The organism is Caulobacter sp. BE254 (genome assembly GCF_031457295.1).
Taxonomy (GTDB): Bacteria; Pseudomonadota; Alphaproteobacteria; order Caulobacterales; family Caulobacteraceae; genus Caulobacter.
Window position 1 is genome coordinate 1 of the sequence record NZ_JAVDWJ010000013.1, and the last position, 56,115, is coordinate 56,115.

The 56,115-nt window shown below is 68.3% G+C and carries 53 protein-coding genes, 2 tRNA genes and 1 pseudogene (1 of these 56 only partly in view); 20 read left to right on the forward strand and 36 right to left on the reverse strand.

The features are described 5' to 3' along the window. Positions 1-253: 253 nt before the first annotated feature. From rpsD to J2X41_RS19795, 6 genes are all read right to left on the reverse strand, one after another. Positions 254-871 carry a 30S ribosomal protein S4 gene (gene rpsD / locus J2X41_RS19770; protein WP_310084743.1) on the reverse strand — a complete coding sequence of 206 codons (618 nt, stop codon included), beginning with the start codon at positions 869-871 and terminating at the stop codon, positions 254-256. A gap of 162 nt (positions 872-1,033) precedes the next feature. Beyond that, complete coding sequence (locus tag J2X41_RS19775; RefSeq protein WP_310084746.1) at positions 1,034-1,306, reverse strand: type II toxin-antitoxin system RelE/ParE family toxin; 273 nt, start codon at positions 1,304-1,306, stop codon at positions 1,034-1,036. Next, positions 1,294-1,473: an antitoxin gene (locus tag J2X41_RS19780; protein WP_310084747.1), complete on the reverse strand. Its 180-nt coding sequence runs from the start codon at positions 1,471-1,473 to the stop codon at positions 1,294-1,296. Before J2X41_RS19780 ends, J2X41_RS19775 begins: the two co-directional genes overlap by 13 nt. A gap of 31 nt (positions 1,474-1,504) precedes the next feature. Beyond that, positions 1,505-2,347: an S-formylglutathione hydrolase gene (gene fghA, locus J2X41_RS19785; RefSeq protein WP_310084750.1), complete on the reverse strand. Its 843-nt coding sequence runs from the start codon at positions 2,345-2,347 to the stop codon at positions 1,505-1,507. Positions 2,348-2,468: 121 nt separating this feature from the next. Then, complete coding sequence (locus J2X41_RS19790) at positions 2,469-3,578, reverse strand: S-(hydroxymethyl)glutathione dehydrogenase/class III alcohol dehydrogenase (protein ID WP_310084752.1); 1,110 nt, start codon at positions 3,576-3,578, stop codon at positions 2,469-2,471. Positions 3,579-3,642: 64 nt separating this feature from the next. Further along, positions 3,643-4,446 (reverse strand): RNA methyltransferase, encoded by an 804-nt coding sequence (locus J2X41_RS19795; protein ID WP_310084756.1) that lies wholly within the window; start codon positions 4,444-4,446, stop codon positions 3,643-3,645. A 103-nt stretch (positions 4,447-4,549) separates the two neighbouring features. Between J2X41_RS19795 and J2X41_RS19800 the strand changes: the two genes are divergently transcribed. Next, entirely contained in the window at positions 4,550-5,563 is a 1,014-nt protein-coding gene (locus J2X41_RS19800) for a serine hydrolase (RefSeq protein ID WP_310084758.1), read from the forward strand. A 2-nt stretch (positions 5,564-5,565) separates the two neighbouring features. Here J2X41_RS19800 and J2X41_RS19805 read toward each other — a convergent pair whose 3' ends face one another. Continuing rightward, positions 5,566-8,073, reverse strand: a complete 2,508-nt coding sequence (locus tag J2X41_RS19805) for an ATP-binding protein (protein WP_310084760.1) — start codon at positions 8,071-8,073, stop codon at positions 5,566-5,568. Between the two features lie 206 nt (positions 8,074-8,279). Here J2X41_RS19805 and J2X41_RS19810 point away from each other — a divergent pair, with 206 nt between their 5' ends. Both J2X41_RS19810 and J2X41_RS19815 read left to right on the forward strand, forming a co-directional pair. Further along, positions 8,280-9,497, forward strand: a complete 1,218-nt coding sequence (locus J2X41_RS19810; RefSeq protein WP_310084762.1) for an NADP-dependent isocitrate dehydrogenase — start codon at positions 8,280-8,282, stop codon at positions 9,495-9,497. Between the two features lie 174 nt (positions 9,498-9,671). Next, the gene (locus tag J2X41_RS19815; protein WP_310084766.1) at positions 9,672-10,880 is read left to right on the forward strand and encodes a hypothetical protein; all 1,209 of its coding nucleotides are present in this window, start codon (positions 9,672-9,674) and stop codon (positions 10,878-10,880) included. Positions 10,881-10,978: 98 nt separating this feature from the next. Here the strand turns inward: J2X41_RS19815 and J2X41_RS19820 are convergent, their stop codons facing one another. Continuing rightward, complete coding sequence (locus J2X41_RS19820) at positions 10,979-11,938, reverse strand: glucokinase (RefSeq protein WP_310084770.1); 960 nt, start codon at positions 11,936-11,938, stop codon at positions 10,979-10,981. 192 nt (positions 11,939-12,130) lie between these two features. On the opposite strand from J2X41_RS19820, the gene J2X41_RS19825 reads away from it, so the two are divergent. Further along, positions 12,131-12,703 (forward strand): DUF2939 domain-containing protein, encoded by a 573-nt coding sequence (locus J2X41_RS19825; protein ID WP_310084772.1) that lies wholly within the window; start codon positions 12,131-12,133, stop codon positions 12,701-12,703. 123 nt (positions 12,704-12,826) lie between these two features. Continuing rightward, on the forward strand, positions 12,827-13,810 hold the full coding sequence (locus J2X41_RS19830) for an AEC family transporter (protein WP_310084776.1): 984 nt from the start codon (positions 12,827-12,829) through the stop codon (positions 13,808-13,810). On the opposite strand, the gene eutC is transcribed toward J2X41_RS19830, so the two are convergent. Together eutC and J2X41_RS19840 are read right to left on the reverse strand one after the other, a co-directional pair. Continuing rightward, positions 13,761-14,582, reverse strand: a complete 822-nt coding sequence (eutC, locus tag J2X41_RS19835) for an ethanolamine ammonia-lyase subunit EutC (RefSeq protein ID WP_310084779.1) — start codon at positions 14,580-14,582, stop codon at positions 13,761-13,763. The two genes, J2X41_RS19830 and eutC, sit on opposite strands and share 50 nt — an antisense overlap. Further along, a complete protein-coding gene (locus J2X41_RS19840; RefSeq protein WP_310084781.1) occupies positions 14,579-15,961 on the reverse strand; it encodes an ethanolamine ammonia-lyase subunit EutB in 1,383 nt (460 codons plus the stop codon). The genes eutC and J2X41_RS19840 overlap by 4 nt, the downstream gene beginning before the upstream one ends. Positions 15,962-16,151: 190 nt before the next feature. Here J2X41_RS19840 and J2X41_RS19845 point away from each other — a divergent pair, with 190 nt between their 5' ends. The 5 genes from J2X41_RS19845 (at position 16,152) to J2X41_RS19865 (ending at position 19,268) form a co-directional block, all read left to right on the forward strand. Next, positions 16,152-17,039 carry a DUF1080 domain-containing protein gene (locus J2X41_RS19845; protein ID WP_310084785.1) on the forward strand — a complete coding sequence of 296 codons (888 nt, stop codon included), beginning with the start codon at positions 16,152-16,154 and terminating at the stop codon, positions 17,037-17,039. Between the two features lie 81 nt (positions 17,040-17,120). Continuing rightward, the gene (locus tag J2X41_RS19850; protein WP_310084788.1) at positions 17,121-17,372 is read left to right on the forward strand and encodes a type II toxin-antitoxin system ParD family antitoxin; all 252 of its coding nucleotides are present in this window, start codon (positions 17,121-17,123) and stop codon (positions 17,370-17,372) included. Next, on the forward strand, positions 17,362-17,652 hold the full coding sequence (locus tag J2X41_RS19855; RefSeq protein WP_310084792.1) for a type II toxin-antitoxin system RelE/ParE family toxin: 291 nt from the start codon (positions 17,362-17,364) through the stop codon (positions 17,650-17,652). Before J2X41_RS19850 ends, J2X41_RS19855 begins: the two co-directional genes overlap by 11 nt. Positions 17,653-18,015: 363 nt before the next feature. Then, positions 18,016-18,891: a DUF4238 domain-containing protein gene (locus J2X41_RS19860; RefSeq protein ID WP_310084794.1), complete on the forward strand. Its 876-nt coding sequence runs from the start codon at positions 18,016-18,018 to the stop codon at positions 18,889-18,891. Positions 18,892-19,088: 197 nt separating this feature from the next. Continuing rightward, positions 19,089-19,268, forward strand: coding sequence for a hypothetical protein (locus tag J2X41_RS19865; protein ID WP_310084797.1), 180 nt, complete (start codon positions 19,089-19,091; stop codon positions 19,266-19,268). A 256-nt stretch (positions 19,269-19,524) separates the two neighbouring features. On the opposite strand, the gene J2X41_RS19870 is transcribed toward J2X41_RS19865, so the two are convergent. Further along, positions 19,525-19,600, reverse strand: a tRNA-Ile gene (locus J2X41_RS19870). A gap of 202 nt (positions 19,601-19,802) precedes the next feature. On the opposite strand from J2X41_RS19870, the gene J2X41_RS19875 reads away from it, so the two are divergent. After that, positions 19,803-20,558, forward strand: a complete 756-nt coding sequence (locus J2X41_RS19875; protein ID WP_310084799.1) for an SIMPL domain-containing protein — start codon at positions 19,803-19,805, stop codon at positions 20,556-20,558. Between the two features lie 39 nt (positions 20,559-20,597). Here the strand turns inward: J2X41_RS19875 and J2X41_RS19880 are convergent, their stop codons facing one another. The 10 genes from J2X41_RS19880 to glmU all read right to left on the reverse strand — a co-directional run bounded on the left by J2X41_RS19880 (position 20,598) and on the right by glmU (position 32,066). After that, on the reverse strand, positions 20,598-21,059 hold the full coding sequence (locus J2X41_RS19880; RefSeq protein WP_310084801.1) for a hypothetical protein: 462 nt from the start codon (positions 21,057-21,059) through the stop codon (positions 20,598-20,600). Between the two features lie 2 nt (positions 21,060-21,061). Beyond that, positions 21,062-21,418 (reverse strand): aspartate 1-decarboxylase, encoded by a 357-nt coding sequence (panD, locus tag J2X41_RS19885; RefSeq protein WP_028040040.1) that lies wholly within the window; start codon positions 21,416-21,418, stop codon positions 21,062-21,064. A gap of 203 nt (positions 21,419-21,621) precedes the next feature. Continuing rightward, on the reverse strand, positions 21,622-22,722 hold the full coding sequence (locus tag J2X41_RS19890; RefSeq protein ID WP_310084805.1) for a methyltransferase domain-containing protein: 1,101 nt from the start codon (positions 22,720-22,722) through the stop codon (positions 21,622-21,624). A 225-nt stretch (positions 22,723-22,947) separates the two neighbouring features. Continuing rightward, positions 22,948-24,738, reverse strand: a complete 1,791-nt coding sequence (locus J2X41_RS19895) for a long-chain-acyl-CoA synthetase (RefSeq protein WP_310084808.1) — start codon at positions 24,736-24,738, stop codon at positions 22,948-22,950. Between the two features lie 46 nt (positions 24,739-24,784). Further along, complete coding sequence (locus J2X41_RS19900) at positions 24,785-25,741, reverse strand: retroviral-like aspartic protease family protein (protein WP_310084812.1); 957 nt, start codon at positions 25,739-25,741, stop codon at positions 24,785-24,787. A gap of 72 nt (positions 25,742-25,813) precedes the next feature. Continuing rightward, complete coding sequence (locus J2X41_RS19905; RefSeq protein ID WP_310084814.1) at positions 25,814-27,193, reverse strand: class II 3-deoxy-7-phosphoheptulonate synthase; 1,380 nt, start codon at positions 27,191-27,193, stop codon at positions 25,814-25,816. Between the two features lie 84 nt (positions 27,194-27,277). Further along, the gene (locus tag J2X41_RS19910) at positions 27,278-28,540 is read right to left on the reverse strand and encodes an O-antigen ligase family protein (protein WP_310084817.1); all 1,263 of its coding nucleotides are present in this window, start codon (positions 28,538-28,540) and stop codon (positions 27,278-27,280) included. Next, positions 28,537-29,931 (reverse strand): glutathione-disulfide reductase, encoded by a 1,395-nt coding sequence (gene gor, locus J2X41_RS19915; protein ID WP_310084819.1) that lies wholly within the window; start codon positions 29,929-29,931, stop codon positions 28,537-28,539. The genes J2X41_RS19910 and gor overlap by 4 nt, the downstream gene beginning before the upstream one ends. A gap of 75 nt (positions 29,932-30,006) precedes the next feature. Then, a complete protein-coding gene (gene rpiA, locus J2X41_RS19920) occupies positions 30,007-30,687 on the reverse strand; it encodes a ribose-5-phosphate isomerase RpiA (protein ID WP_310084822.1) in 681 nt (226 codons plus the stop codon). Next, positions 30,684-32,066, reverse strand: coding sequence for a bifunctional UDP-N-acetylglucosamine diphosphorylase/glucosamine-1-phosphate N-acetyltransferase GlmU (gene glmU, locus J2X41_RS19925; RefSeq protein ID WP_310084826.1), 1,383 nt, complete (start codon positions 32,064-32,066; stop codon positions 30,684-30,686). The genes rpiA and glmU overlap by 4 nt, the downstream gene beginning before the upstream one ends. Positions 32,067-32,135: 69 nt before the next feature. Between glmU and gph the strand changes: the two genes are divergently transcribed. Next, a complete protein-coding gene (gene gph / locus J2X41_RS19930; RefSeq protein ID WP_310084828.1) occupies positions 32,136-32,867 on the forward strand; it encodes a phosphoglycolate phosphatase in 732 nt (243 codons plus the stop codon). 133 nt (positions 32,868-33,000) lie between these two features. Here the strand turns inward: gph and J2X41_RS19935 are convergent, their stop codons facing one another. Continuing rightward, the gene (locus J2X41_RS19935; protein ID WP_310084830.1) at positions 33,001-33,900 is read right to left on the reverse strand and encodes a LysR family transcriptional regulator; all 900 of its coding nucleotides are present in this window, start codon (positions 33,898-33,900) and stop codon (positions 33,001-33,003) included. Between the two features lie 118 nt (positions 33,901-34,018). Between J2X41_RS19935 and J2X41_RS19940 the strand changes: the two genes are divergently transcribed. Next, on the forward strand, positions 34,019-34,411 hold the full coding sequence (locus J2X41_RS19940; protein WP_310084834.1) for a RidA family protein: 393 nt from the start codon (positions 34,019-34,021) through the stop codon (positions 34,409-34,411). Between the two features lie 174 nt (positions 34,412-34,585). Here J2X41_RS19940 and J2X41_RS19945 read toward each other — a convergent pair whose 3' ends face one another. After that, positions 34,586-35,788, reverse strand: a complete 1,203-nt coding sequence (locus J2X41_RS19945) for a serine hydrolase domain-containing protein (RefSeq protein ID WP_310084836.1) — start codon at positions 35,786-35,788, stop codon at positions 34,586-34,588. 389 nt (positions 35,789-36,177) lie between these two features. Here J2X41_RS19945 and J2X41_RS19950 point away from each other — a divergent pair. Beyond that, positions 36,178-36,978: pseudogene (locus J2X41_RS19950) on the forward strand (class I SAM-dependent methyltransferase); the annotation flags it as partial. Between the two features lie 57 nt (positions 36,979-37,035). Beyond that, positions 37,036-37,920, forward strand: coding sequence for a glycosyltransferase family 2 protein (locus J2X41_RS19955; protein ID WP_310084839.1), 885 nt, complete (start codon positions 37,036-37,038; stop codon positions 37,918-37,920). A gap of 116 nt (positions 37,921-38,036) precedes the next feature. On the opposite strand, the gene J2X41_RS19960 is transcribed toward J2X41_RS19955, so the two are convergent. Continuing rightward, positions 38,037-39,719, reverse strand: coding sequence for a glycosyltransferase (locus J2X41_RS19960; protein ID WP_310084843.1), 1,683 nt, complete (start codon positions 39,717-39,719; stop codon positions 38,037-38,039). Between J2X41_RS19960 and J2X41_RS19965 the strand changes: the two genes are divergently transcribed. Beyond that, on the forward strand, positions 39,679-40,053 hold the full coding sequence (locus J2X41_RS19965) for an STAS/SEC14 domain-containing protein (RefSeq protein WP_310084846.1): 375 nt from the start codon (positions 39,679-39,681) through the stop codon (positions 40,051-40,053). The genes J2X41_RS19960 and J2X41_RS19965 overlap by 41 nt on opposite strands. Before the next feature lie 38 nt (positions 40,054-40,091). Here J2X41_RS19965 and J2X41_RS19970 read toward each other — a convergent pair whose 3' ends face one another. Next, complete coding sequence (locus J2X41_RS19970; protein ID WP_310084850.1) at positions 40,092-40,379, reverse strand: c-type cytochrome; 288 nt, start codon at positions 40,377-40,379, stop codon at positions 40,092-40,094. Positions 40,380-40,927: 548 nt separating this feature from the next. On the opposite strand from J2X41_RS19970, the gene J2X41_RS19975 reads away from it, so the two are divergent. From J2X41_RS19975 to J2X41_RS19990, 4 genes are all read left to right on the forward strand, one after another. Next, positions 40,928-41,149 carry a hypothetical protein gene (locus J2X41_RS19975; RefSeq protein ID WP_310084854.1) on the forward strand — a complete coding sequence of 74 codons (222 nt, stop codon included), beginning with the start codon at positions 40,928-40,930 and terminating at the stop codon, positions 41,147-41,149. Between the two features lie 388 nt (positions 41,150-41,537). Then, complete coding sequence (locus tag J2X41_RS19980; protein ID WP_310084859.1) at positions 41,538-43,553, forward strand: protein-L-isoaspartate(D-aspartate) O-methyltransferase; 2,016 nt, start codon at positions 41,538-41,540, stop codon at positions 43,551-43,553. A 290-nt stretch (positions 43,554-43,843) separates the two neighbouring features. Further along, positions 43,844-43,918: transfer RNA gene (locus tag J2X41_RS19985), tRNA-Val, on the forward strand. Between the two features lie 364 nt (positions 43,919-44,282). Continuing rightward, a complete protein-coding gene (locus J2X41_RS19990; RefSeq protein ID WP_310084862.1) occupies positions 44,283-46,070 on the forward strand; it encodes a hypothetical protein in 1,788 nt (595 codons plus the stop codon). Between the two features lie 23 nt (positions 46,071-46,093). Here the strand turns inward: J2X41_RS19990 and J2X41_RS19995 are convergent, their stop codons facing one another. The 11 genes from J2X41_RS19995 to J2X41_RS20045 form a co-directional block, all read right to left on the reverse strand. Next, positions 46,094-47,194, reverse strand: coding sequence for a chemotaxis response regulator protein-glutamate methylesterase (locus J2X41_RS19995; RefSeq protein WP_310084865.1), 1,101 nt, complete (start codon positions 47,192-47,194; stop codon positions 46,094-46,096). Positions 47,195-47,197: 3 nt separating this feature from the next. Continuing rightward, positions 47,198-48,070 carry a CheR family methyltransferase gene (locus J2X41_RS20000; protein WP_310084867.1) on the reverse strand — a complete coding sequence of 291 codons (873 nt, stop codon included), beginning with the start codon at positions 48,068-48,070 and terminating at the stop codon, positions 47,198-47,200. Between the two features lie 70 nt (positions 48,071-48,140). Further along, positions 48,141-48,629, reverse strand: coding sequence for a chemotaxis protein CheW (locus tag J2X41_RS20005; RefSeq protein WP_310084870.1), 489 nt, complete (start codon positions 48,627-48,629; stop codon positions 48,141-48,143). Then, on the reverse strand, positions 48,629-50,317 hold the full coding sequence (locus J2X41_RS20010) for a methyl-accepting chemotaxis protein (protein ID WP_310084872.1): 1,689 nt from the start codon (positions 50,315-50,317) through the stop codon (positions 48,629-48,631). The genes J2X41_RS20005 and J2X41_RS20010 overlap by 1 nt, the downstream gene beginning before the upstream one ends. 41 nt (positions 50,318-50,358) lie before the next feature. Then, positions 50,359-52,152, reverse strand: coding sequence for a methyl-accepting chemotaxis protein (locus J2X41_RS20015; protein ID WP_310084873.1), 1,794 nt, complete (start codon positions 52,150-52,152; stop codon positions 50,359-50,361). 14 nt (positions 52,153-52,166) lie between these two features. Continuing rightward, positions 52,167-52,667: a chemotaxis protein CheW gene (locus J2X41_RS20020; protein WP_310084875.1), complete on the reverse strand. Its 501-nt coding sequence runs from the start codon at positions 52,665-52,667 to the stop codon at positions 52,167-52,169. A gap of 14 nt (positions 52,668-52,681) precedes the next feature. Next, complete coding sequence (locus J2X41_RS20025; protein ID WP_310084878.1) at positions 52,682-54,631, reverse strand: chemotaxis protein CheA; 1,950 nt, start codon at positions 54,629-54,631, stop codon at positions 52,682-52,684. Then, positions 54,628-54,993, reverse strand: coding sequence for a response regulator (locus tag J2X41_RS20030; protein WP_310084881.1), 366 nt, complete (start codon positions 54,991-54,993; stop codon positions 54,628-54,630). The genes J2X41_RS20025 and J2X41_RS20030 overlap by 4 nt, the downstream gene beginning before the upstream one ends. After that, on the reverse strand, positions 54,990-55,310 hold the full coding sequence (locus J2X41_RS20035) for an STAS domain-containing protein (protein WP_310084883.1): 321 nt from the start codon (positions 55,308-55,310) through the stop codon (positions 54,990-54,992). Before J2X41_RS20035 ends, J2X41_RS20030 begins: the two co-directional genes overlap by 4 nt. A 262-nt stretch (positions 55,311-55,572) precedes the next feature. Next, complete coding sequence (locus tag J2X41_RS20040; RefSeq protein WP_310084886.1) at positions 55,573-55,974, reverse strand: helix-turn-helix domain-containing protein; 402 nt, start codon at positions 55,972-55,974, stop codon at positions 55,573-55,575. 120 nt (positions 55,975-56,094) lie between these two features. Beyond that, positions 56,095-56,115: the final stretch of a saccharopine dehydrogenase NADP-binding domain-containing protein gene (locus tag J2X41_RS20045; RefSeq protein ID WP_310084889.1), read on the reverse strand. The gene runs 999 nt beyond the window's last position; 21 of the gene's 1,020 nt are visible here — the last part of the coding sequence; its start codon lies off the right edge, out of view; the stop codon is at positions 56,095-56,097.

The following is a 56,115-nucleotide window of genomic DNA, read 5'->3' on the forward strand; positions in this document are numbered from 1 at the left end:
AGCCGCGAACATCTCCATCCGACCGTCTCCCTCTCACAAGGAGACACCCTCAGAATCCCGTTCGGACCAAAAATCCATATGCGATTCCCCTGCCCTGTGGGGGGAGGCGATCGCATAGCGATCGGTGGGGGGAGTTGTCGGATGGTGGAATTCCCCCTTCGGCCCTTCGGGCCACCTCCCCCACAGGGGGAGGAATAACGAAAAAGGCCCCGGGTTTCCCCGGGGCCTTTCCGATCGTCTTCGAGGTCGACGCTTACGAAGCGTAGAATTCGACGACGAGGTTCGGTTCCATCTTCACCGGGTACGGCACTTCGGCCAGTTCCGGGGCGCGGACGAAGGTGGCGGTCATCGCCTTGGCTTCGACCGTGATGTAGTCGCAGAAATCGCGTTCCGACGAGGCCAGGGCCTCGATCACCAGCGCCATGTTGCGCGACTTTTCACGGACGCTGACCACGTCGCCGGCCTTCACGCGGTAGGAGGCGATGTTGACGCGCTTGCCGTTCACCAGCACGTGGCCGTGGTTGACGAACTGACGGGCCGCGAACGGGGTCGGCACGAACTTGGCGCGGTAGACGACGGCGTCCAGGCGCGATTCCAGCAGGCCGACCAGGTTTTCAGCCGTGTTGCCCTTGCGGCGCGCGGCTTCTTCATAGGTGCGGCTGAACTGCTTTTCGGTCAGGTTGCCGTAGTAGCCCTTCAGCTTCTGCTTGGCGCGCAGCTGCAGGCCGAAGTCAGAAACCTTCTGCTTGCGACGCTGGCCGTGCTGGCCGGGGCCGTAGGACCGCTGGTTCACCGGCGACTTCGGCCGGCCCCAGAGGTTTTCGCCCATGCGGCGATCGATCTTGTACTTGGCGCTATGGCGCTTGGACATAAGTCACTCTTTTGTCGATCCGGGCCGGCCCCCTCGGGAGGGTGCGATCTCAACGGCGGCTTCGGGTCATTCCGTCATGCGGTTTTCGCGCCGTCCGGCAAGCCGGCGGCGAGAAGGGGCGGTTTATGACGGAGGGGCGGCGGGGAGTCAACGGCGGGAGACTCAGTCCGTTTGCTGAGCGCCATGGCGTATACGCACGATGACCACCGCGTCGGGCGTTATGCGGTAGCGCAGAATGTAGGGCGGGATCGCCGTCAGCTCCCGCAAACCCGGTCCTGCGGACCGTGACCGTTCCGGGTGCTCGCCGAGGCTGTCACCGGCTCGCTTGAGCCGCATGGCCATGCGCTGCGCGGCGAGCGGACTGAATTGACCGATATAGGCTCGAATGGCCGCCAGATCCGACAGCGCGCGGCGAGTCCAGACTACTTGAACCACGAGGCGGGCGCGGGCTTTTCGTCAGGTGTTCCCCAGGTCTCGAGCCAGGCGGCGACCTCGGCGTGAGGAACGACCCGCCCAGCTTCAAGATCCGCCAGGCCTTCGGCGTCGGCGGCGGCTTCCGCCTCGTCATCGACCTGATCAAAGATGGAAGGTTCGGGGGTCATGGCGTTGAACCTACCACAGGCGCCAAGCGCCTCAAAGCCGGCCGCCGAGCCTCTCCGCGTGCCAGGCCACATGGTCGCCGATGAAGGTGGCGATGAAGAAGTAGCTGTGGTCGTAGCCCGCCTGCCGCCGCACCGTGACCTTCAGGCGGGCCTCGGCGCCGGCCTCTTCGAGCAGTTCGGGCTTCAGCTGACTGTCCAGGAAGCTGTCGGCCAGGCCCTGGTCGACCAGGATCTCGTCGAAGCTGGCGCCCGCCCCGTCCTCGACCAGGGCAACGGCGTCATGGCCTCGCCAGGCGGCGCGGTCGTCGCCCAGATAGGCGCCCAACGCCTTCTCGCCCCACGGGCAGTTCAGCGGCGAGACGATCGGTGAAAAGGCGCTGACCGACCTGAACAGGTCCGGGTTCCTAAGGGCGATGGTCAACGCCCCGTGGCCGCCCATCGAGTGGCCGAAGATGCCGCGCCGCGCGGGGTCGAGCGGAAAGGCGGCGTCGACGGCTTCCAGCAGGTCCCGCGTCACGTAGGAATACATCCGGAAATGCGGCGCCCACGGCGCTTGCGTGGCGTCGACATAGAACCCCGCCCCCTGCCCCAGGTCGTAGGCCGGATCGTCGGCGACGCCTTCGCCGCGCGGGCTGGTGTCGGGCGCGACGATGGCCACGCCATGCCGGGCCGCGTGGGCATAAACGCCCGACTTGGTGGTGAAGTTGTCCTCGGTGCAGGTCAGGCCCGACAGCCAGACGAGGTACGGGAACGGCCCCTCCCCGTCCGGGGTCCACACAGTGAACCTCATCGGCGTGCCGGTGCTGGCGCTGTGGTGCCGACAGTAGCGCAACGTCCCGCCCTGGGTGCGGTGGGTGGCGAGGGTTTCGACCATTTCAAGCTCCTCCCCTCCCCCTTGCGGGGAGGGGCTGGGGGTGGGGGAGCCAGCGTCGAGCCGACACCCCCTATCCGACCGCTTCGCGGCCACCTTTCCCCGCAAGGGGGAAAGGATCAAATCAGAACGTCACCACCGTCCGGATACTCTCGCCCTTGTGCATCAAATCGAACGCCTCGTTGATGCGCTCCAGGGGCAGGACGTGGGTGATCATCGGGTCGATCTGGATCTTGCCGTCCATGTACCAGTCGACGATCTTGGGCGTGTCGGTGCGGCCGCGGGCGCCGCCGAAGGCCGTGCCCTTCCAGACTCGACCGGTGACCAGCTGGAACGGCCGCGTGGCGATCTCCTTGCCGGCCTCGGCCACGCCGATGATGATGCTTTCGCCCCAGCCGCGATGGCAGGCCTCCAGCGCCTGGCGCATGACCGTGGTGTTGCCGGTGGCGTCGAAGGTGTAGTCCGCCCCGCCGTCGGTCAGGGCCACCAAGTGGGCGACGAGGTCGCCCTGCACGTCCTTGGGATTGACGAAGTGGGTCATGCCAAACTGGCGGCCCCAGGCCTCGCGGTCGGGATTGAGGTCGACCCCGACGATCATGTTGGCGCCGACCAGCTTCAGCCCCTGGATGACGTTCAGGCCGATACCGCCCAGGCCGAACACCACGGCGTTGGCGCCCGGCTCGACCTTGGCGGTGTTGACCACGGCGCCCACGCCCGTCGTCACGCCGCAGCCGCAGTAGCAGGCGGTCTTGAACGGCGCGTCCTTGCGGATCCGGGCCACGGCGATCTCGGGCAGCACGGTGAAGTTCGAGAAGGTCGAACAGCCCATGTAGTGGTGGATCGTCTGGCCCTTGTAGGAGAAGCGGCTGGTGCCGTCGGGCATCAGGCCCTTGCCCTGGGTGGCGCGGATCGCCGTGCAGAGATTGGTCTTGCCGCTGAGGCAGCTTTTGCACTGGCGGCATTCGGGCGTGTAGAGCGGGATCACGTGGTCGCCAACCGCCAGGCTGGTGACGCCGGGCCCGACCTCGACCACCACGCCCGCGCCCTCGTGGCCCAGGATCGAGGGGAACAGGCCCTCGCTGTCCAGTCCGTCCAGCGTATAGGCGTCGGTGTGGCACACGCCGGTGGCCTTGATCTCGATCAACACCTCGCCGGCCTTGGGGCCCTCCAGGTCGACTTCGACGATCTCCAGCGGCTTCTTGGCCTCGAAGGCGACGGCGGCGCGGGTCTTCATCGTTCAGGTCTCCGGAAGTCGAGTCGGCGGCACCTTGCCTTTGAGGCGCGACGGGGTCGAGCCCTTACCCCTCAGTCTCGCCCTTGGCCGCCTTCTGGGCGGCCTTCTGGGCCGCCAGCTTGGCCAGCACCCGGCCCCGGCCGCGCGACAGGGCGGTGACCACGCCGCGGAAGGTGCGCACCTCCTGCTCGGTCAGCCGGGCCCGGGCCAGCGGGGCGCGCAGGTTGCGGACCATCGACGGTTTCTTCTCGGGCGGATGATAGAAGCCGGCCTTGTCCAGCTCGTCCTCCAGCTGGCCGTACAGGCCCAGCAGGCTGGACTGGTCGGCCGGTTCGGCGACGTTGTACTCGAACCTCGACCACGGCCGGTCGTCGACCGTCATCTTCCATTCGTAGGCGTTGATCGACACGGCCTGGGCCAGGTTCAATGACCGGAAGCGCTCGTCGATCGGGATCGAGACGATGGCTTGGCACAGGGCGATGTCGTCGGTCTCCAGCCCGGCCCGCTCGCCGCCGAACAGCAGGCCCACCGCGCGGCCCTGGGCGACATCGGCCGACAGGTGGGCGGCGGCCTCGCGCGGGGTGTAGACCGGCAGGCGGGTCTCGCGCGGTCGGGCCGTGGTGGCGAACACCAGCTTCAGGTCGGCGATGGCGTCTTCCAGACGGTCGAACACCTTGGCGTTGTCCAGCGGCCAGTCGGCGCCCGAGGCGCTGGCCCAGGCGCGCTCCTGCGGCCAGCCGTCGCGCGGCTTGACCAGGCGCAGGTCCGACAGGCCGAAATTGGCCATCACCCGGGCGACCGCGCCGATGTTCTCGGCCAGTTGCGGCTGGTTCAGGATCACGCAGGGCGGAGGGTTCGTGGCGCTCATCGCCTCCCTTTGCCGCCGGACCGCCGCCCGGTGCAAGCCCCACGACGGCGGTTCGTGCGTTTAGCTACGGTCCAGCTCGCGCTGAAGCTAACCGAGACCTTCGATGTTCCGCTCCGCCGCCGTCGTTCTTTTGGTCCTCGCCCTCGCCGGCTGCGGCGAGCCGCCGATGCTGGGCCAGGAGGACCCGCTGTTCGACCGCCAGAAGATGACGGCCGACTTCCAGCCGATCGCCGACCGGGTCGCGCCGGGCCAGCTGGGCGTGGCCGTCGAGGATCTGGGCACCGGCCAGATCATCTCGTTCAACGGCGAGAGGCGCTTTCCGCTGCTGGGCGCGGCCGTGATCCCGCTGGGCGCGGCGGTGATGGCCGAGGTCGAGGCCGGCCGGCTTCGGCTGGACGACGTCGTGCTGATCGAGGACGTCGACCTCTCCCCGCCGCCCAGCGCCATCGCTGACGCCTGGCCCGGCCGCAACACCTACACCGTCGGGGAACTGCTGGAGCGCGCGGTCGGCCAGGGCGACACCACCGCCGCCGACGTGCTGCTGAAGCGGGTCGGCGGTCCCGGCGCGATCACCGCCTGGCTGCAGGGCCGCAAGGTCAACAATCTCGACCTCGACCGCTACCAGCGCCAGTTGCTGCCCGAAACCCTCGGCCTGGCCTCGTTCCGCGCCGACTGGAAGAGCGAGGCCGCCTATCGCGCCGCCCTGGCCCGGGTCCCGCCCGCCGAGCGCCGGCGCGCGACCCTGGCCGCCCTGGCCGACCCGCGCGACACCGCCACGCCCCTGGGCGTCGTGCGGCTGCTGGAGGCCCTGAACCAGGCCGAGCTGCTGGGACCGGAGTCGCGGCGACGGCTGGGCCGGCTCATCGGCCAGACGCGGGAGGGGCCCGGCCGCCTGGGCGCCGCCCTGCCCGACGGCGCCCACCTGGTCCACGCGCCCGCCACGGCGCGCACAGACCAGGCCTTCACCCCGCTGGTCGGCGATGTCGGCGTCTACACCCTGAAGGACGGCCGCAAGTTCGCCGTCGTGGCTTTCGTCTCCGGCTCGCCCCTGCCGGTCGCCGCGCAGGAGAAGGCCATCGCCGACGTCGGACGGGTGGTGATCAAGGCGGCGAAGTAGTCCTATCCGGCGACGCTGACGGCCGCCGCACCGCGCGTCGTCCGCGCCCGCGCCAGGGCCTCCAGCAGCTGGGCCGGGCGCACCGGCTTGGCCAGGTGGAGGTCGGCGCCGGCCGCCTTGGCGGCCGAGACGTGCTCCTCCATGGCGTTGGCGGTCAGCATGACCAGCAGCACCGGCGCGGCGCCGGCGGCGGCTTCGCGCTCACGGATCAGGCGGGTGGCGGTCAGGCCGTCCATGACCGGCATCTGCATATCCATCAGGATGGCGTCGAAGGCCTCGGGCTGGAAGGCGTCCACCGCCGCCTGGCCGTCCTCGACCATGGTCAGGGCCACGTCGAACGGCTGGAGGATGATCTCCACCACCTTCTGGTTGGTGGGATGGTCCTCCGCGACCAGCACCCGCAGGCCTTCCAGCGAGATCTCGTCCTCGTCGTCCGGCGCGGCGTCCTCGACGGCTCGGATGCGGGTCAGGGGCAGGTCGACGCGGAAGGTCGCGCCACGGCCCAGTACGGCGCGGGCGTCGATGCGGCCGCCCATCATCTCGGCCAGGGCGGCGCAGATCGACAGGCCCAAGCCCGAGCCGCCGAACTGGCGGGTGATCGACTGGTCGGCCTGGACGAAACGCTTGAACAGCCGCCGGCGCACGGTGTCGTCGAAGCCGACGCCGGTGTCGCTGACGATGAAGCTCAGGCCCTCGTCGGCCTGTTCGACGCTCAGCGCCACCTCGCCAAGGGCCGTGAACTTGACGGCGTTGGCCAGCAGGTTGTTGAGGATCTGGCTGATGCGTCCGGCGTCGCCCAGATAGCCGCCCGCCAGGCCCGACTGGATCGACCACCGGAAGTCCAGCCCCTTGGCCTGCGCCGACGCCCGGTGCAGCTCGGCGACGCCGCCGACCAGGGCGGCCAGGTCGAAGGGCGCGGGGGTCAGCTGGAACTGGCCGGCCTCGATCTTGGAGACGTCGAGGATGTCGCTGAGCACCTGCTCCAGCAGCCGGCCCGACGAGGTGACCAGGGCGGCCAGCTCGCGGCGGCGTTCCGGATCGGCCTCCTCGCCCAGGCGGTCGCCGATGGCGATCACCCCGTTCAGCGGCGTGCGTAGCTCGTGGGACATGTTGGCCAGAAACACCGACTTGGCCTGGTTGGCGCGCTCCAGCTCGGCGGTCCGCTCGGCGACGCGTTCCTCCAACGAGCGCAGCAGCTCGATATTGCGATCGCGTTGGTCGCGCAGGGTGCGGGCCAGAGCGCCGATCTCGTCGGCGCGGGCCTCGATCGGCTCGGCCTCGACGACCTGGCCCGTGCGGTGGGCCTCGGCCAGGATCCGCAGCGGCCGCTCGACCATCAGGCGCATCACCCGATAGAGCAGCGCCACCTGGATGATCACCCCCAGCACGCCGAACAGCAGCACCCACGAGGCCGTCTTGACCGCCGACCACACCAGGTCGCCCGACGGGAAGCTCATCAGGAAGTACCAGTCGGGCTCTTTGAGCCGTCCGTAGGCGATCACCCGGTCGCCGTGGCGAATGGCGCCCACGTCGGCGCCGAGGGCGCGGATCTGACGGACGACGTCGGCCACGCCCTCCTGGGCCTGAGCCCGGACCAGGGCCCGGGCGTCGACGACGCCGTTCTTGGCCAGGCCGGGCGCGGCGATCAGCTCGCCGTCGGACGAGACGATCATGTTGCGCCCGCCGGGCAGGGCGTCCTCGACCGCCCGCAGCAGGTAGGAGTCCAGCGACAGGCTGGTGCCCCAGGCCCCCAGCTGCTTGCCGTGATAGTCGAACGGCGTCATGCAGGCCGAGTTCAGGCCCCGGCCGCTGGGGTCCGACAGCAGCTTGCGCAGCTTGGTGCACTTCATCACCCGCTCGCTGTTCTGCTGCGGCAGGGTCAGCAGGGTCATTTCCTCGCCGCTGACGTCGAAGGTCGGCGGGGCCTTGTGACGGTAATACATCAGCCGATCGGGGCGCCGCGGCCCGAACATCACCAGCCGGGTGTCCGGCGTGAAGAAATAGAAGTTGTCGTAGCGGTTCAGCTCGGCCTCGCCGGTGTGCGAGACCACCTGGGTCGCCGCCAGGAACAGCGCCTTCTGCTGCGGGGTCAGCTTGTCGGCGTCGCGCAGGTAGCCGCCGATGCCATAGGTGTAGTCGCCGTCGATCGCCTCGCCGTCATAGAGGGCGTCGGCCGTGCGGCGGGTGCCGTCGCCGCGCCGCGGGAACTGGGCGTCGAACTCGCGCTCGACTGTGCGGGGGTCCAGGGCTTGCAGCCGCCGCGCCAGGGAGTCGGACGCCGCCTCGTGCACCTTGACCAGGTCGGAGAACAACCGGTCCTCGGTCTTGACCCGCTCGGCGGCATATTCGGTCAGGTGACGCACCTGGGCGTCGGCGGCCGATCGCTGCACGAAGACGAAGGTCACGGCCGTGGCCACCCCGGTCACCGCGATGGACAGGATGGCGACGATCGCCAGCAGCCGCCGCGCGAGCGGCGAAGTGACGTCGGCTATGGCGGTCCGCTTCTCCACGCCTGGTTCGTACCCCAAGAAGCCTCAACAAGGATTTACACGCGGATCAAACACTTAGCGCGCGAAAATGGCTTCGTCGCGGGATCCCGGCGGCCTCGGCTTTCCCCCCGGCCCGCAACAGTCTATAGGCACGCCGTCCGCGCCGCTCCTTGGCCCTGTGCGCCAAAGAGTCACAGGCGCGCCACCGCGAGAGGAAAGACCCCGCAATGGCCAAGATCAAAGTCGCCAACCCCGTCGTCGACATGGACGGCGATGAAATGACCCGGATCATCTGGAAGCTCATCAAGGATAAGCTGATCTTCCCGTACCTGGACCTGGAGCTCGACTACTTCGACCTCAGCGTCGAGAACCGCGACGCCACCAACGACCAGGTCACGATCGACGCGGCCGAGGCGACCAAGAAGCACGGCGTGGCCGTCAAGTGCGCCACCATCACCCCCGACGAACAGCGCGTCACCGAATTCAATCTGAAGAAGATGTGGAAGTCGCCGAACGGCACCATCCGCAACATCCTGGGCGGCGTGATCTTCCGCGAGCCGATCATCTGCCAGAACGTGCCGCGCCTGGTGCCCGGCTGGACCCAGCCGATCATCGTCGGCCGCCACGCGTTCGGCGACCAGTACAAGGCCACCGACTTCCTGTTCCCGGGCAAGGGCACGCTGTCGATCAAGTTCGTCGGCGAAGACGGCGCCACCATCGAGCACGAAGTGTTCAAGAGCCCGTCGGCCGGCGTGGCCATGGGCATGTACAACCTCGACGACTCGATCCGCGACTTCGCCCACGCCAGCTTCGCCTACGGCCTGGGCCGCGGCTATCCGGTCTATCTCTCCACCAAGAACACGATCCTCAAGGCCTATGACGGCCGCTTCAAGGACATCTTCCAGGAGATCTTCGACGCCGAGTACGCCGACAAGTTCAAGGCCGCCGGCATCCATTACGAGCACCGCCTGATCGACGACATGGTCGCCTCGGCGCTGAAGTGGTCGGGCGGCTATGTCTGGGCCTGCAAGAACTACGACGGCGACGTGCAGTCCGACATCGTCGCCCAGGGCTTCGGCTCGCTGGGCCTGATGACCTCGGTGCTGATGACCCCGGACGGCAAGACCGTCGAGGCCGAAGCCGCCCACGGCACAGTCACCCGCCACTACCGCCAGCACCAGAAGGGCGAGTCGACCTCGACCAACTCGATCGCCTCGATCTTCGCCTGGACCCGCGGCCTGGCGCACCGCGCCAAGCTGGACGACAACGCCGACCTGGCCGCCTTCGCCCACACCCTGGAAAAGGTCTGCGTCGACACCGTCGAAAGCGGCTTCATGACCAAGGACCTGGCCCTGCTGGTCGGCGACAAGCAGTCTTGGCTGACCACCGAGGGCTTCCTCGACAAGATCGACGAGAACCTGAAGAAGGCGATGGCCACGGCCTAGGCTCCAGGGTCTTCGACCTTCGCGACGCCTCTCCCCCTAGGGAGAGGCGTTTTGCGTTTCAGGGTCCTCGCCCCTACAACTAGGGTCGGGTCTTTTGGCGCCGCGACCTCGCGCCGCGCGTTCCATGACCTCGAGGCGGCCGCCTGATCGAGAGGTTTGTCCCATGGTCCGCGTATGACCGCGATCGCTTGTCTGAAGATCTTCGTGGGCGAGGAACTGGTCTTCGCCGACGCCGAAACCATGGCCGGCGTCGTCGCCAAGGTGGCCTCCGCCTACCTGGAGACCCACTGGACCTGGCCGCGCCGGTACGGCCTGGTGGCCCCGTTCTCCTTCGTCCTCGCCGACCCCAGGGCGACCAGCCTGGACGCCGAGGAACTGTGCCGGATGTCCCGGGAGCTGCAGCACAAGCTGTTCGGCGACCAGGGTGCGGGCGAGGTCACGCTGCTGATGCTGGAGGGCGACCAGGCCGAGGTCATGCGGTTCGCGGGCACCCCGGCCATGGCGCTGAAGACCCTGCTGGACGGCCTCGACAAGAGCGGCTTCGCCGGCCGGGTCTGCAAGATCACGCCGGACGGCGCCGTCAGCCTCACGCCGCCGGACGGTCCGACGGCCGGGGCCCCGCCGGCCGAGGAACTGGCCGCCCTCTCGCCGGCGGCGGGCGATATCGACGACCTCCTGCAGGTGGAATCGCCGCGGACGGGCTGGTGGGGCATCTACTACCTGCCCAAGGAGCTGTTCGTCGGCGGCGGCGTGGGCTGGGGCGCGGAGATCGACGGCGCGCCGGCCATCGATCTGGTCGAGGCCGTCGAGCGCGACCAGGCCTGCCTGGACGCCGCGCTGGTGGCGGCGGACTCCGGGCCGTCAGGCTACCTGTTCGTGCCGTTCTGCTTTTCCGCCCTGATCAAGCCCAGCCTGCAGCGCGCCTACGAGCCCGCCCTCCAGAAGCTGCCGCGCGCTCTGCGGCCCAGGCTGGCGGCCAACATCTACGACGTGCCCCGCGAACCCAGCTATGGCGCGATCAGCAAGGTCCGCTCGTTGTTGACCGACCGGTTCTCACTGCTCGACCTGCACGTCTCCGACCCGGGCTTCCGGATCGAGAGCCTGCAGGCCGGCGCGGTGAACAGCGTGACCCTGGTGCTGAGCGGCGAGGACGAGCGACAGCGCGCCGCGGCGATCACCCGCTTCCTGCGCGACTCCGCCATCTACCGCACCAAGCGGGTTTGGCAGGGCATCGCCGGGGTCAAGAGCCTGCGCGAACTCGACCTCTGCCGTCGACTGAAGGCCCCCTTCCTCAGCGGACCGATCGTCGCGCCGATTTCGTCCAGGTTCACCGGTGAGGCGGCCTGCCCCTCGCTGAACCTCCCCTACCGCCACACCGCCTAGAGCGAACCGCACGATGCAGGAATCGCACGGTTCGCTCTAGATTTTTGTTTTCGCATCGCTTTTGCGGAAAACCGGCGTCCACTTTTCCGCGCGACGCTCTAGAAGGGTCCCCGTTCGGCATAGAGCGCCGAAAGGCCCAGCAAGCCGCAGTCGGCTTCCAGGACCAGATAGAGCGGAATGTCCTTCATATAGACGTCCATCCGCCCCTTGGCCTCGAAGCGGGCGCGGCACAGGTCGCGGTCGAACAGGTCGGTCCAGTCCAGCATCATCGGGCTGAAGATGTAGACGCCGCTGCGGGCCCCGGCCACCAGCGCCAGGTCGCCCGAGACCGCCCCCAGCCAGCTGGAGAACAGCGCGAAGGCCTCGCGCGCGATCGGGTCCCGGGCGCGCGCCGCCGCGACCAGCTGCGCGAAATCCCCCGTCCGCGGCCCATGGTCGTCCAGCTCGGAGATGGCGGCGGCGACCTCGAGCAGGCCGCCGTCGGACAGCACCCGATCGGCCGAGACGTAAGGATTGGCCAGCCTCAGGTGTTCGATGATCGCGCATTCGCGGGCGGTGCCAGCCGCCAGGGCGGCGTGCCCGCCTTCGCTGGCCGTGGCCACCCAGCCCACGAAGCCGTCCGGGTTCAGGATCGACACGCCCAGGCCGGTGCTCGGTCCCAGGGCGGCGGCTGGCGCCTGGCCCTTGGGCGGCGCCCCGCCGATCTGTTCCAGGGCTTCCGGCCCCAGCAGCGGCATGGCCATGGCGCGGGCGGTGAAGTCGTTGACCAGGCGGACGTCGGCGACGCCCAGCCTCTCGGAAAGCACCTCCCCGTCCAGCTTCAGGTTGGCGTGGGTCACCTGCAGGGTCTTGCCGAAGATCGGCCCCGGCGCCGAGAACGCCGCGCCGCGCAGGCGCGGGCCGCCCCGCTTCGACAGTTCTTCGCCCAGTTTCTCGATCAGTTCGTCCAGCGAGGCGGCCGGTATCACCTCGGTCGTCGCGGGCGGCTCGCCGGCCTCGACCACCGCGAAACGCGCATACGCCCCGTCCGCATCGACCAACAGGAACTTATCGGACACGGGCACCTCACTGGTCGCCGGGGGGTCTTGCGTCCTAAGAAACGCCCGTTTCCCCTGACTAGGCAAGGAAGTTCGCTCTCGGACCCGGTCCGGGCAAGGCGCGTAACGTCGCACCGCGCCGTCCTGAGAGACGCCTTGCCCGGACGGGGGGAATAGGCTGTCCTGCGGCCTCAACGTTCGCGCGGAGCGCCGATGACCCTTCAGAAGCGGCTTTGGGACCTGGTGGTCCTGGCGATCGCGATCTTCGCCGCCGTCTTCGCCACGGCGCCGTGGTTCGCCTTTCGCGCCCTCAAGGCCGCCGCCCAGTACGAGGACGTGCAGGCGATCGCCGAACTGGTCGACTTCCCGGCGGTGCGCGGCGGCCTGACCGCCGAGCTGAAGGAGACCCCGGCCGCGGCGCCGGCCGAGCCGCCATCAATCTGGCGCGACCCCTTGGGCGTCTTCAAGCGGGCCATGGGGCCGATCGCCCCGCCCGAGCCCAGGGTCGACCGCTACCTGACCGTCCCGGGCCTGGCGGCCCTGACCCGGGGCTATGCGCCCGGCGCCGCGCCGGCCGTCGCGTCCCAGCCCGCCTCCGCCTTCGACAAGGTCAAGGCCGCCGTCGCCAGTCCGCACCCGACCATCGTCTACTGGGATCCCAACCGCGTGCGCATCTCGGTCAAGCGGCCGGGCCAGCCGTCCAAGGCGACGGTCTTCACCTTCCGCCGCGACAAGCTGTTCACCTGGCGGCTGGCGCACATTCGCCTGCCGACGGACGAGCGGTAGCAGCCGCCGCGCTGCGGGATCCGGAAAACGGCCGAACTTTGACCGCCGACCGCGACCGATGCTATCGACGGACGGCCCCTTCGGGCGGAGACCGCCACGCTTGCGCCCTTTGCCGGTGACCCTGTGATCGACCTGTTGCTCGACGTGCCGCAGCGGGTCGTGCCGTTTTTCCTGCTGGTGGCCTGCGGGGTGACCCTGGCCCGGCTGCGTTTGTTCGACGCCCGAATGTCGGCGGGGTTGTCGACCTATGTCTACTGGATCGGCTTTCCAGCCCTGCTGGTGCATTCGCTGTCGCGCGTGGGTGTTCCCGACCGCGCCCTGACCCTGGGCCTGCTGGCCTATGGGGCCTGCGCCCTTCTGGTGGTGCTCTTGATGGTCGCGATCGGCATCGCCCTGCGTTGGACGCGAGAAGAGCGGGCCGGCGGAGCCCTGTCGGCCAGCCTGGGCAACAGCGCCTTCCTGGGCCTGCCCATCGCCCTGGCGGTGCTCGGCCCGGAGGCCGCGCGAGTCTCGGCCGGCGTGGTGGCGGTGGACTTCGTGGTCGTGGCGGCCATCGGCGTGGGCCTGCTGGGCTGGGCCGGCGGCCGCTCGACCTGGCGTTCGCTGATGCAGGCCCTGCGCAATCCGATCGTGCTGGCGGCGATCACCGGTTCGGTCATGGCCCTGGCCGGCTTGTCCCTGCCCGGCGTGCTGGACCGTGCGGTGGCCGCGGCGGCCGCCTCGGGCAGCCCCGTCGCCCTGGTCGCCCTCGGTGTCGCCCTGGGCTTGACCGGCCTGCCGGCCGCCGGCGTGCCGTGCGAGCCCACCGACGAGGAGCCCGCGCCCATTCCGCGCTGGGGCCCGATCGTCGTCGCCGCCGTCGGCAAGCTGATGGTCATGCCGACCCTGGCCTGGTTCGCCACCGGCCTGGTCGACGCGCCCCTGCCCTTCCGCCTGGGCGCGACCCTGCTGGCGGCCACCCCGACCGCGGTCAACGTCTTCATCCAGACCAAGGCCTACAGCGTGTTCGAGCGCGGCGGCGCGCGGATCGTGGCCCTGACCACCGCCGTCTCCTGCGTCAGTCTGTCGGCGCTGGCGATCCTTCTGGAGCGATACGCGGGGGCGTGACCGCCGTCAGGGCGGCCGTGTCGCTCTCGTCCTTCAGCCCCACGCCGGTCAGGCCCAGCCGCAGGGCCTCGCGGGCGTGCCAGGCCAGCTTGAACGCCGCCGCCTCGTAGCCCAGCCCCTCGGACCTGATGTTGGACACGCAGTTGCGCTCGGCGTCGGTGCGCCCGACCTTGGGCGCGAAGGTGATATAGGCCCCCAGGCTGTCGGGCGACGACAGGCCCGGCCGCTCGCCGACCAGCAGGATGACCAGCCGCGCGCCCAGCAGTTCGCCCACGGCGTCGCCCAGGGCCACGCGGGCCTGGCGGGCGACGGCCACCGGCCCGATCCGCCAGCCGGCCTCGCGGACCGCCGGCAGCAGGGCCTCGACCAGCGGCGCGGCATGGGCATGGACGGCGGTGCTGGACAGGCCGTCGGCGACGACGATCGCCAGGTCGCAGGCCCCGCGCGTGCGCGCCGCCAGGGTGGCGCGGCCGGCCTCCGACAGGGTGCGGCCCAGATCCGGCCGACGCAGGTAAGACGCCCGGTCCGGAGCGGCGCTGTCGACGATCAGGGTTTCCAGGCCGAGCGCCTGGATCGCCGCCGCCGTCGCCTCGGCCTCGAACGGCGCATGGACCGCGTCGCGAGCCTGGGCGTGGGCCAGGGCGAAGCCCAGCACCTCGGCGGTCGGCAGGCTGGAGCCCGTCCGCCCCAGGGCGATGCGGGCGGGGGTGTGGCGGCGCAGGGCGGTCCAGGGATCGGGCGTGACTCCCTCAGGCAAGGTTGGCGCGCTCATCCCGCGACTCCAGCGGCCAGCAACGGATGGCCGGCGGCGCGCGGCGCCAGGCGGCCGTCCGCCCCGACGATCCGCGCCCGCTGCAGCCAGGCCTCGAACTCCGGCGCCCGCTTCAGGCCCAGCAGCTCGCGCACATAGAGGGCGTCGTGGAACGAGGTGGACTGATAGTTCAGCATCACGTCGTCGGCCCCCGGCACGCCCATCACGAAGGTGACGCCCGCCGTGGCCAGCAGGGTCAGCAGGCTGTCCATGTCGTCCTGGTCGGCTTCGGCGTGGTTGGTGTAGCAGACGTCCACCCCCAGCGGCGCGCCCAGCAGCTTGCCGCAGAAGTGGTCCTCCAGCCCGGCCCGGATGATCTGCTTGCCGTCATAGAGGTATTCGGGGCCGATGAAGCCGACCACGCTGTTGACCAGCAGCGGCTCGAAGACGCGGGCCACGCCGTAGGCGCGGGCCTCCAGGGTCTGCTGGTCGACGCCGTGGTGGGCGCCCGCCGACAAGGCCGAGCCCTGGCCGGTCTCGAAATACATGACGTTGTCGCCCACAGTCCCGCGCCCCAGCGAGCGGCCGGCGTCCAGCCCCTCGCGCAGCAGGTCCAGGGTGACGCCGAAGCTGGCGTTGGCGGCCTGCGTACCGGCGATCGACTGGAACACCAGGTCGACCGGCGCGCCACGCTCGATCAGCTGGATCGCCGTGGTCACGTGGGTCAGCACGCAGGACTGGGTCGGAATGTCGAAGCGCCGGATCAGGTCGTCCATCAGCCGCGTCAGGTCGCCCAGGACGTTCAGGCTGTCGCTGGCCGGGTTTATGCCGATCACCGCGTCGCCGCAGCCGTACAGCAGGCCATCCAGGATCGAGGCGGTGACCCCGGCCGGATCGTCGGTCGGGTGGTTGGGCTGCAGGCGCACGGCCATGGTCCCGGCTAGGCCGATGGTGTTGCGAAAGCGGGTCGTGACCTTGCACTTTGAGGCCGCCAGGATCAGGTCCTGGTTGCGCATCAGCTTGCTGACCGCCGCGGCCATCTCCGGCGTCAGGCCGGGCGCCAGGCGGGCCAGGGCGGCGGGCGTGGCCAGCTCCGACAGCAGCCAGTCGCGGAACTCGCCCACCGTCAGCGACGCCACGGGCGCGAAGGCCGCCGCGTCGTGGCCGTCCAGGATCAGGCGGGTGACCTCGTCGGTCTCGTAGGGGACCAGGGCCTGGGACAGGAAGCTCTTCAGCGGCAGGTCGGCCAGGGCCATCTTGGCCGCGACGTTCTGCTGGGCGCTGGCGGCGGCGATCCCCGCCAGGGCGTCGCCCGAGCGCGGCGGCGAGGCCTTGGCCATCAACTCGGCCAGGGTCTCGAAGGTCCAGGTGGCGCCGCCCAGGGTCGTACGATAGGCCATGACGGCCAAGGTGGCGCCGATGGCGGCGGCTGGGAAGCGAACGACTCGGGATCAGGACGTCACAAGGCCGACCTGCCGGTTTGGCGGGCGCCCCCGTGACTTGGCCGCGCCCGTCTACGACCATGCCAGGCTTGCACCGACAACGCTGTCAGCTACCTTGCCGCCCACCCAGACGCGCGCGGGAGGACGCATGCTCAAGATCCTGGCCTTCACCCTGGCGCTGGCCGCCGCGGCGCCCGCCCTCGCCGCGCCCGTCCTGGCCGCCCCGGCGCCGCCCTTGGCCCTGGCCGAGGTCCCGAAAGCCGCCGGGCCGTCGGTTTCGCTGTTCAACGGCAAGGACCTCGGCAACTGGGACGCCTGGCTCGGCTATGCCGACCCGGCCCTGACCTACAGGCGCCCGCCCATCGCCCCGATCGGCGCCGGCCCCAAGAGCGCCGAGATCTTCAAGGCGGTGGTCGAGGACGGCCGCCCGGCCATCTATGTCAACGGCAAGATCTGGGGCAGCCTGGTCCACAAGGGCGACTTCCGCGACTACCACCTGAAGCTCCAGTACAAGTGGGGCAAAGGCCGCTGGCCGCCCCGTGCGGACCAGGCGCCCAACAACGGCCTGCTCTACCACTCGCACGGCGCGCCCGGCGCGGTCTGGGGCACCTGGAGCCAGGCGGTGGAGTTCGAGATCATGACCGGCTCGATCGGCATGGTCGTGCCGGTGGGCGAGGCGATCAGCGCCACCGCGACCGCCGTCGACGATCCGACCCTGATCGCGCCCAAGCTGCGGTTCTCGCCCGCCGGCCGCGCCACCACCGCCAAGGGCGGCACGGCGCTATGGAACATCGAGGCCTACAGCGACGCCGAAAAGCCGGCCGGCGAATGGAACACCCTGGACCTCTACGTGCTGGGCGACCGCGCGGTCCACGTGGTCAACGGCGTGCCCGTGATGGAGGTCCACGACCTCAAGGCCGACGGCGCCCCCCTGACCCACGGCGCGATCCAGCTGCAGTCGGAAGGCGCGGAGACGTTTTTCCGCGACATCACGCTGGAGCCGATCACCAGCTTGCCGAAGGTGGTGGCGAAGTAGGCGGCGCCTTCATCATGCTGGAAGCCGGTTCCATCTTGACAATCCTTGCCAAAATATCACCCTCCGCGGGAGAGGTGTGAAATGGCCACCATGAATGTTTCCCTGCCCGACGCCATGAAGGACTGGGTCGAGAGCCGCGCCCAAACCGGGCGCTACAGCAACGCCAGCGACTATGTGCGCGACCTGATCCGCCGGGACCAGGAACGCGCCGCCAAGCTCGTCGCCCTGCAGCGCTTGGTCGACGAAGCCGAGGCAAGCGGCGTCAGCCCCAATTCCATGAGCGACATCCTCCAGGCCGCGCGACGCCGGACCGGCGCGGACCATGGGCTATAGGCTCAGCCGCAAGGCCGAGGAAGACATCCTGCAAATCTATCTCGCGGGGGTCGGCGAATTCGGCGTGAACCAGGCCGAGCGCTATCACGCGGGGCTGGAGCAGGCCTTCATGTTCCTGTCCGACTTCCCACGCGCCGCGCCGGAACGACCCGAACTGATCCCGCCGTCACGCGTCCATCCGTACAAGAGCCACATCATCCTCTACCGGCTCGACGGGCCGGACATTCTCATTCAGCGCGTGCGTCACGGACGTGAGGACTGGATAGACCCGCCGCGATGAGCGCCCGCCGGGCCTGGCGGAGGCGTACTCATGGGCCATGGCAGGGGGAGTTAAAGAGTGTGCGTCCCTCTTTCCCCTTCACCGTCACCGTTGGCGACACCGCTGCGCACGTGTCGTCAGCGGCTCACGTATCCTGACCCAAACCATCCAAGTCCACGGCGTCGGCAATAAGTCCGACAGCGGGCGGTACGGTCAGAACCACCATCCGCTTTCGACCATGGACACGACGGCCATACTCATCGCCCACGAAATCATTGGTCAGGGCTAGGCGCGCCAAACCTAAAATGTTGGCCGGGGCTAGTTCCATTTTTGAAAGATCCGCGCGCTCTGGCGTTGGAAGGTGAAGCCTGAGACCATTCCGGCATGACTGCGAACGTCTCGAAAGATCACCACTACGTTCCGAGGGGCTACCTGAAGCGATGGGCCACGGGCTCAGACGGAAAGTTGGTCGCCTTCTTCCATCACGCGAGGGGGCTGGATTGGGACCGGAAAACACCGGCGCAAACAGGGTATCGACCGCACCTCTATACCGCCACCCTGAACCCAGAATTTGGCGACGCGCTCGAACGCGAGTTCTTGTCGAAGGTCGATGACGCCGCGTCGAAGCTTATGGACCTGTTCACTTCCGGAGATGTCGTACCGCCTCTCGACGCCACCCAAATGAACGACTGGAGCCGGTACTTGATGACGCTGATGCACCGGTCACCTGCGCGGATGGCGGGCCTGCATGAACAGTTGGCCGAAACACTCAAGACCGTGAATCCTGAAATCACCCCGGAGTTGGAAGCCGATTACGCCACGTGGAAGCAACCCGGCGACCCGGCCAACCTCGCCGACTACTTCGCATCCGCCCGGCCGCGTGACGTTGATCTTGGCACGAAGAAGCTGCTCGCGATTCTGTCGAATTCGCTCCCGATTGGGACGCACATCAACCGGATGACCAAAAAGGTCTTCAACCTCAAAGGCCTGAAGCACGAACTTCTGACGTCCGATCAGCCGCTAATCGTGTCTGGTGGCCTTGGGCATACGAACGCCTTCCTGATGATGGCCCTGAGCCCGCATCGCCTGTTCGTCGCCACCAACACGATAGAGCGGATGTCCACGCTGGCGGACGCCATTCCTTCCGGTCTATTGACCAAAGAGAACAACGCCAGCGTCTGCCAAAACGCAGAACGGTTCGTCTACGGGAGCAACGCCAGTCAGGCGAGCTTCGTACGGAAGTACTTCAGGCCGCGTTAGATCGCTCTGGACGCGCTGATAGGGCCCATTGCGACCGTCTTCATAGCCCCGTAATCACGACCGTTACTGTCGCAGCACAGCGGCGGATTATACACAGAACATCCCCGTTCATCTTAGGCGTTAGGCGACGTGACCCGCGCGCAGCGGTGTGATTCTCGGTTAACGAATTAGTTCTCGTCAATGATGGACACGGTGAGTTGGCCTCCAAGAAATCCAAAGCCAAGAAACAGCGGAAGCTTCAAAAGCAGTTGAAGCGCGAACGGCGCGTGAGCGTGACGGTGAACCTCAATCAGCCGAAGCGAGCCAATATCCTCGTCCAGATGTTGTCCCGGCTGTTCCGGATCGCCGCCTCGGTAATCGTCCTGTTTCACATCTGATTACTGAATCTGAAACCGGCTCGCCATAATAAGGGCTCTTATCTGATCGCAGTCGATCAACGCGGACCGTGGTCCGTGGAGATCCAAACAAGACCGTTCACGACGAACCGTCTCTCAAATGCCCGGCCATTCAGTAACTCAGGGCTTCTGGACTGTACGTCACCAGTGAGGCGGAAGAGCAAAAACTGTCTACCCAAAAAGCCGGTAGACAATTCGGCCGAATTCTCCAACGAAATCAATATCCGAAAGCGAAAGTTGGTAGGCCTGGAGGGACTCGAACCCCCAACCAGACCGTTATGAGCGGTCGGCTCTAACCATTGAGCTACAGGCCCCCAAGACCCAGGGCGTGCGCGAGGCGCGCGCCGTTCGGGAGGACGGGTCGATTAGCATGGGCTGCACGCGGCTTAAAGGTCCGGTTCAGGTTGAACCTGTCAGGAATGCCACCGTCCGTCGTCGGCCGCGCTTGTCGGGGCCGACGGACGGGACGATCAAGGTCGCGGCGCCTGTCCCCCAGCCGCATGGAGAACGACCATCATGACCGCCCTGACCGCCGCCCGCCCCTCGATTCCCCTGGCGGCTTCCTTCGCCCTGGCGGCCGCCCTGCTGGCGACCGCGGCCGCCCTGCCCGCCAAGGCCCAGACGGCCGACGCGGCCTTCCGCGCCACGACGCTGAACCTCTCGGCGTTCGGCGAGAGCAAGGTGACCCCCGACCTGGCGACCATCACCCTGGGCGTCCAGACCGACGGCCCGACCGCCGCCCAGGCCCTGTCGGCCAACGCCGCCCAGATGACCAAGGTGGTCGCGGCGCTGAAGAAGGCTGGCATCGCCGAGCGAGACATCCAGACCTCGACCCTCAACGTCAATCCGCAGTACGTCTATGTCGAGAACAAGCCGCCGCGGCTGAACGGCTACCAGGCCAGCAACCAGGTGACGATCCAGGTGCGCGACCTGGCCAAGCTGGGCCAGACGGTGGACGCCACCGTCAACGCCGGCGCGACCAATGTCGGCGGCATCAGCTTCGGCCTGCAGGACCCGCAGGCGGCCGAGGACGCGGCGCGGCTGGACGCGGTCAAGGCCCTGCAGGCCAAGGCCGACCTGTATGCCCGGGCCACCGGCTACAGGATCGTCCGCCTGGTCAGCCTGGGCGAAGGCAGCGGCTACACGCCCGCCCCGCCGATGCCGATGTACGCCATGGCCAAGATGGAACGCGCCGCCGACAGCAGCCCGGTCTCGGCCGGCGAGCTGAAGGTGCGGGTCGACGTGTCAGCGACCTACGAACTGGTGAAGTAGTCGGGCTGGGGACAGGCCCATGGGCCTGTCCCCGATCGTTCAGAGCCCGGCCTTGGCGAACGCCTCTTCGACCCGCTCCTGGACCTCGCGGCCCGGCAGGGCGCGTTCGCCCTCCATCACCGCGACATAGGACAGGCCCAGGTCCGGCTTGCCCGCGCCCACCGGCACGGGGCCCATGGCCCAGCCGACGGTGTTGGCGCCGGGACCCGACGGGCAGCTGGTGAAGCGGGCCGGCTTGCCGACCGCGCCCTCCAGCACCGTCTGGGCCGTGGTGGTCGCCCCGCCGCAGGTCGGCAGGTTGCGGGCGCAGGTGATGTAGCCGCCGCCGGTCCAGACCACCTTGCCGGCCTTGTTGGCCAGCAGCACGCAGGTGTTGGGCCCGCCGATGGCGCGGCCGACGGCTTCCGACAGTTGCTGCTCGTCGACGCCCTTGGGCAGCTTGGGCGAGCAGGCGGTCAAGGCCAGCATCGCCGCGATCAATGGAACGGCGGAAGCTCGCACGTTCAGGCGGCCTTCTTGATGCGGTTGCCGTCTTCCAGCAGCACCACGGTCGGGGCGTAGTTGCGGGCCTCCTCGGCCGGCAACTGGCAGTAGGCGACGACGATCACTGTGTCGTTCTTCTGCACCAGGCGGGCGGCCGCGCCATTGACGCCGATCACCTTGGAGCCGCGCGGCGCGGCGATGGCGTAGGTGGTGAAGCGCGCGCCCGTGGTGATGTTCAGCACGTCGACCTGCTCGTTGGGCAGGATGTTGGCGGCCTCGAGCAGGTCGGTGTCGATGGCGATCGAGCCTTCGTAGTCGAGGTCGGCCTGGGTGACTGTGGCCCGGTGAAGCTTGGCCTTCATCATGGTCAGCAGCATGGCGATATCCCCTTATCTTTTTGAAACGTTTCGGGATTTCCCGGGTCGCCACACACATGACCCGCGATCAGTCCCGGCCATATAGCCAGGAAGCGGACAGCGTTCAATCGCGGTGCGACAAAGCGGCCGCTGCCAGCAAGACCTATCGCGGACGCGAACCCAGGGGACGTGGAGGGGTGAACGCCCCTCCACGTCCCCCACGGTCAAGGCCGGACCTCGAACACCAGGTTGAACGGGGTCTGGGCCACGCGGCGGAAGCGGGTGAAGCCGGCCTCCTGGCAGACCCCGCGCAGGCGCGCCTCGCCCGCCTGGGCGCCCAGGCCCAGGCCCACCTCCTGGCTCAGCGAGGCCGGCGTGCAGAGCATGGTCGAGGCGGCGTAGAACATCCGGCCGACCGGGTTGAGGTTATCGGTCAGGTCGTCGTTGGCGAACGGCTCCACCAGCATCCACGTGCCGTCGGGGCTCAGAGAGGCGCGGATGTGGGCGGCCGCTCCGACCGGATCGCCCATGTCGTGCAGCGCGTCGAAGATGCAGATCAGGTCGTAGTGATCGCCGGGGAAGGTCTTGGCCATGGCGGTCTGGAATACCGCTCGATCTCCCAGGCCGGCGGCGGCGGCGGTCTCACGCGCCCGGTCGACGGACGCGGCGTGGTAGTCGAAGCCGAAGAACCGAGAGTTCGGGAAGGCCTGGGCCATCAGGAGGGTCGACGCCCCGTGACCGCAGCCCACGTCGGCGACCACCGCGCCCTGCTTCAGCTTGGCTTCCACCCCCTCCAGGGCCGGTATCCAGCTCGACAGCAGGTTGGCGTTGTAGCCGGGCCGGAAGAACCGTTCGGTCCCGCGGAAGAGGCAAGCGTTGTGCTCGTGCCACCCGACGCCGTCGCCGGACTTGAAGGCGTCGGCGATCTTGGGCTCGTCGCGGAACATGGCGGCGATCACGTCGAAGCCGCCGGCCAGGAACACCGGCCCGCCCTCGTCGGCGAACACCATGGTCTGCACCGGATCCAGGAAGAACAGGCGCTCCTCGTCGTCATAGGTGACGTAGCCGGCGGCGGCCTGCCCCGCCAACCATTCGCGCACGTACCGCTCGGTCGTGCCGGTGCGGGCCGCCAGTTGCGTCGACGTCGCCGGCCCTCCATCCGCAAGGGCGCGATAGAGCCCCAGATGATCGCCCAGCAGCACCAGGGCGGCCGACATCGCCGCCCCCATGTCGCCGACCATCTTGCCCATGAAATCGTCGAGCGCGCCCGGGCTGGGCTGCGGAAGCGGCCCCGCGGGGTCGGTGGGTGGGGATTGTCCAAGCATGATGACCTCCGATCATCGGCGCATAGCGCGGCCGGGCCGTGGTCACACCTGTTCGGCCCTAAGACGCGAAAGGACCTGGATCCTACGCCTGGCGGCCGGAACGCCCAAGGTTATTCACACCGTGGGCGAGGTCCTAAGGCGCCTTTCGTGTCGTTGTCCCGCAGCCCTGGATAGGCGCCGGCCGAGGATCGCCGGAAAGTGGCGACCAAGCCCTCCCGAGAAGGTCTACAGCCGGTAACCGTCGCCCAGGATCTTGGCGTGAACCGCCTTGGTCAGCTTCACATAGCCCTTGGCTGGATCGCGGAAATACAGCGGATCCTTGATCCGGGCGGGGTCGAAGCCCTCCTGGACCAGGTCGATCTTGCGGTACTTGAAGGTGCCGGTGGTCTCGATCTCGGGCTGCAGGCGCACGAAGATCGGCCGGGCGTAGGCCGGCAGCTCGCGATCGACATAGTCGGCCAGGGCGGCGATCTCGAACTCGGGACCGACCACCAGCGAGGCCATGCCCGCCTTGCCGTCCAATTCGCCCACCGGCACGCCGTAGACATTCACCTCCTTGACGCCGGCCACCGCCGACAGGCGCTCGGACACCTCGCTGGTGGCGACGTTCTCGCCCTTCCAGCGGAAGGTGTCGCCGATGCGGTCGACGAAATACAGATAGCCGTCGCCGTCGCTCCGCATCAGGTCGCCGGTGCGGAACCAGGCGTCGCCCTTGGCGAACACGTCGTGCAGGATCTTCTTCTCGGTGGCGGCCTTGTCGGCGTAGCCGGTGAAGTTGGAGCGGGCGTCGCTGGCGATGTGGCCGATGCACTCGCCGACCTCGCCAGGCGCGGCCTCGATGCAGCAGCCGTTGGGGCCGCGCACCGGGGTTTCGGTCTCGACGTCGAACTTGACGATGCGGATGTTGAACTTCTTGCGCAGATAGCGGGGGACGCGGCCGATGGCCCCGCGCCGGCCGTCGAAGTTGAACAGCGAGACATTGCCCTCGGTCGCGCCGTAGAATTCCAACACGCCGCCGACCCTGAAACGGTCCAGCATCACGTCCCAGACGTCCGGACGCAGGCCGTTGCCGAAGATCAGCCGGATCTTGTGGGCGTGCTCGTTCGGCGTTTCGGGATGGTTGGCCAGGTAGCGGCACAGCTCGCCGATATAGACGAACATCGTGCAGTTCTCGGCGACCACGTCGTCCCAGAAGGCGCTGACCGAGAACTTCTTGCGCAGCACCACCGCCCCGCCGTTCAGCAGGGCCGCGCCCATGGCGCACAGGCCGCCGGTGGCGTGGTAGAGCGGCAGGGTCACATAGATGCGGTCCGTGGCCTTCGCGTCGGTCGAGCCGGCGAAGCCGCGCATGTAGAGCTGGGCCCGCATGTGGGTGATGCGCGCGGCCTTGGGCAGGCCCGTGGTGCCGCTGGTGAAGATGTAGAGGGCGGTGTCCTTGGCCACCAGGCCGTTGCGCGCCGTCAGGCGGTCTGGACGCAGCTGGCTGCAGCTCTTGAGCGCATTGGCCAGGTCGCGCTGGTCGCCGTGCGCCGGGCCCAGCACCCACTGCTGGACGTGGCGCTCCAGCCCGCCTTTCACCTGCTCGAAACAGGGCGAGGTCTCGGGGTCGACGATGCAGTGCAGGGCCTGGGAGATGTTCAGGCAGTGGGCCAGGGCCGGCCCGGTCAGTTGGTTGTTGATCAGGGCGGTGGCCACGCCCACCTTCGACAGGCCGTACCAGATCGCCAGATATTCCAGGCGGTTGGGCATGAACAGCGCCACGGTCTGGCCGCGGGTGAGCCCCTGCCCCTTGGCCCAGTGGGCGTAGCGGTTGGCGATGGCGTCCAGCTCGCCATAGGTGACCGACTTGCCTTCGAAGACGATGGCCTGGCTGTTGCGCCATCGATCGACGGCGGCCTCCAGATCGTCGCAGATCAGGTTGGGGCTGTCCGGCGCGATGGACTTCACGCGCTTGAGCGTGCGCGAGAGCCCCTTCAGGAACTTCAACTCGCGTTTCAACCTGGCCGGCAAACTCATCGACGCACTCCGTTCAAACAACCATTGGAGAGCGACGAGCGACCGGTCAAGACATGGCCGCGGCTCGATTTGCCGAAGTCGACGACAATCGGAAATGCACCTGGCCGCGGGTGAAATCCAGAGCCACCGATTCGAAGGCGTTGAGCACGTCGATTCCGATCAGGATCGCCGGCCGGTCCGACAGCCCCCAATAGTCGAACGTATGCACTGGACCGAACACGACTGGCAGGTTGCGAAGATTGACCTTGCCCAGGCTGACGGTCTTCAGGGCCGCCAGGCGGCCGGTCATCGACTGGCCCGTCAGGCTCTGCAGCTCGATGTCGGCCCAGTCGCTGCTGACCGCCTTCTGGCGGATCGCCTCCCGCATCAGCGCCATGTTGCCCACGGTGGTGGTCGAGCCCGTATCCAGGAACGCCAGCGTCCTGGCGCCCGAGACCGAGGCGTCGATCAGGTGCAGGCCGTTGCGCCTGGCCTTGATCGGCACCGACACCGTCAGTTCGTCCGTCCGGGGCGCGATCGAGCCCAGCCGCATCTCGTCGCGGGAGAAGTCTAACACCAGGCCCTGGGCGCCCAGCCAATCCAGCCCCAGGATGCCCGGGGCCTGGACATAGCGCCCGGGCAGGACGGAGAGGGTCAGGTCCTTGCGGATTCGCCGTCCCACCGCGATCGAGGTCGCGCTCACCGTACTGACCATTTCGGAGCCGGCTATGCCGTGCAGATTGACCGGCAGACCGGCCGGCAGGCGCAGCAGGGTCGCCAGCTCGCTGGAGATCACCGACGCGTTGGCGCCCGTGTCGACCAGGAAGGGATAGGGCCCCTGATCGTTGATCCGGACCTGCACCGTCAGGCGGCGCACATAGCCTAGCGGCGTGGTCTTCGCCGTCAGGGAGGGGTCAGGTAGCGGAGGATCGGGTAGCGAACGCGCCAAGGCCGGCGCGATCGGAGCGGCCACCAGGGCCAGCATGCCGGCCAAGGCGCGCCGGCGAACGATGGGACTGTCCACGGGATCAGCCTCCTTCCTGGGAAGGAGGCTATACCCCGGACGGGAACCCCGCCAGCAAATCAGAGACCTGCGTTATCCGGTCGCAAGGCGACGCTGGTCGTCGCGCGCCGACTTCAGCTTTTCCGCCACCAGGAACGCCAGCTCCAGCGCCTGCTCGCCATTGAGGCGTGGGTCGCAATGGGTGTGATAGCGGTCGGCCAGATCGCCTTCTGACACCGCCCGCGCCCCGCCCAGGCACTCGGTGACGTTCTGGCCGGTCATCTCCAGGTGTACGCCGCCGGGATGGACGCCCTCGGCATGCGCCACCTCGACGAAGGTCTTCACCTCCGACAGGATTCGGTCGAACGGCCGGGTCTTGTAGCCCGTCGAGGCCTTCAGCGTGTTGCCGTGCATCGGGTCGGTGGCCCAGACCACCGAGCGGCCAGCCGCCTTGGTGGCCTTCATCAGCCGCGGCAGGCGGTCGGCGATCTTGTCAGAGCCGAAGCGGCCATACAGGGTCAGGCGACCCGGCTCGTTGTTCGGGTTCAGGACGTCGATCAGGCGCAGGAGGTCGTCGCCTTCCATGGTCGGGCCGCACTTCAGGCCGATCGGGTTCTTCACGCCGCGCATGAACTCGATGTGAGCGCCGTCCAGCTGGCGGGTGCGTTCGCCGATCCACAGCAGGTGGGCGCTGGTGTCGTACCAGTCGCCCGAGGTGCTATCGACCCGGGTCATGGCTTCCTCGAAGCCCAGCAGCAGGGCCTCGTGGCTGGTGAAGAACTCCACCCGGCGCAGGTCGGGCTGGGTTTCCGGCGTGACGCCGACCGCCGCCATGAAGGTCAGGGCTTCGCTGATCTTCTCCGACAGCTCGCGATACCGCGCGCCTTGCGGGCTGTCGCCCACGAAGCCCAGGGTCCAGCGGTGGATGTTGTAGAGGTCGGCATAACCGCCGCTGGCGAAGGCGCGCAGCAGGTTCAGGGTCGCGGCCGACTGGCCGTAGGCCTTCAGCAGGCGGTCCGGATCGGGCACGCGCTCTTCAGCTGTGAAGTCCATGCCGTTGATGTTGTCGCCGCGATAGGACGGCAGGGTGACGCCGTCGATCGTCTCGATAGGCTCCGAGCGCGGCTTGGCGAACTGGCCGGCGATGCGGCCCACCTTCACCACCGGCTTGCCGCCGGCGAAGGTCAGCACCACCGCCATCTGCAGGATCAGGCGGAAGGTGTCGCGGATGTTGTCGGCGTGGAACTCCTTGAAGCTCTCGGCGCAGTCGCCGCCCTGCAGCAGGAAGGCCCGGCCTTCCGCCACCTCGCCCAGCGCCGACTTCAGGCGACGCGCCTCGCCCGCGAAGACCAGCGGCGGCATCTGCCGCAGGGTCTGCTCGACGCGCTCGACCGCCGCCATGTCCGGATAGTCGGTCGGGACGTGTTTCGCGGGCAGGGCTCTCCACGACGACGGGGTCCAGCGGCTGGTCATGACGGTCTCGAACTTCTCAAAAGGGAGCGGCTTTTATCCCAACCGCGACTCAAAAGCAAAAACGTTGCGGCGAAAACGGACAAATCAGCCCAACGGGGCAAGTTCATCCAGGCTGGTCCATTGCGGTTCGTCGAACGCGCGGGCCAGGCCGCAGGCGATCAGCGTCAGCGCGCCCAGGCCCAGCCACCATTCCTGCCAGACCCCGAAGCTCAACCCGCCGATCACCAGATACCCCACGAGGGCCGCGGCGGCCATCGCCGCTTCCGTCCGAGAACGCTGGCTCAACCGCACGACGCCATAGGCCAGCCAGCAGAAGAACACCCCCGCCAGGGCGGCGCCGATCGCGCCCAGCTCCAGCCACAGTTGCAGCTGCGCGTTATGGGTATGCAGCGGGATGGCCGGGCCGAAGGTGCGGCTGGCGTCCAGCCCCCAACCTCGGAACGGGTGGGCCTGGATGTGGTCGGCGGCGAAGGTCCAGATGTTCAGTCGGGCGTCCCAGGACGCCGGAACCAGCCGGTGCAGCCAGGCGACGACGCCGGTCTGGACGCCCATCAGCACCGCCAGGGGCGCCAGCACGAAGGGCGCGGCCACCAGCCCGACCAGGACCTTGGCCGCCGTCTGCCCGGCAAAGTATACGAGCAGCCAGACCAGCCCGCCCGCCGCCAGGGCGACGATGCAGGCGTCCGAGCTGCAGATCACCGAGGTGACGAGCGTCCCAACGGCCATCAGCCAGATCAGGCCCGGACGCCACAGCCGCGACAGGACCAGGGCCGCCGGCCAGAACAGCAGGGCCAGGATGTAGGTCGACAGCGAGACCTTGACCATCGCCACGTCCGGCCGGATCGCCTGGCCGGTGGCTTGGTGCAGTTTCTGGTAGATCGCCGCGCCGGTCAGCGAGTCCAGCGCCGCGACCGCGGCCAGCACCGTCATGCCGTAGGCCAGCACCGTCCCCGCGCGCTGGGCGCCGGCGTCGGACAGGCCGCGCAAGGCCACCACAGCCGCGCCGTAGGTCGCCAGTTGCAGGAACAGCTTCAGCGCCGTCACGCTCTCGATGTCGCCGTAGCCCTTGAGCTTGGACAACTCGACCGCGAAGGGACTCCAGCTCATGCTGACCGCCGCCCACAGGGCCAGGGCCACCAGGATCAGCAAGGGCGGCGCGGCGGCGCGCGTCAGCCTCAGGCCCGGCAGGGCCAGCAGGCCCGCCAAGGCCAGCAGTGGCGCGAAGCCCAGCGGCGCCAGATAGGCCAGCAGCGGCGTCATCACCGCCACGAAGATCGCCACGCCGCTCAGCCACGGCGTGCGGCGGGCCGGCGCTTCGTTCGGCTCGAGCGAGACGGTCGCGGTCATACGGTCCCCATTTCCGACGGCATGTACTTCTCGCGCATCGTCACCAGTTCCTCGGCCAGCGTCGGGTGGACGGCGCAGGTGGAATCCCACTGCGGCTTGGTCACGCCCATCTTCACCGCGATGGCCGCCATCTGGATGATTTCCGGCGAGTCGGGCCCCACCACGTGAACCCCGACCACCCGCTGGTCGTCCTGCTTGACCACCAGCTTCATCAGGCAGCGGTCCTGGCCGCCATAGAAGGTGCTCTTCATCGGCCGAAAGACCGCGCGATAGATGTCGACCTTGCCGAACGCCTGGCGGGCCTGCGCCTCGCTCATGCCCACCGCGCCGACCGGCGGCTGGGAGAACACCGCCGAGGCGACCATGTCGTGGTCGAAGGTGGTGGGATTGTCGTGGAACTCGGTCTGGGCGAAGGCCGCGCCCTCGCGGATCGCCACGGGGGTCAGGTTGATGCGGTCGGTTACGTCGCCCACCGCCCAGATGTTGTCGGCGGTCGTCTTGGAATAGTCGTCGACCACGATCGCGCCGCGGTCGTTGAGCTCCACGCCCACCTTTTCCAGCCCCAGGCCGGCGACATAGGGGTCGCGGCCGGTGGCGAACATCACCGCGTCGGTCTCGAAGGTCAGGTCGTTGTTGAACGTGCTGAGCAGGCCGGTCTCGGTCTTCTCCAGTTTCTCGTGCGAGCAGCCTAGCACCACCTTGATCCCGCGCTTCTCAAGCTCGTCCGCCAGATGCGCGCGCACGTCGTCGTCGAAGCCGCGCAGGATGTTGGCCCCGCGGTAGCAAAGCGTGGTCTGCACCCCCAGGCCGTTGAAGATGCTGGCGAACTCCACGGCGATATAGCCGCCGCCGACCACCATCACCCGCTTGGGCAGCTCCGGCAGGTGGAAGGCCTCGTCCGAGGTGATGCCCAGTTCCGCGCCGGGGAAGTCCGGACGCCAGGGCCGGCCGCCGGTGGCGATCAGGATCTTGCGGGCGGTGTAGCGGCCCGCGTCCTTGGATCCCGACTTCGGCAGCACTTCGACGGTGTGGGCGTCGACGATCTCGGCCCGGCCATGCAGCAGGTGGGCGCCGGCCTTCTGCAGGTTGGTGACATAGATCCCCGACAGGCGGGCGATCTCGACGTCCTTGTCGTGCAGGAAGCCCTTCCAGTCGAAGCTGGCCTCGCCGATCGTCCAGCCATAGCCCTTGGCGGTCTTCAGCTGGGCCTTCACCTCGCTGGCGTAGACCATGAACTTCTTGGGCACGCAGCCGCGGATCACGCAGGTGCCGCCCACCCGGTACTCCTCGGCCACGGCGACCTTGGCGCCGCTCATGGCGGCGACCCGTGCGGCCCGCACGCCGCCCGAACCGGCGCCGATGACGAAGAGGTCGAAGTCGTACTCAGCCATCGCGGGCGCTCCGGGCTCACTTGGACGGGATCGGATCCGGCTTGGCCATGAACCCGAAAGAGGGCGGATATGGGCCTAGGGGACCAGCTTGACCACCCCCTGGTCGGTTCCCAGCAGGGCCTCGTCCGCCAGGTCGAGGAACAGGCCGTGGTCGACGACGCCGGTCACGGTCTTGAGCGCGGCGCCTAGGGCGGCCGGCTCGGCGATCACGCCGGACGGCAGATCGTAGATCACGTTGCCGCCGTCGGTGACCACGACGCCCCGCTCAGCCATGCGCAAGCGCGGCGGCAGCAGCTCGAACTCGGCGGCGATGTCGGCCAGGCGATGGCCGGTGTGGACGTGACCGAAGCGCACCACCTCGATCGGCAGCGGGAACTTGCCCAGGTGATCGACCTTCTTGGCCGCGTCGGCGATCACGACGCAACGCTTGGAGGCCTCCCAGACCAGTTTCTCGCGCAGCAGGGCCGCGCCGCCGCCCTTGATCAGGGACAGGCCCGGCCCGACCTCGTCGGCGCCGTCGACGGTCAGGTCGATCGACTTGACGTCGTCCAGGGTCGCCAGGGCGATGCCCAGCTCGCGAGCCAGGTTGGCGGTGGCTTCCGATGTCGGCACGCCCCGGATGTCCAGCTTGCGCGCCGCCAGCGCCTTGACGAACCAGGCCGCGGTCGAGCCGGTGCCCAGGCCCACGACCATGCCGGCCTCCACGAGCTGGGCGGCCGCCTCGCCCGAAATCCGCTTCTGATCGTCCGCGCTCATTGGCTGTCCTTCCTGGCCTTCTGGGCCGTCTTCATGGCCCGGAACCTGGTCGCCCAGCCTGGCTTGTCGCTCTGCACGCCGCGTCCCAGCGCCAGCGCGCCGTCCGCGACGTCGCGGGTGATCACCGAGCCCGAGCCGGTCATCGCCCCCTCCCCGACCCGCACCGGAGCCACCAGGGCGGTGTTGGAGCCGATGAAGGCGTTCGCGCCGACATGGGTCTCGAACTTGTCGAAGCCGTCATAGTTACAGAAGATCGTGCCCGCCCCGATGTTGGCCTTCGGGCCGACCGAGCCGTCGCCCAGGTAGGACAGGTGGTTGGCCTTGGCGCCGGCCCCGACCTTGACCTTCTTGACCTCGACGAAGTTGCCGATGTGGGCGTCCGGGCCGATCTCGGCCCCGGGGCGCAGGCGGGCGTAGGGACCGATCAGGGCCCCCTCGCCAACCGCCGCGCCCTCCAGGTGGCTGAAGGCCTTGATCACCGCCCCGGTCGCGACGCTGACGCCGGGTCCGAACACCACGAACGGCTCGACCGTGACGCCAGCGGCGAGCTGGGTGTCCCAGCTCAGGTGCACGGTGTCCGGCGCCGGCATGGTCACGCCCTCGACCAGGAAGGCGGACCGGCGGGCGGCCTGCCAGACCGCCTCGGCGGCGGCCAGCTCGGCTTGAGAATTGACGCCCTGCACCGAGGCTTCCGGGGCGAAGGCTGCGCGGGTCGACAGCGACCGGTCGTGCGCCAGGCCGACCACGTCGGTCAGATAGTATTCGCGGTTGGCGTTGTCGTTGCCGACATTGGCCAGCAGGTCGAACAGCAGGGCGCGGTCGGCGGCCAGGACGCCGGAATTGCAGTGCCTGACCTGCTTGACCGTGTCGTCGGCGTCCTTGGCCTCGACGATCCGCAGCAGCACGTGGCCGGGGGCCAAGATCAGCCGGCCGTAGGCGCCTGGGTTGGCCGCTTCGAAGCCCAGCACCGCCACGTCGGCGCCCTTGGCCCGCAGATCGAACAGCGGCTCGATCACCGGGGCGCTCAGCAGGGGGCAATCGGCGAAGGTCACCACCACGTCGCCGTCGAAGTCGGCCAGGGCCTCGCGGGCGGCCAGCACGGCATGGCCGGTGCCCTGGGGCGGATCCTGCAGCACGGTCGCGCCCTCGCCCAGGCGCTTGCGGGCATGCTCCCCGACCTGCGGGCTGTGGGCCCCGACCACCACCACGATGCGCTCGCAATCCAGGGCCTGGGCGGTGTCGATGGCGTGGTCCAGCAGGCTCCGGCCGCCGATCCGGTGAAGCACCTTGGGCGTCGGCGACTTCATCCGCGTGCCTTGGCCGGCGGCCAGGATAACGGCCGCGCGAGGGCGGGCCGGCGACGGAACGGCGTTGGTCATGGGCGAAGCGACTCCCGAAGCGCGGACCAAAGTTGCATTAGCCGCGCGTTTAGCCGAAAGGCCAGAGCCATGCATGCCCAGAACGACATTCCCAAGGCCGAGATTTTGAAGGGCGCGACGATCGTCTTCGATCTGGACGGCACCCTGGTCGACACCGCCCCGGACCTGGTGGCCTCGCTGAACCTGATCCTCGCCGAGGAGGGCCTGCCGGCCCTGCCGTTCGACGACGTGCGCAAGATGGTCGGCCGCGGGGCCAAGGCCCTGCTGGAGCGCGGCTTCGCCGCCGCCGGCGCGCCGCTGGACGCCGACCAGGCCCCCAAGCTGGTGGAGCGCTTCATCGCCCTCTATCTGGGCCGCATCGCCCACGAGAGCGGCCCCTTCCCCGGCGTCGTCGAGGCCCTGGTCGCCCTGCGCGCGGCCGGCGCCCGGCTGGCGGTCTGCACCAACAAGCTGACCCATCTGTCGGTCGCCCTGCTCGACGCCCTGGACCTGACCCAGTACTTCGACGCCGTGGTCGGGGCCGACAGCGCCCCCGCCGCCAAGCCCGACCCGCGCCACCTGCTGGCCACGATCGCGGCCGTGGGCGGCGACCCGGCCCGGGCCGTGATGGTCGGCGACAGCATCAACGACGCCCTGGCCGCCAAGGCCGCCAACGTGCCGACCCTGCTGGTCACGTTCGGCTACACCGAGGCCCCGGTCGAGACCCTGGGCGGAGACCTGTTGATCGACGCCTTCTCCGACGCGCCGGCGGCCTGCGTCACGCTTCTGACCTCCCGCGGCGCCCGAAACGCCGAGCTTTAGCATCGAAGGGCGCCGGGCCCGCCAAGGACTAGAGCAAACCGCGCGATATAGGGATCGCGCGGTTTGCTCTAGCTTTTGTTTTCGCATCGCTTTTGCGGAAAACCGGCGTCCACTTTTCCGCGCGATGCTCTAGTCAGCCCGCCTTGCCGACCTCGCGAACGACGTCCAGGAACGCCCGCAGGGCCAGCGGCGCCGCGCGATGCCCGGGATAATAGACCGCCACGGCTTCCGTCGCGCGCAGCCAGGGCGACAGGACTTCGCGCACCTGACCCGTCGCCAGCGCCGCGGCGGCCGCCGGCTCGGCCACATAGGCCACGCCCAGCCCCTCGACAGCGGCGTCGACCATCAGGTCCTCGTCGTCGAGAATGATCGACCCGGCCGTATCGATGGTCAGGACCTGACCATCCCGCTCGAACTCCCAGCGATAGAGCCTGCCGCTCGGCAGGCGGTGGCCGATGCAGCGATGCGCCCCGAGGTCGTCGGGCGTGGTCGGCGCGCCGGCGCGATCGAGGTAGGCGGGCGAGGCGACGCACATGAACCGCAGCGGACGGGTCAGCGGAACGGCGATCATGTCCCGCGGGATCGATCCGACAAGCCGCACCCCGGCGTCGAACCCGCCGGCGACGATGTCGATCAGCTCGCCGTCGACGACGATGTCCACGGTGACGTCGGGGTGGCGCTGCGCCAGGCGCGGCAGCACCTCCCTGACGATCAGCGCCGCCGCCACGCGCGGGGCGTTGACGCGAACGAGGCCCGCCACCCCGCCGCGGAATCCGGCCACGCTTTCCAAGGCTTCGTCCAGCGAGGCGAGCGCCGGCCGCAGGCGGGCCAGCAGCTGGAAGCCGGCTTCCGTCGGCGAAACGCTCCTGGTCGTCCGGTTCAGCAAGCGCATGCCCATGCGCGTCTCGAGGGCCCGCATGGCATGGCTCAGGGTGGAGGGCGCGGCGCCCAGTTCATCCGCCGCGCGACGGAAGCTGCGGTGGGTGGCGACCACCACGAAGGCCGTCAGGTCGTTGAGCGAAGGGCGCGACATTGATGGTGATTCTACATCAGCTCATGCGCATTCCAAATTCTAATCCAGCAATCGCCAAGCCCCTATTTCGCCTCGGCCGGCGGGTTTTCCCCGCCTGGCCAACCGAAAGGAACGAGACATGACCCAGCGCGACGCCATCTTCCCCGCCGACCGGCACGCCCTCTACGATATCCACCAATACTCGGCGGCCATCCGCTCCGGCGACCTGCTCTTCGTTTCCGGCCAGGTCGGCAGCCGCGAGGACGGCTCGCCCGAGCCCGTGTTCGAGGACCAGGTCCGCCGGGCGTTCGCCAATCTTCGCGCAGTCCTGGCCGCCGCGGGCGCCGACCTTGGCGACGTCGTGGACGTGACCACCTTCCACACCGATCCGGAGGCGCAGATCGAGACGGTGCTGGCGATCCGCGCCGAGGAGATCGGGGATCCGCCCTACCCGAACTGGACGGCCGTCGGCGTGACCTGGCTGGCCGGCTTCGATTTCGAGATCAAGGCCATCGCCCGCATTCCGCGGTGATCACCGGCGACGCTCCATCGAACGCTTCCAGGCCGCAGGACATGGCCCCATTGGCCGGGGCGGCGTTGACGCATGCCGAGCGGCGCGATGCACGCCGGAAGTCCGCCCGACGAAGATCGCCGCCCCACGGTTCGAGGGTCACGGACAAGGTTATGAACGCCGAAAGCCAGTTCGCTAGCGAAGCGTCGGCGTTCCGAACTGCGCCACAAGTTGGCTCCACGGCGCGACGATCCCGTTGTCGGTATTGCCCAGGCACACCAGCGTCAGATCCTCGTCGAGATAGCGGGTCAACATCGCGTTGAAGCCGTTGATGCCGCCGCTATGGTTGGCGGTGGGCCTGCCGTGGAAGGTCGTCATCTCCCAGCCCAGGCCGTAATTATCGTTCGTCGCAAAGGCCGGCGGCTTGCCCGGATCGAACCCCGGCGGCCACCAGCGTGCGTCGCCGACCAGGGCGCCGCTCTTGGTTCTGGCCGGCCGCGTCATTTCGGCGACCGAGGCGGCCGACACGACTTGGCCACCGAAAAACGCGGCGGACCAGCGGAGCATATCGACCGCCGAGCTCCGTATGGCGCCCGCTGACAGCGGCAGCCGGTCCATATAGTCGGCATGACGAAACGCCCCTGGCTTGCCGTCCTTGAGCGAATAGCCATCGGCGCGGTGAGGCGCCACATCCAACGGATCGTCAACGGCCGTGGAGGTCATGCCGCAGGGCGCGAAAATGCGCTCCTTCAAGAACTGGGCGTAGGCGAACCCCGAGGTCTTCTCGATCACCCCGGCGAGCAGCACGTAGCCGCCATTGCTGTAGCTATATTTCGTGCCGGGATCGAAATCGTAGAGCGGCCGCATCTCGGGGATGCCGCGCGCGAACTCGTCGGCCGTGGACCATTTGCCGAAGGCCGGCGGGTAGCCGCCTTGAGCGTAGTCGTGCAGCCCCGCGGTATGGGACAGCAACTGCCGCAGCGTGATCTCCCGCGCGCGAGGGATCTGGGGATAGAAATCGGCGAGCGATTGTTCGAGATCCAGCTTGCCCGCCTCCTTCAGCAGCATCATGGCGGTCGCGGTAAAGGTCTTGGTGATCGAGGCGATGCGGAAGACGCTGTTTTCATCCGCGCGCGTGCCGGTCTCAAGATTGGCGAAGCCATAGCCCTTCGCGAACAAGGGCCCGTCGCGGTCGCCGATGGCGATCGCGAGACCGGCCACCGTTCCGGCCTGGACCGCCTGTTGGGCGATGGGATCGACCCGAGCCGCCAGATCCTTGGCGCGACCACGCGCCATCGCAGGCGTAGCGAGCGCGGCCATGCCCAAGGCGATCGATTTCAGCGTTTCGCGCCGGGTTGCGGCGCGGGTTGTCGCCCGTGACGGCTCATCGGCTCGCACCCTCAACACCCTCCCCTCACGAGGGATCGCCCCCGGTTTTCAGACCCGTCGAGAGAATTCCGGGGAATGCCCTCAGACCGACGCAGGCCATCGCCGCAGGCCGAGTCGCTTCCCAAAAACTCCGTGCGTGCACGCCTGAGCGCCATGGCTGATCACTCCTGCAGGCCCCGCGATCGGCGCGGATTGGACGTCCGGCGACCGCGCCGGCGTCGGTGAAACGAGCATCCCAACCAAGTCTGCGGCTGGCGACGCTTGGCGCCCCCCGATCAGAGCCTGCGGCGTCACCCCGTCAATTTAAGGATGTGTAATGTTCTCGACAGCGCCCCAGGCGCCGTCGTTCAGACTCCGCTCCTGACAACCGTTTCCGCCCCCGCAATTCCTGCGCCTATTTTGCCGGACCCGGCGTGAGCCTGGAGACGGCGAAGGCGGCCAAGAAGGCGCATCTGGCCGCCAAGCTTCACCTGACGGCCGGACAACGGGTGCTGGACATCGGCTGCGGCTGGGGTGGTCTGGCGCTGGAGTTGGCTCGCACGCATGGAACGCGGGTGTTCGGCGCGACCCTTTCGGCCGAGCAACTGTCGATCGCCCGGAACCGCGCCGAGGCCGAAGGTCTGTCCGACCTGGCCCAGTTCGGCCTGGTCAATTATCGCGATCTGATCGGCCCCTTCGATCGGATCATCTCCGTGGGCATGCTCGAACATGTCGGCGCGCGCCACCTGGAAGCCTATTTCCGGCAGGTCGCTCGCCTGCTCGCCGATGACGGCGTTGCGGTCGTCCACGCGATCGGCGACCGCGGCCCGCCGGGGGTCACCCAGCCGTTCATCAGGAAGTACATCTTTCCCGGCGGCTACATCCCCTCGCTTTCGGAGGTCACCGCGGCCGTCGAGCGGACCGGCCTGTGGATCACCGACATCGAGATCCTGCGCTTGCATTACGCCGAGACGCTCCGGCGCTGGCGCGAACGGTTCCTGCGAGAGAGAGAGGCGATCGCGGCGTTGTACGACGAGCGGTTCGGCCGGATGTGGGAGGTCTATCCGTGCATGAGCGAACTGGCGTTCCGCTATCCCGACTGCATGGTCTTCCAGATTCAACTGACCAAACGCGTCGACGCCCTGCCGCTGACCCGCGACTACATCCACGATCTGGAACAGACTCCGCCCCTTTCCATGGCGCGACGAGCCGCGGGCTGAGGAACCTTCCCTTGGTGGAGCGCTTAAATCCTGGCGAGCATGGTCAGGATGGAAGGCATGGCGGACATCTCCTGCATCGTCTGCGTCTATAACGAGGGGGATCGCCTGCGAGACATCCTGTTGGCGGTGGACGGACACCCCGCTCTCAAGGAGGTGATCGTTGTCGATGACGGCTCGACGGACGGCGCCGACGTCCTGCTGCGGGCCTATCCCCATGTCCGTGTGATCGCGTACGGCGCCAATCGCGGCAAGACCTATGCCATGAGCCAGGGCGTCGCCGCGGCGACCGGCGAATTCCTGATGTTCCTGGATGCCGACCTCTCCGGCCTCGGACGCCAGGAGATCGACCGGCTGGCCGTCCCGATCGTGACCAAGCGCGCGGAGGTCAGCATCAGTCTGCGTCGCAATAGCTTGCCGCTGTATAGACTGATCGGACTGGACTTCGTGTCCGGAGAGCGGGTGATCCCAGCCTGGCTGGTCCGTGATCAGGTCGGCGTCATGAAGGCCCTGCCGCGCTGGGGCGGCGAGGCCTTCATCAACCGGCGGATCATCGAGGCTGGCCTGCGCGTCGCGGTCGTCGACTGGCCCGGCGTGACCAACATCCGCAAGCACCGCAAGGTCGGGCGTGTCCGTGGCATGCTGGCCGAAGGTCGGATGGTCGGCGACGCCCTGCGCGTTCTGTCGCCAGTCGGAGTGGTGGGTCAGAACATCGCGCTCTTGAATTTGGTCGTGGGACGCCGGCGAGCCATCGGCGAGCGTTGGTCGATGGCCCCACGAGTCTTGACGACAGGCCTCTCGACATCCGGCCAGATATGGCGCCGCCTGGAACAGGCCATGGCCGCCGGGTTTCGTCGCGGCAAGCCTATGGAGACGAATGCGATGGCCAAATCCGCCGCCGCACAGGGTCGGTCGGCTTGGAAACGTCCGCAGGGGCCTCGATGAGGCCTATATGGCTGCGCTGATGACCGCCAATGGTGGTGCTCGGTCGAAGGCTGGTCGCTAAGATCATCGACCACGACCCCCGCCGGGCTGACCGTCCAGTCGAGCCGGGGACGCGCTTACGGCCCGTCGTTCCAACGCGCCTTGACGGCGTCGCTGATCAGTTCGAGCCAAAGACGGACCTGGGTGAAGACTAGAAATTCGTCGTGGACGCGTTGTTGAGCGCTCCTCGCCAGCACTTCCCGCTTCGGCTGGTCTCGCAAAAGCCCGTCCAGGGTTCGCGCGATCTCGGCCGGATCTTCCGGGTTTTCGACGAGACAACCATCGAGGCCAGGGCGGATCTGCTGGCGCAGTCCGGCGGCGCGCGAGCCCATCACGGCGACCTGCTTCCACATGGCCTCGGTCACGGTCAGCCCAAAGCCCTCGCTCAGCGAGTTTTGCGCCACCACGTCCGAGCAACGTTGGAGAGCGTTGACCATCAAGGCGTTGTACTTTTGCGAGCTCATCGGCAGGGAGAGGATGACGATCGCCTCCTGCAGGGCGGGCTCCAGACGAGCATAGGCTTCGGCGATCTCCGCCAGCACCTCCTGGGCCTCCGGATCGTCGGCGATCGCCGCCGGATCCGGGCCGGCCAGGACCAGGCGGGCCAACGCCAGCACTCGGCGATCCCAGCCATTGAGGTCCGCCCGGCCAGCCAGGCCCCGTTTGAGGGCGACGAACCCCATCATCAGCGGCAGGAAACCCTTCAGCCGGTCCCAGCGCGACACCTGGGTGACGATCGGCCGGACCAGCAGGCCGATATCCTCTCGCGCCGAAGCCAGCGCCCAGGTTCCATCCGCCCTGAGCCGGCGCGCCGGATCGGGAAAGGCCGGCGTCAGCAGCGGACCGATCGGCTTGATCAGGCCGGCGTTGGCGAGGATACCGACCAGCTTGTGGATCGGCAGCTCGCGGTTCTTGTGGCTGAGCGGGTCGATGGCCGGATGGATGGTGGTCGCCCGGCCGGCCAGGCAGCCCGGAATATAGTCCGGGGCCGAGAACACCGCGCGATCGTAGGCCGAGGCGTAGTCGCCGAGGAACGCCCAGGCGGCGCGCGTTTGCCGAGTCTCGTGGTCCAGGCCGATGTGACACTGCCAGATCGCCGCGATGTCCATCGTCTCGCGCAGCATGGCCCCGGCGCCCATCGGCTGCGGATCATGGACGACCACGACATCGCCAGGCGCGATCTGGGCCCGCAGCGCATCGGCGACGTCGCGGCTCACGCGCTCGTAAAGCCCGCGCTCGGCCGGGCCGAGGCCAGCCTCCCCCTGTCCATGAATGAGATTGTGCAGCCGCTTGGTGAGCCGGAAGAAGTCGGGTTCGGCGGTCTTCATCACCAGCCACCGGGTGTCGACGCCGAGCTCGCGCATCAATCCGATCAGCGGGGGCAGCAGTTCGGCCACCCCGCCGCCGCGCTCCGTGCTGTTGACCATCCAGATCCGGCGCTTGTGGAGGAGCGGGACCAGCCGGCGCGCTTCGCGCCGCAGGTCTCGCACCACGGAGCTCAACTGCGCGACGGCCTCATAGTCTTCCAACGAAAGATGGCGCCGCGGTTCGGTCCGATCTGCCATGTCAGCGTCCAGAAGCGATCCCCCGACATTCAAGCCGCCAGACCGCCCGGGGTTCATTCGGCGACGCAAATCAGCGGTGACGGCTTGAGGCGGAACTCGCCCCGAGGATCGAGGGTTTGTTTTGATTCCCCTGTCGAACGCCGGAGTGGATCGGATGATCGAGATCCTGGCCTCACCAGACCACGTCGTGGCCATGAAGCTATCGGGAACCGTCAGCGGCCACGACTATGATCGGGTCGTCGCCGAGGTGGACGCCAAGCTCGATGGTCACGACCGCATCGGTGTGTTGGTCGATCTGACCGGGTTTGAGGACATGACCCTGGAAGCCGGCGCGAAGGACGCCCGCTACGGCCTCAGGCACCTGTGGGAACTCAAACGCTTTCCGCGCGAGGCGGTGATCACCGACAAGGAGTGGGTGCGGGCTCTGGCCCGTATCGCCAGCCCGCTCGTGCCGCACGTGGAAGTCCGGACGTTCGATCCAGGCCAACAGGCGCTGGCCATGTCCTGGGTTTCCGATATTCACCCCTGATCGCGACGCAGCGGGCCGGCGTCGTGTTTCCCAGGCGCCTACGATCCCGACGCCCTGTGCCCATGCGCCGGGAGACGCGGCTCCGCCGACATGGATCTGACATAGGCCGCGATTTGCACGATCTGCCGTCGGGGGATGATCCCGGCGAAGGCCGGCATGCCGTTGGGACGCCCCTCGGCGATCGAGGCGCGGATCGATGCGGGGTCGCCGCCATAGCGCCAGGTGTCGTCCATCAGGACCGGGCTGATGTCGCCGCCGCCGCGGGCATGGCAGCCGTCGCAATTGAACAACTGGTAGAGGCGTTCGCCGCGGTCGATTTCCGACATCGGATCCGGCGCAAGCCTTGGCCGGCCAAGCTCCGCCCTTCGACCCGGCGGAAGTCACTAGCGCTGTTTTCACTGCGTCGATTTCGCTCGGCCCGAGCTCCGCCAGGGCGACCGCCCCCACAGGCGCTTGTCTCGATTGAGCGCAGGAATCCAGCGACCTGGTGCTCGGCCAGCGCCCAGGCGACGTCGTTCACGTGGTCGTTCTCGAAGCGATAGATGACCTTCTCGGAGATCACCTCGCGCACTGCGGAGCCGCGGGAGCCGCGGGAGCCGCGCACAGCGAGAGCCCGGCGTTGCCCTTTCGGGTGCGCGTCGGGCTCTCTTTGGGGCCGGCTTCATTCCCATTTCTGGTGGTGATCCGACCTCGATCATACGGCTTTCGCCCAATGATCAGCCTATCAACGTCCTCGCCGTTCCGCAGGTTCCCCACGCATCAAAAATTTTGAATGGCTGGACCAGCGCGGGCTGTCGGTTCCGGCTGGCCGGTAGGAACGGACGGCTGTCGGCCGGCGTTGGAAGGCGCCCCCCCTGAACATTCGGAGGCCGTCATGACCAGATCCAAGCACTCGCCGTCCGGCCACACGCCGACCACCCTGCCCCGTGACGACCTGGAGGACAATCCGGGTATCGGCGCCTCCAAGGGCACGACCATCTCGGGCGAGGACCCTGAGGTTCTCGAAGGCGAGAACACCTATGAGGGCGATGTCGAGAACGACACCGACGCCACCGGCGCGATCACGCCCCAGCGACGTCACCGCACAAACCCGTGAAGCGACTTCTCCGCTGACCTTCATGTGAGGGTCCTTGTCGGATGGCTGGCCTGGGAAGTCAGGCTCGGACGCCGGAGCGATCCTTGGTCTGTCGGCGCTCGATTGGTCGGAGAGATCCGTGCGGAGACGTCGCGGGCTTGGTCCTGAGCGGCGCCATCATCGTCGTGGAGAGAACCGCGTAGGCGGCGTCGCGTTGCGATGTTCGTAGGGCTGTGGAAATGGCTCGCACGAACCGCCGTGCGGATTGTGCGTTCAAGTCCGGTCGTGTCCGGCGTCTTAGCGCACGCCGGAGAGGCAAAGGCATTCACCTGCTCAAACGCCGATGGGCGGAATGCCGCTGCAGGGTAGTCCGTGTTCAGAAATGAGCCTTCCGGAAGGAACAACGGCGATGCTCGATTTGGGCCCCGATCGCGAAAGAATGGTGGATCGACAACTGGCGCGGCGCGGCGTGAGCGATAGCCACGTCCTCGACGCCATGCGCGAGGTGCCGCGCGAGGCGTTCGTTCCGGAGGGCCTGCAGGAATTCGCCTACGAGGACACGCCCCTGCCCATCGAAGCGGGCCAGACCATTTCCCAACCCTATATCGTCGGCTTGATGATCGAAGCCGCGGAGATCCGGCCGGGTGATCGGGTGCTCGAAATCGGCGCCGGTTCGGGCTATGCGGCCGCGGTGATCAGCCGGATCGCCGATCGGGTCTACGCCATCGAGCGGCACGATGAGCTCACCGTCCTCGCGGCCAATCGTTTGCAGCGGCTGGGCTATGACAATGTCGAGCTGCGCACCGGCGACGGCACCCACGGGTGGCTCGAGGCGGCGCCGTTCGATGCGATCCTTGCGGCCGCCGGCGGTCCGGCGATTCCGCAGGTGCTGAAGGACCAACTCGACATCGGCGGGCGTCTCGTCATGCCTGTCGGCGAGACTCAGCGCGATCAGCGCCTGATCAAGGTGACGCGGATCAGCGCCACGCATTTCGAGGAGGAAGACCTCGGCGGGGTGATGTTCGTGCCCCTGATCGGCGAGCATGGCTGGTCCAGGGATGAGCAGGAACATCTGCGATCACGTCGCGCGCCCGAGCCCCGCAGTTTCCGCGAACCCATGCCCGAACCGTCGATCTCCGACCAGATCGCGACCGCCGCGGAGCCGCTGCCCGACATCGACGATCCGGCGTTCGGCCATATGATGGACCGCTTCGCGAAAGCCCGGGTGGTGCTCCTGGGCGAAGCCAGCCACGGGACTTCCGAGTTCTATCGGGCGCGGGCGGCCATTACCCGCCGGTTGATCGAGGAGCACGGCTTCACCATCGTCGCCGCCGAGGCCGATTGGCCGGATGCGGCAAGCCTCGACCGTTATGTTCGAGACAGGCCCGCGCCGCCGCACGCCGAGCCGGCGTTCCGCAGGTTCCCCACCTGGATGTGGCGCAACACCGACGTGGAGGCGTTCATCGAAGGCCTGCGCGCCTGGAACCTGGATCGGCCGACGGAGGAGCGAGCCGGCTTCTATGGGCTCGACCTCTACAATCTCTCCGCCTCGATCCGCGCGGTGTTGGACTATCTCGACAAGGTGGATTCGGAAGCCGCGTCGGTGGCGCGCCAGCGTTATGGCTGCCTGACGCCCTGGGCCAAGGAGCCACAGGTCTATGGTCGCATGGCGCTCACGTCGGGGTTCGCGCTTTGCGAGGCCGGCGTGGTGAAGATGCTCGGCGAACTTTTGGCCAGCAAGCTCGACTATGTCGGGCGCGACGGCGAAACCTTCCTCGACGCCACGGCCAACGCGCGACTGGTCAAGAACGCCGAAGCCTATTACCGGGCCATGTACTACGGTTCGGCGCAGAGCTGGAACCTGCGTGACACCCACATGTTCGAGACGCTCTGCGCGATTCTGGACGCGAAGGGCCCGCGATCCAAGGCCGTGGTCTGGGCGCATAATTCTCACATCGGCGACGCTTCCAAGACCGAGATGGGGCTCGTGCGCGGGGAGTTGAACATCGGCCAGCTCTGCCGCGAGCGGTTCGGCAAGGACGCCGCCCTGATCGGCTTCGGGACCCACGCCGGCACGGTCGCCTGCGCGGACGACTGGGATGGGCCCGTGCAGGTGAAGCGGGTCAATCCTTCGCGGCCGGACAGCTATGAACGGCTGGCGCACGACAGCGGGATCGGCCGTTTCCTGCTCGACGTGCGCGAAGGGGTCCACGAGCCATTGCGTTACCGCCTGCTCGCGCCGCGCCTGGAGCGGTTCATCGGCGTGATCTATCGGCCCGACACTGAACGCTGGAGCCACTACTCCGCCTGTTCGCTGCCGCAACAGTTCGACGCCTACATCTGGTTCGACGAGACCACGGCGGTCACGCCCCTGCCGACCCGCATGCGCGAAGGCCCGGAGGAGACCTACCCCTTCGGCCTGTAAGGCGCGAAGCGGCCGCGAAACCCGACGAGCGCACGTCCCTATTCGCCGCTCGTCTGCTTGCCCGTTATTCGCCAGAAACGCCGCGAAGAGAACCGAACGAAAGATGATCAAGGGGGTGGCCTACCCCGCGCGGGCCAACGCTCCAGTCCCGCCCCCGCTACCGCTTTCGTTGCCGGAACGTCTCACGCCAACACCCGCAAGCGCTTTGTATTATGGGCACTTGCGGTCCCGGATCGACCGGGCTATACGCCCTGCCTCTCGCGGTGATTTCTCGCCTTCACCGACGCAGCGGATGCTTAGCTCAGCGGGAGAGCACCTCGTTCACACCGAGGGGGTCGCAGGTTCAATCCCTGCAGCATCCACCATTTTCTCCTCTCTCAGAGACAGACGCAGCTCGCTATAGGCCGCCACCAGGGCGTCCTGCCGAAGGCGAGGTTGCGGCCGCTGGGATTGGGCAGCACCCAGGCGACGGCGCCGCCGAAGGGCTGGGCCTGCCGGCCCCAGGGCACGGCCCGGCGCCAGCCGCCAGGCGGGGGCCGACCTGCACCCGGAGAAGCCGATCACCAGCGCCACGCTGTTCTCGGCCATCGGCCAGGCCTTCGAGGCGGCCAAGGGCGCGTCGGAATCCCTGGCCGCCGAGGCCTGATCGGCGGCGAAAGCCCCCGATCTTTACGCGCCCTTCGCACATCTTCCGGCATGGTGCGGCAACAGCGGTCATTCGGCGATTTCATGAGCTTGGCGTCTTCCTCGGCGGCTTTCGCAACGACTTTCCAGGCCTCGGCCGAGGCCAATGGAGGCGCTCGGATCGGCGCGCGCCTTGAGGCGGCCCGCCAGGTGGTGGAAGCCCGCTTCCTCGAAGCCGGCGACGTCTTGTCGCGGGCCGTCGACGGCGTCGGCGCGCTGATCGCCGGCCTGGACGCCATCCGCGCCAATCTCGACGCCGAGACGGTGACGGCGACCACCGGGGAACTGATCCAGGCCGCCGAGACGTTGAAATCGCTGCCCCAGAGCCTGGGCGTCCGCCGCGACCGTGTCGGCGAGCTGGTCAAGTTCAGCGACGGCCTAGCCGGGCGCATCGCCGACATGCGCCAGCATCTGGCCTATCTCCGGGTCTTCGCGATCAACATCAAGATCACCTCCGGCGGCATCGCCGCGGCCGGTCCCGAGTTCGCGATCTTCGCCCAGGAGATCTACGACTGCATCGAGATGGGCGGGGCCCAGCTGGACGCCCTGAACAACGACCTGACCAAGCTCGACCAGACCCTGCGCGGCGCCCTGGCGCACGAGCAGAACCTGGCCAGGAGCTGCGCCGACCTGCTGCCTGCGGTGCCCGAAGCCCTGACCGCCAGCGCCGCCGCCATCGCCGACCACCACGGCCGGATCGCCAGCGTCGCGGTCAGCGTCGCCGCCCTGGCCCGCGACGTGCAGAAGAAGGTCGGCGGCGGCCTGGCGGCCCTGCAGATCGGCGACATCACCCGCCAGCGGATCGAGCACGTTCAGGCCGGGCTGCGCTTCCTGGACGAGGCGACCGAGATCGCCGCCCTGCCTCCCGGGCCGCGCCAGCGCGCCCAGGCCTTCGTGCACCGACTGCTCGGCGCCCAGCTGTCGGCCATGGCCGAGGACTTCCACCGCGAGGTGGCTCGTATCGGCCACAACGTGATCGGCATGGCCGCCGACGCCACCGAGCTGTTGCGCCTGCGTGACCTGGCTTCAGGCCAGACCGCGAACCAAGCGGGCGCCGAGACCAATTTCCTGCGCGACCTCGAAGGCAGTGTCGGACAGGCCCTGGGCCTGGTCGGCGACATGACCGCCGGCGAGCGGGCCGCCGAGGACGTCAGCCGTTCGGCGGCGGTCTCGGCCCGCGAACTGACCGAGCGCATCGCCGGCATCCAGAACATCCGCGCCGACGTGCAGATGATGGCGCTCAACACCACGCTGAAATGCAGCCGCATCGGCGAGACCGGCAAGCCGCTGGGCGTCATCGCCGTCGAGCTGCGCCAGCATGCCATCCACCTGGAGAAGTCGGCCGCCCAGACCACCAGCTCCCTGGAAGGCCTGTTCAACGCCGCCGAGGCCCTGGGCCAGCGCGGCGACCGGCCTGAAGGCGAGGACGGCAAGGCCGCGGCCGCCGCCGCCGTGCTGAGCGGCGCGGTCGCCCGCATCGGCAAGGCCGGCGACGGCGTCGACAGCGCCCTGACCGCCGTGGCCCGCCAGGGCGCTGAGGTCGTCGACATGCTGCGCCGCGCCGCCGAGCGCTTCGACTTCCACAAGCAGATCGGCTCGGTGCTCGACGCCGCCGCCAACCAACTTCTGGACATGGCTGGCGACGACGAGATCCCTACCGACGATATCGCCCACGCCCTGCGCCCGCTGCTCGACCGGCTGGCCAAGCAATACACCATGGCCCAGGAGCGCGAGGTCCATCGCGCCTTGACCGAGAGTCTGGTCGCGGCGTCCGCGACGGAGGTCGAGATCATCGCCCCGCCGGTGGACGACGAGGACGACGTGCTGTTCTAGGGATTTGCGACGGAGGACGCCCCCTACCGGCTGGCCGCGCGCAGCACTTCGCCCGCCAGACCTTGCAGCGGAACCACTCGGTCGACGCAGCCCAGGGCGATGGCTTCCTTGGGCATGCCGAACACCACCGAGGTGGCCTCGTCCTGGGCCAGGGTGAAGGCGCCGGCCTGCTTCATCTCGGCCAGTCCGCGCGCGCCGTCGTCGCCCATGCCGGTCATGATCACGCCCACCGCGTTCGATCCGGCCGACCGGGTCGCCGAGCGGAACAGGACGTCCACGGACGGTCTGTGGCGCGACACCAGCGGGCCGTCCTTGACCGAGACGTAGTAGCGGGCCCCGCTACGCTCCAGCAGGGTGTGCTTGTTGCCCGGCGCGATCAGCACCCGGCCGCGCCGCACGGTGTCGCCGTCCTCGGCCTCCTTGACCTCGACCGCGCACAGGCTGTCCAGCCGACGGGCGAACGAGGCGGTGAACTTCTCGGGCATGTGCTGGACGATGACCATGCCGGGAGAATCCGGCGGCAGGCTTTCCAGCAGGACGCGCAGCGCCTCTGTGCCGCCGGTCGAGGCCCCGACGCAGACCACGCTTTCGGTGGTGCGCGCCATGGCCTTGACGCCTGTGGGGGGCGGCAGCATGGCGTCGGCGGTCAGCTTCTTTTCGGGCCCGTGGTCCGGGCGGGCGAACTGCGGCGTCGGGCGCCGGGACCCGGCCAGCTTTGCGCCGGCCGCGGCCTTGACCGCGTCGCAGATGCGGATCTTGGACTCCAGCAGGTGGTCGGCCACGCCGACCTTCGGCTTGAGGATGATATCGACCGCGCCGGCCTCCAGCGCCTGCAGCAGGGTTTCCGACCCCGCCTCGGTCAGGGACGAGCACATCACCACCGGGATCGGCTTCTGGGCCATCAGCTTGCGCAGGAAGGTGATGCCGTCCATGCGCGGCATCTCGACGTCCAGGGTGATGACATCGGGGATCTCCTCGGCGATGCGCTTGGCGGCGACGAAGGGATCGGACGCGACGCCCAGCACCTCGATCTGCGGATCGGATTCCAGGATCGAGGTCAGGGTCTGACGCACCGTGGCCGAGTCGTCGATGATCAGGACACGGATCTTGCGGACCACGGACATGAGCTATCGCTTCTGGAAGACCGTATTGGCGATCTGGACGACGGGCAGGTCGATGCCGACGATGGACTCCGAATGGCCCAGGAACAGATACCCCCCAGGCGCCAGATGGTTGCACAGCCGGCTCAGCACCCTGGCCTGGGTGGGCTTGTCGAAATAGATCAGGATGTTGCGGCAGAAGATGACGTCCAGGTCGGTCTCGACCGGATAGGCGTCGTCCATCAGGTTCAGGCGGCCGAAGGCCAGCTTGGACCGCAGGTGCGGCTTGATCCGCACCTCGTTGCGCGACGCGTCGCGGGCGCGCATCAGGTAACGCTGGCGACGGGCCATGGAGACCGGCTCGATCATCTGCTCGGAGAACCGCCCGGCGATCGCCTGGCCCAGCACCTCGGTGCAGATGTCGGTGCAGAGGATCGAGTAGTCGATGCCGCGCTGCCTTTCGCAGAACTCGTCCAGGATCATGGCCAGGGTGTAGGGCTCGGCGCCGGTCGAGCAGGCCGCGCTCCAGATCCTGATCTCCTTCCTGATCTCCTTCTTGCCCTTGGCGGCCAGGGCCGGCAGACCTTTGGCGACCAGAAAATCGAAATGGGCCGGCTCGCGGAAGAACTCGGTCTTGTTGGTGGTCACCGCGTCGATCAGGTGAATGACCTCGGCCTCCATCCCGTTCTCTTCGAACAGGTAGCGGCAATAGGCGTTGACGTCGTCGATCCGCGTCGCCCGCATCCGGCGGCGCAGGCGGCCTTCCAGCATGGTGCGCTTGTTGGCCGGCATCTTGATGCCGCTGTAGTCGTGGATGAACGTCGCCAGGCGTTGGAAATTGCGGGCGCTCAGCTGTTCGACTTCAGGGGCTTGCAGCGCGGCGGCGGCTTGTCTCGACACGGGCGTCTCCGTTCGCGGCGCCGTCGCGCCGCTGGCTGTGCGGGCGGCCCGTCCGGCCGCCGGGCGCGTTCTAGGCGGCCTGGCTGAGGGCGGCCGCGTCCTGGCTGGTCAGCAGGCGCGCCAGGTCGAAGATCACCACGAAGCCGCTGGTCCCGGAGGACGCGTCGCGACGCACCACGCCCTGGATGTATTCCGAGCGCCACGGCACGCCGATGTCGGGAGCCCCCTCGATCTGGCTCTCCGAGAAGGCGACCACCTCGATCACCCGGTCGGCGACCAGGCCCAGCGCCAGCACGCGGTCGTCCACCGGCACGTCCAGCACCAGGATGCGGGTGGCGCCAGTCGGCTCGACACGGGGCAGGCCCAGCTTCAGCCGCAGGTCGATGGTCGGCGTGCCGCGCCCGCGCACGTCGGTCAGGCCCAGCAGATAGTCGGGGCCCTCCGGGATGGCGAACGGCGGCTGGTAGTCGAGAATCTCGCGCACATGGGCGACCGACACCGCGAAGACCTCGGCGCCCAGGCCCAGCGTGACGAACTGGCGATCGGCGGGACCGGCCATCAGGCGTATTCCCGGAAGTCGGCGTCGTCGGCGTCGGGACCGCCGCTGGTCAGGTCCAGGGCGAAGCCGCCGGCCCGGGCCTGCTGGGCGGCGACCGTCTGGCGCGGCGCCGAGACGGCGGGCTTGCGGGCCGCGGACGTCGTGGGGCGCTTGGCGCTGGCGGAACGGGCAGATGGACGGCGCGGGGCGCCGCCGCCGGCGTTGGTGCGGAAATAGGCGATCGAGGCCTGCAGTTCCTCGGCCTGGGCGGCCAGTTCCTCGGAGGTGGCCGACATCTGCTCGGACGCCGAGGCGTTCTGCTGGGTCACCTTGTCCAGTTGCTGGATGGCCTCGTTGATCTGCGAGGCGCCGATGTCCTGCTCGCGGCAGGCGGCGCTGATCTCGGACACCAGCTCGGCGGTCTTGCGGATGTTGGGCACCAGGGTGGTCAGCATCTCGCCGGCCGATTGGGCGGCTTTCACCGTGTCCGACGACACCGCGCCGATCTCGGTGGCGGCGGTCTGCGAACGCTCGGCCAGCTTGCGCACCTCGGAAGCCACCACGGCGAAGCCGCGGCCATGCTCGCCGGCCCGGGCCGCTTCCACCGCCGCGTTCAGGGCCAGCAGGTCGGTCTGGCGGGCGATCTCCTGCACGATGGTGATCTTCTCGGCGATCGTGCGCATGGCCTCGACGGCCCGGCTCACCGCTTCGCCGCTGACTTCCGCGTCCTTGGCCGACTGGCGGGCGATCTTCTCGGTTTGGGCGGCGTTGTCGGCGTTCTGCTTGATGTTGGACGCCATCTCCTCCATCGAGGCCGAGGCCTCCTCGGCCGACGAGGCCTGCTCGGTGGCGCCCTGCGACACTTGCTCGGAGGCCGCCGACAGCTCCTGGCTGCCGGCCGAGACGTTCTCCGAGGCCGAGATCGCATCGGAGACCACGCCGCGCAGGCGCTCGATCATCACGTTCACATGACCCAGCAGGTCGCCGATTTCGTCCTTTGTGGTGATCTCGACGGTCCGGGTCAGGTCGCCATCGGCCACCGAACGCACGGCGTCCGCCGCGCGGTTCAGGCCCTTGCTGACCGCCATGGAGATGTAGAGCGCCGCGCCGGCCGCGATCAGCAGCGAGACTACCGTCAAGATGACCAGGCTGGTGCGGACATTGGCGAAGTCGGCGTCGGCCTTGTCGGTGGCGGCGTCCAGCTGGGCCTGGGACAGTTCGACCAGTTCCTGCACCTGGGCGGCGGCGTCGACGACGGCCTTGCGGCCCTCGCCCATCGAGACGGCGGCGGCCTGGGCGTCGTTGTCGGCGACGGCCAGGGCGTAGACGCGGTCATGGGCGGCGATCAGCCGCTCCCAGGCGTCGCCCAGCGCCTGCCACTTGGGCTTGCCCTCGGCGGTGGCCAGGCCCTCGGCCCTGGTCAGCAGCGCTTCGAAGGCCCGCTTCTCCTTCTCGATCGAGGCCTCAAGAGTCTTCACCTCTTCGGGGCTGTCGACCAGGACCATGTTCTTTTCGGCGCGCACCACATTGAGCATGTGGATGTTCAACTGCTGGGCGGCCTGCAGGCGTACGGCTGGACCGTCGACCATCGCGTTCATGTCGCGATTGGTGGTCGACAGACTGTTGATCCCGAACAGCGTCGCCACCAGCAGCAGGGCGATGATCAGGCCAAAGGCGAGGCCGAGCTGCAATTTGATCGTCAGGCGCATGGTCTTGTCCTTGGCGGTGATCGAGAGGCGGCGGCGGGGCGTCAGTATTCGGTGAAGTCGCGGTCGTCGGAGTCGGGACCGCCCTGGCTCAGGTCAAGGGCGAAGCCCTGGGCCCGGGCCTGCTGGACCGCGACGGCCCGGGCCGGGGCCTTGCGGGGCGCCGGCTTGGCGGAGCGGGTCGGCAGGCGCACGACCGGCGCGGCCTTGCGCGACGCCTGGGCGGCGTTCGACAGGCGGAAATAGGCGATCGAGGCCTGCAGTTCCTCGGCCTGGGCGGCCAGTTCCTCGGAGGTGGCCGACATCTGCTCGGACGCCGAGGCGTTCTGCTGGGTCACCTTGTCCAGTTGCTGGATGGCCTCGTTGATCTGCGAGGCGCCGATGTCCTGCTCACGGCAGGCGGCGCTGATCTCGGACACCAGCTCGGCGGTCTTGCGGATGTTGGGCACCAGGGTGGTCAGCATCTCGCCGGCCGACTGGGCGGCTTTCACCGTGTCGGATGACACCGCGCCGATCTCCGTCGCCGCCGTCTGGCTGCGCTCAGCCAGCTTGCGGACTTCCGAAGCCACCACGGCGAAGCCGCGGCCATGCTCGCCGGCCCGGGCGGCCTCCACCGCCGCGTTCAGGGCCAAGAGGTCGGTCTGGCGGGCGATCTCCTGGACGATGGCGATCCGCTCGGCGATCGTGCGCATGGCCTCGACGGCGCGCTTGACCGCCTCGCCCGATACCTCCGCGTCGTGGGCCGACTGGCGGGCGATCTTCTCGGTCTGGGCGGCGTTGTCGGCGTTCTGCTTGATGTTGGACGCCATCTCCTCCATCGCGGCCGAGGCCTCCTCGGCCGACGAGGCCTGCTCGGTGGCGCCTTGCGACACCTGCTCGGAGGCCGCCGACAGCTCCTGGCTGCCGGCCGAGACGTTGTCCGAAGCCGAGATCGCGTCGGAAACCACGCCGCGCAGACGCTCGACCATGCGCTGCAGGGCGATGCCCAGCGTGTCCTTGTCGGAGAGCGGCTTGGTCTCGACGGTCAGGTCGCCATCGGCCACCTTGTCGGCGACAGCGGCGGTGGCGCGGAGGTTCTCGGTCATGCGGTTGACCGTGTCGACCAGGTCCTTGATCTCGTCATTGGTCGTGATGTTGACCCGCTGGTCGAGGTCGCCCAGGGCGACGGCGTTGGCCAGGTCGGCGACCTTGCTCAGGCCCTTGCTGATGGTGAGGGCGATCCAGGTCGCTGCAGCGCCAGCGATCAGGAGCGAGCCGATGACGACCGCGATCAGGAAGTTGCGCGCGGTGGCGTAGGTCTGGTCGCCTTCCTCGTCGGCGATCGCCAGGCGCTGAACATTGTAGGCGACCAGGTCCTCGACGCGTTGCGACACGGCGTTGGTCACGGGCCGCTGCACGGTCTGCATCATGGTCACGGCCTCGGCGCGATGGCCGTTCATCATGGCCTCCCGCATCGTCAGGTCCATGGCGGCGTAGCTTTCCCAATCCTGCTCGAGGGCGACCCACTTGGTCTTGGCTTCCGGCGTCGTCGCCTTGGCCACGCCTTCGTCGACCAGCGACTGGACGATCCTGCGCTGCTTGTCGGCCTTCTCGTTCTGGCCGTGCAGTTCCTCGTTGTCGTCGGCCAGGGCCATGTTCTTCTGCGCTCGCGTGACCTGCAGCAGGGCGATGTTGGCGGACTGGGCGCGCTGAAGCTGGGCCGCGGGACCCTTGATCATCGCGGTTTGGGCCGCGTTGATCTTGTTCAGCGCGTTGATGCCGAACAGGGTCGAGGCCGTCATCAGGACGATGAGCAGGCCAAAGGCGATGCCGAGCTTGAGTTTGATCGTGAAGCGCATGGTGGGTTCCCGGCTCAGGCTTGGAGCGCGTTGAAGGGCGTGACGGTGGCGGTCGAGCGACCGCGCGCGGCGAAGATCTGCTCAAGGTCGGGGATGACGATCACGTCGCCATCCCGCCGCGCCAGCAGGCGGATGAAGTCCGGCCGCCAGCGGAGGCCCACGCGCGGAACCTCCTCGGTGACGGCGCGATCGATCGTGGTGACTTCGTGCACCTTGTCGGCCCGCAGGCCGATCAAGGTCGGTTCGCCGTCGAGTTCGTGCTCGATGACCACGATGCGGCTGTCGATCGTGGGCTCGGCGGCGTCCATGTCGAAGGCCACGCGCAGGTCGACCAGCGGGATCACCCGGCCACGGAAGTTGATCACGGCGCTGACGAACGGCGGCGCGCCGGGCACGCCCGTCTCCGGCAGCAGATCCAGCACCTCGCGCACCAGGCCGGCCTCGAGGGCGAAGGTTTCGCCGCGCAGGTCGAAGGTCAGGGCCTCGATCGCTCCGGTCGAAGGTTCGGTGGTCATGTCCTGGCCTTTCATCAGCTGGCGGCGCGCAGCTGCGCGTCCTGGCGTTGGCCGGCGGCCACGAGGTGGGCGATGTCGAGGATCAGGGCCACGCCGCCGTCGCCCAGGATGGTCGCGCCCGAGAAGGCGCCGACCTCGGCGTGAAAGCCCGACAGCGCCTTGATGACGGTCTGGTGGTCGCCCAGGATCTGGTCGACCACCAGGCCGACCCGTTCCTGGCCGCCACCCTGCCCCGTCGAGACCACGACGATCTTCTGGTGGGGATCCGGCTCCAGGCCGGTGGCGAACATCTGGCGCAGGCGGATGAACGGCACCAGTTGGTCGCGTAGGGTGATCAGGCTGCGGCCCGTCGAGCGGACGTCCTGCTCGACCGACAGCTCCACGCATTCCTCGACCGACGCCAGCGGGATGACATAGCGACCGGTCCCGACCCGCACCAGCAGGCCGTCGATGATCGCCAGGGTCAGTGGGATGCGCAGCGAGACGACCGAGCCCTGACCGGGCGTGCTGGTCAGTTCGATGGAGCCGCGCAACCCTTCGATCGTGCGCTTGACGACGTCCATGCCGACGCCGCGCCCCGATAGGTTGGTGATCGCCGCCGCGGTCGAGAAGCCGGGCGCGAAGATCATCTGCAGCAGCTCGTTGTCGCTCAGCACCTGGCCCGGCACGATCAGGCCGTTCTCCTCGGCCTTGGCGCGAACCCGGGCGCGGTCGACGCCGCGGCCGTCGTCGGTGATGGTGATCACCACCTCGGCGCCGGACTGGCGGGCGGCCAGCACCACCTGCCCCGCCTCGGACTTGCCGGCGGCCAGACGTTGTTCGGGGGTTTCCAGGCCGTGGTCGGCGGCGTTGCGGATCAGGTGGATCAGCGGGTCGGCCAGGCGCTCGATGACCGTCTTGTCGAGCTCGGTCGCCTCGCCCTCGGTCGACAGCTCGATCGTCTTGCCGGTGTCGCGGGCCAGGTCGTGGATCAGCCGGCGGAAGCGGCCGAACAGTTGGGCGATCGGCGTCATGCGCACGACCATCATGGTGTCGCGCATCTCCGAGGCCAGGCGTTCGATCTCCTCGGCGACGGCGCGCAGGGCGATGTCGCTGCTGGAGGCGGCCAGTTGCTTGAGGCGCGACTGGGCGATGACCAGCTCGCCCACCCGGTCCATCATCTCGTCCAGGCGCTCGGCCGGCACACGCACGGTGTCGCCGCCGGTCTTGGCGGCCCGGCCTTCGGCCGCCTCGACGGGAGCGGCGGTCTCGACGACTTCGGCGACGACCTCGGCTTCGGCGGCGGCGTTCATGTCCTGGATGTCCAGGGTCATGTCGTCGATCACGAAGATGAAGACGTCCTCGATGGCGTCGCGGCCGTGCTTGGTGACCAGGGTCACGTCCCAGGCCAGGTGACATTCGGTGGGGACCAGGACGTCGAAGTCGGGCACCGCGTCGGTGACGGCGACCACCGTGCAGTCGCCCAGCTCGCGCAGCTCGTCCAGCAGGGGCAGAGGCCGCGTGCCGTTGACCAGGGCGTCGGCTGGCAGGCTGAAGCGGACCCGCCAGCGATTCAGGGCGGGCTCCGAAGGCGTTTCAACGACCGACTGGCCCGCGGCCTCGACGACGCGACGCAGGTCGGCCAGCAGGGCCTGGCCGGCGGCGTCGGAGGCCTCCCGGCCCTCGGCCAGGGCGCGCATGTGATCCTGGGCGGCCAGCACCGCGCCGACCAGCTCGGGCGTGGCGGCGACCTCGCCCTTGCGGACGCGGTCGAAGGCGGTTTCGCAGTGGTGAGTGAAGGCGGCCAGGGCGTCGAAGCCGAACATGGCGCCGGAGCCCTTCAGGGTGTGCAGGCCGCGGAACACCGCGTCCACCAGGTCTCGATCCCCGGGACGATGGGCCAGGTCCAGCAGGCCCTGCTCGATGTCCTCCAGCAGCTCCTGGGCTTCCTGGCGGAACGTCTCGACGGGATCGAGGCCGCTCACTTGGCCAGGACTTTCTTGACCACGCGGACCAGTTGCTCGGGGTCGAAAGGCTTGGTCAGCCAGCCGGTCGCGCCGGCGGCCTTGGCCTGAGCCTTGATCTCGGCGTCGGACTCGGTGGTCAGGAACAGGATCGGCACGCCGGCCCCGGCCGGGCGCTGGCGCAGCGCGCGGATCATCGCCAGGCCGTCCATGACCGGCATGTTCAGATCGGTGACGATCAGGTCGAAGCCGCCGGCGCTGCCCTTGTCCAGGCCGTCCTGCCCATTCACCGCCTCGGTGACGGCGTAGCCTTCGCCGGCGAGGGCGATCTTGATCGCCTGCCGGATGCTGGCGGAATCGTCCACGGTGAGGATCGAGGTCATTGTGCGGTCCCTTGAAGCCAGAACTTGGCGCGCTCGGAGGTTTCGTCGTCGAGGAAGCCGCCGCGACGCAGCACTTCCAGCACCGCGCCGTCCGCCGGCCGGTGCAACCTGAAGTCACGCCCAGTCTCGGCGGCCTTGCGGCGCGCGGATTCGATGAGTTGGATGAACGTCAGGTCCGTCTCGTCGATCGCGGCAATATCGACGACGACCGAGTCATTCTCGCGCAGCGCCGCGCCGATATTGTCGCGAGCTGCACCGATATTCGAAATCGCCATTTCACCGGCGAACGAAATCGCACTTTTACCTGAATTGATCAATAACGTCGGCCCCCGCCGCGCGCAGACACCAGCGTTATCTGGATCCACTACTTGCCATAACTTCTGACATGGCTCTTAAATTAGCGTAAACCGAACAACCTCAGGGGGAGCGGCAAACTGTCGCGAACGGGCATCGGCCGGATATCGGGCGCGGGCAGCCGGCAGCGAAGGGGTGATTGCAGGCTGTCGGCGGGCGGGACAGGCCGCCCCTTGGAGATGGACACCTGACGCCGCCTCGGCGGACCGGGGCGGCGTCGAGCAGCTAGGCCTCGTCGTCGGTGTTGGCCATGGCCTTGGCCAGCGCGACCAGACGGCGGCGCAGCTTCGGATTCATCGCCTTGAAGGCGACGACCAGATCCTGCGAGCCGCTTTCCCCGAGGAAGTCGATCAGCCCGCTCGCGGGGGTGTCTCCGCTGATCCCCGGATGGTCCAGCCCCTCGAAGAAGTCGGCCAGCGGGGTGTTCAGTTTCTGGGCGATCTCGTAGAGCTTGGAGGAGCTGACGCGGTTGGCGCCGCGCTCGTATTTCTGGATCTGCTGGAAGGTGATGCCCAGCGCCTCGGCCAGTTCGGTCTGCGACATGCCCATGGCCTTGCGCTTGGCCCGGATCAAGGCGCCGACGTGCCTGTCCACATGGTGCGGTTCGGAAACGGACGTGACTTGCATGATCTTCACCTTCCCTAAAACGCCTGACGCTAAAGCCTCCAGACAAGCGTCACTGTCGCTATTACTATAAAGCCAAGGTTGCGGCTTGGTTGCAGGCGGATCGTCGCAGGCGAGAGTTGGCTAGGCGTTGACCGTCAGGGT

Excerpts from the sequence above, each read along its gene's own strand:
- J2X41_RS19790 (WP_310084752.1), bottom strand. The coding sequence starts at position 3,578 with ATGAAGACCCGCGCCGCCGTCGCCTTCGAGGCCAAGAAGCCGCTGGAG.
- panD (WP_028040040.1), bottom strand. The coding sequence starts at position 21,418 with ATGCTGCTGACCATGATGAAGGCCAAGCTTCACCGGGCCACAGTCACC.
- J2X41_RS19970 (WP_310084850.1), bottom strand. The coding sequence starts at position 40,379 with ATGTCGGAAATCGACCGCGGCGAACGCCTCTACCAGTTGTTCAATTGC.
- J2X41_RS19890 (WP_310084805.1), bottom strand. The coding sequence starts at position 22,722 with ATGCTTGGACAATCCCCACCCACCGACCCCGCGGGGCCGCTTCCGCAG.
- J2X41_RS19905 (WP_310084814.1), bottom strand. The coding sequence starts at position 27,193 with ATGACCAGCCGCTGGACCCCGTCGTCGTGGAGAGCCCTGCCCGCGAAA.
- J2X41_RS19850 (WP_310084788.1), top strand. The coding sequence starts at position 17,121 with ATGGCCACCATGAATGTTTCCCTGCCCGACGCCATGAAGGACTGGGTC.
- J2X41_RS19810 (WP_310084762.1), top strand. The coding sequence starts at position 8,280 with ATGGCCAAGATCAAAGTCGCCAACCCCGTCGTCGACATGGACGGCGAT.
- J2X41_RS19935 (WP_310084830.1), bottom strand. The coding sequence starts at position 33,900 with ATGTCGCGCCCTTCGCTCAACGACCTGACGGCCTTCGTGGTGGTCGCC.
- J2X41_RS19860 (WP_310084794.1), top strand. The coding sequence starts at position 18,016 with ATGACTGCGAACGTCTCGAAAGATCACCACTACGTTCCGAGGGGCTAC.
- J2X41_RS19795 (WP_310084756.1), bottom strand. The coding sequence starts at position 4,446 with ATGAGCGCCACGAACCCTCCGCCCTGCGTGATCCTGAACCAGCCGCAA.
- rpiA (WP_310084822.1), bottom strand. The coding sequence starts at position 30,687 with ATGAGCGCGGACGATCAGAAGCGGATTTCGGGCGAGGCGGCCGCCCAG.
- J2X41_RS19990 (WP_310084862.1), top strand. The coding sequence starts at position 44,283 with ATGAGCTTGGCGTCTTCCTCGGCGGCTTTCGCAACGACTTTCCAGGCC.
- rpsD (WP_310084743.1), bottom strand. The coding sequence starts at position 871 with ATGTCCAAGCGCCATAGCGCCAAGTACAAGATCGATCGCCGCATGGGC.
- J2X41_RS19895 (WP_310084808.1), bottom strand. The coding sequence starts at position 24,738 with ATGAGTTTGCCGGCCAGGTTGAAACGCGAGTTGAAGTTCCTGAAGGGG.
- gor (WP_310084819.1), bottom strand. The coding sequence starts at position 29,931 with ATGGCTGAGTACGACTTCGACCTCTTCGTCATCGGCGCCGGTTCGGGC.
- gph (WP_310084828.1), top strand. The coding sequence starts at position 32,136 with ATGCATGCCCAGAACGACATTCCCAAGGCCGAGATTTTGAAGGGCGCG.
- J2X41_RS19955 (WP_310084839.1), top strand. The coding sequence starts at position 37,036 with ATGGCGGACATCTCCTGCATCGTCTGCGTCTATAACGAGGGGGATCGC.
- J2X41_RS20010 (WP_310084872.1), bottom strand. The coding sequence starts at position 50,317 with ATGCGCCTGACGATCAAATTGCAGCTCGGCCTCGCCTTTGGCCTGATC.
- J2X41_RS19965 (WP_310084846.1), top strand. The coding sequence starts at position 39,679 with ATGATCGAGATCCTGGCCTCACCAGACCACGTCGTGGCCATGAAGCTA.
- J2X41_RS19840 (WP_310084781.1), bottom strand. The coding sequence starts at position 15,961 with ATGGCCTATCGTACGACCCTGGGCGGCGCCACCTGGACCTTCGAGACC.
- J2X41_RS19995 (WP_310084865.1), bottom strand. The coding sequence starts at position 47,194 with ATGTCCGTGGTCCGCAAGATCCGTGTCCTGATCATCGACGACTCGGCC.
- J2X41_RS19825 (WP_310084772.1), top strand. The coding sequence starts at position 12,131 with ATGACCCTTCAGAAGCGGCTTTGGGACCTGGTGGTCCTGGCGATCGCG.
- J2X41_RS19980 (WP_310084859.1), top strand. The coding sequence starts at position 41,538 with ATGCTCGATTTGGGCCCCGATCGCGAAAGAATGGTGGATCGACAACTG.
- J2X41_RS20015 (WP_310084873.1), bottom strand. The coding sequence starts at position 52,152 with ATGCGCTTCACGATCAAACTCAAGCTCGGCATCGCCTTTGGCCTGCTC.
- J2X41_RS19815 (WP_310084766.1), top strand. The coding sequence starts at position 9,672 with ATGACCGCGATCGCTTGTCTGAAGATCTTCGTGGGCGAGGAACTGGTC.
- J2X41_RS19855 (WP_310084792.1), top strand. The coding sequence starts at position 17,362 with ATGGGCTATAGGCTCAGCCGCAAGGCCGAGGAAGACATCCTGCAAATC.
- J2X41_RS19910 (WP_310084817.1), bottom strand. The coding sequence starts at position 28,540 with ATGACCGCGACCGTCTCGCTCGAGCCGAACGAAGCGCCGGCCCGCCGC.
- J2X41_RS19800 (WP_310084758.1), top strand. The coding sequence starts at position 4,550 with ATGTTCCGCTCCGCCGCCGTCGTTCTTTTGGTCCTCGCCCTCGCCGGC.
- glmU (WP_310084826.1), bottom strand. The coding sequence starts at position 32,066 with ATGACCAACGCCGTTCCGTCGCCGGCCCGCCCTCGCGCGGCCGTTATC.
- fghA (WP_310084750.1), bottom strand. The coding sequence starts at position 2,347 with ATGGTCGAAACCCTCGCCACCCACCGCACCCAGGGCGGGACGTTGCGC.
- J2X41_RS19875 (WP_310084799.1), top strand. The coding sequence starts at position 19,803 with ATGACCGCCCTGACCGCCGCCCGCCCCTCGATTCCCCTGGCGGCTTCC.
- J2X41_RS20020 (WP_310084875.1), bottom strand. The coding sequence starts at position 52,667 with ATGACCACCGAACCTTCGACCGGAGCGATCGAGGCCCTGACCTTCGAC.
- J2X41_RS19940 (WP_310084834.1), top strand. The coding sequence starts at position 34,019 with ATGACCCAGCGCGACGCCATCTTCCCCGCCGACCGGCACGCCCTCTAC.
- J2X41_RS19975 (WP_310084854.1), top strand. The coding sequence starts at position 40,928 with ATGACCAGATCCAAGCACTCGCCGTCCGGCCACACGCCGACCACCCTG.
- J2X41_RS19845 (WP_310084785.1), top strand. The coding sequence starts at position 16,152 with ATGCTCAAGATCCTGGCCTTCACCCTGGCGCTGGCCGCCGCGGCGCCC.
- J2X41_RS20030 (WP_310084881.1), bottom strand. The coding sequence starts at position 54,993 with ATGACCTCGATCCTCACCGTGGACGATTCCGCCAGCATCCGGCAGGCG.
- J2X41_RS20040 (WP_310084886.1), bottom strand. The coding sequence starts at position 55,974 with ATGCAAGTCACGTCCGTTTCCGAACCGCACCATGTGGACAGGCACGTC.
- J2X41_RS20005 (WP_310084870.1), bottom strand. The coding sequence starts at position 48,629 with ATGGCCGGTCCCGCCGATCGCCAGTTCGTCACGCTGGGCCTGGGCGCC.
- J2X41_RS19780 (WP_310084747.1), bottom strand. The coding sequence starts at position 1,473 with ATGACCCCCGAACCTTCCATCTTTGATCAGGTCGATGACGAGGCGGAA.
- J2X41_RS19960 (WP_310084843.1), bottom strand. The coding sequence starts at position 39,719 with ATGGCCACGACGTGGTCTGGTGAGGCCAGGATCTCGATCATCCGATCC.
- eutC (WP_310084779.1), bottom strand. The coding sequence starts at position 14,582 with ATGAGCGCGCCAACCTTGCCTGAGGGAGTCACGCCCGATCCCTGGACC.